The following is a 56,333-nucleotide window of genomic DNA, read 5'->3' on the forward strand; positions in this document are numbered from 1 at the left end:
CCACGGGTGCTGACCCGAACACGCCGCTTGACGGCCATTGGTGGCGTTCCGCCCGCCCCACGATCACGTTGTTCAGCAGTCTCCTAGAGCTCGAACGCGTCTCACTCGAGGATCGGAACGCCGCCGACACCAGTCTGAGGAAAGCGGGTTTCGACGTCCTCTGGATTACGCACCACTGCGGTTGGCTGGACAAAGCTCATGGCGTCGGAATTAACGCCTACTTGGAACCGCCGGAACTTGTGCGCACCACCGAAGTGGGAAACGTTCACATCTCCGTCGACGAAGGTCTCATGGCCGCCGGACCCGTCGGATTGAACCGAAGGCCAGCACCGTAGCCCTTGACACATTCCTTCGCGCCTTTCTCAACGGCGAAGTGTTCCCGTTTTCTAGTTCTAGGCGCCACAAGTCGGCTAGTGGAGAATCAGTTGAGAATCCGGTCCTGGGCTGGGCCACCCCCCATGATCTGCAGGAACAACACACGACCCTTCAGCAGGCCGTCTTCCGCCTGAACGAAGACCTGAGAGCTGCCCACGACAAGATCGACGCCTACCGTCGAGGAAGCCTCAGACGAGCGAAGGAACACAAAGACGCCTTGGCCGCACACCGTCGTGAAAAAGAGGTCCTAGTTGCCAAGGGAGACACCCTTGAACAGGAAAGGGCGCGGGCCGCCGAACAACTGCGAGCGGCCCGAAGTTGGATTGAAGACGTTGAGGGCTCCCGGAACCGGTCGACCATGACCCGGGCGTCACTGCAGCGGATCAGACCATTGGATTCCGATGAGACGTCGGGGCCGGCATCGTGGTGGCACAAGATTTGGCCGTGGCTGATGAGCCTGGCGCTTATCGCTGCCGTTCAAGTGGTTGCCGTGTTCGCGCAAGTGCTACCCGCGTGGGCCAATCCTTGGATTCCTGCAACGTCGATTGTTCTCATCGGCCTGTCGGGATTCTGGCTGGCATTCCGCTGGTGCTGGGCCAGGGACTACACCAACGGCGGTCGCTGCATAACCAAGAGAAAACGGCTGCTCGGCCGATGCCCGAACAGCCGAACGCACGGCTTGAACGCTTTCGACTTCTCGGGCGTTGTCCTTCTGATTGAAACGTCAGTGACCGTCAGCAGCATCTTCGCGCAGGCGTTTGGATGAGTGCGGGGCCATCGACCTTACGATCTGCGTCGGCTAGGGGATCCGCTCAACACCGCCCAATGCCCACTCGTTCCTGATCCGCGACGCCCCGAACTCCAACGCCAGCGGTTCGATGTCGGTGGGCCTGCGATGTCTGGTCTTGGGCCGGCCCACAGCGACGTGGGGAATCCAGCGCGGAGACCTGTAGCCGAGTGCCGGTGAGCTGAGGATGAAGTCGTCGATGTTGTCCACCGCAAGGTCGTCGAGAAGGCCGTGGAGCGCCACAACCAGGGAAAGCTGGAAATCCCTCACAGCCTGCGGAACTTCTACTTCCAAACCCGAGACCCGGCCGCCGCCCAGGACGAGCAGACGCTGCGCGCTGGCCGTGAATCCCGCCAGGACGGGCAGGCCACGCAGCCAGGAGGCAGTGCGTTCCAGAGCGGAGTCGGCACTGGTAAACCCCTTGGTCCAGGCGGCCACATCCGCCGCGAAGTCTTCGAGGATTCCCACATGCAGCAAGGTCATATGCAGCCCGCGCGGCCTGCGCAACGCATCAACGTAGCTGCCCAGCGCCTCAAAGTCGGCTGCTCCCTCGCCCAGGCTGAGCAGCGGGACCTCGATGGTGATGCGTGGCGGCGGCTGCATCCGGACCTCCTTGCCCGCGGGCCAGCCCTTCACCGGCCATTCCATCTCGATTATGCGCCGCGAACCGGGACATTCTGCTGGATCACCCTCACCCCGCATGCCCGAAGGCCTGACGTTCCGGCGGCATCACCCTGGAGCGGCAGATGTGATCCAGCAAAATGTCCGCCGGCCGCCCGTGAGAGCCCACGCCCACGCGACCCCGCCCCCAGAACGCCTAAACCCCTCCAATTGACACACCCTTGTGACCCGTGCCATATTCTTAACCGTGAACCTGTCAGACAGCCGGACAGCAGGACAGGCCGACGGCGGCCAGTCGCCGTTGCCAAGCACCCCGGCGCCGCGTCCCGCCACTCCCCTTGCCCGACTCAGCGCGGCCGAGGCGGTCTTCAACGCCATCCGGCAGGACATCGAATCCGGCGCCGTCGAACTCGGCGCGAAACTCAGCTCCGAAGCCACCCTCGCCGGCCAGTACGGCGTGAGCCGCTCCGTCATCCGGGAAGCCCTCCGCTCCTGCAACGCGCTCGGCCTGACAATTACGAAAACCGGCAAGGGCACATTCGTGGTCGCCGACAAGGTGGCCAACGACCTCACCCTGGGCCAGTACTCCGCCCGCGACCTCAACGAAGCCCGCCCGCACATCGAGGTTCCCGCCGCCGGACTGGCAGCACAGCGCAGGAACGATGAGGACCTCAAGCAGCTCCGCGGCCTCATGGAGGAGATGCTCGCCGAAAACGACCCCGAGGGCTGGGTCAGCCTTGACGCCGCCTTCCATTCCACGATCGCCCGGGCCAGCGGCAACAAGGTCTTCGAAAGCGTCGTCGCCGATATCCGCGAGGCCCTCGCCCACCAGTCCGAGACCCTGAACATGGTGGCCGACCGCCGCCACGCCTCCGACGACGAACACCTCCGCATCATCGAAGCCATCGACGCCGGCAACGCCAAAGCGGCCGAAGCCGCCATGGCAGCCCACCTCGCCGCGGTCAGCGTCGCCCTGGACAGCATCCTCAGCTCCCCCGCGGACTGACCCGCCCGCCCGCGGGCCGAACAACCACACAGACCACGAAGCAAGCAACTACCTAAGGACGCCATGCACCACGTCCCCTTGGCCGAGCAGACCCGCGACGGCCTTGTCGAGAGCATCCACTACGGCTCGCTCATCGCCCTCGGCCCCGCCGCGGACAACGCGGACAAGCAGCCCGAAACCAAGCTGGCCGCCGGCGATCCCGACGCGCCCATCTACCCGCGTTCCTCCCTCAAGCCGCTGCAGGCCGTGGCCCTGCTCCGCGCCGGGCTCAAGCTTCCGCAGGACCTCCTCGCCCTCACCGCGGCCAGCCACTCGGGCGCGGCCATGCACCAGGACGGCGCCCGCCGGATCCTCGAAATGCACGGCCTGGACGAAGGTGCATTGGCCAACAGCACCGACCTCCCCTACGGCACCAACGAGCGCGAGGCCTGGCTCCGCGCCGGCAAGGGCCCCACCCAGCTGGCCCAGAACTGCTCGGGCAAGCACGCCTCCATGGCCGCCGTCTGCACCATCAACGGCTGGCCCGTGGAGGGCTACCTGAGCCCGGAGCACCCGCTCCAGCGCCTGGTCCGCGACACCATCACCGAACTTACCGGCGAGGACGCCGCCGCGGTCAGCACCGACGGCTGCGGCACCCCGCTCTTCGCCCACAGCCTGCGCGGCATGGCCCGCGCCTACGGCCGGCTCGCGTCCGCCGCCCCGGAAAGCCAGGAAGGCCAGGTGGCCCACGCCATGCGCGCCTTCCCGGAGATGGTGGCCGGCGAAGGCCGCGACGTCACCGCCCTGATGCGCGCGGTGCCGGGCCTGCTCGCCAAGGACGGTTTCGAGGGCCTGCAGCTGGTCGGCCTGGCGGACGGGACCGGCATCGCGATCAAGATTTCCGACGGCGGCGACCGCGCCCGACTGCCCGTCACCCTCCGGGTGCTCGCCGAGTTGGGGGTCGACGCCGATGCCCTGGCAGAGCTGCAGATCCCGCCGGTGCTGGGCGGTGGCAAAGCCGTCGGTGTCCTCCGCGCCGCCGGCTTCCTGCCCGCAACCGCCGCCGGCCTCCATTCCTCCCGCTAACGCAGGCCGCTAACGCAGGCCTCCCGCTGACGCAGACCACAGACGCAACAAAGACCCACTGACAAGGACAGCCATGAGCAACGACGATCACCGCTTCCGCTCGGAACACGACCTCCTGGGCGACCGCGACGTCCCCGCCGACGCGTACTGGGGCGTGCACACCCTCCGCGCGATCGAGAACTTCCCCATCACGGGCCAGCGGCTCTCCAGCAACCCGGACCTGGTCCGCGGCCTGGCCGCCGTGAAGCTGGCCGCCGCCCGAACCAACCGTGAACTCGGCCTCTTGGACGCCGAGCGCGCCGCGGCCATCGAGCAGGCCTGCCAGGACATCCTGGACGGCAAGCTCCACGAGCAGTTCATGGTGGACGTGATCCAGGGCGGCGCCGGCACCAGCTCCAACATGAACGCCAACGAGGTGATCGCCAACCGCGCCCTGGAAATCCTGGGCCACCCCAAGGGCGACTACGCCCGGCTGCACCCGAACGACCATGTCAACCTGAGCCAGTCCACCAACGACGTGTACCCCACCGCCGTCAACCTGGCCACGATCTTCTCGGTCCAGGGGCTCCTCAAGGCCCTCGAAATCCTCGAAGGAGCCTTCGCGGACAAGGGCCGGGAATTCCGCACCGTGGTCAAGATGGGCCGCACCCAGCTGCAGGACGCCGTGCCCATGACCCTGGGCCAGGAGTTCAGCGGCTACGCCGTGACGATCGGCGAGGATCGCGCCCGCCTGGCCGAGTCCCAGCTGCTGATCCACGAAATCAACCTGGGCGCCACCGCGATCGGCACCGGCCTGAACGCCCCGAAGGGCTACACCGAGGCAGCCTGCCGCCACCTGGCAGCTATCACCGGCCTGCCGCTGGTCACCTCGGTGGACCTCATCGAGGCCACCCAGGACGTCGGAGCCTTCGTGCACCTGTCCGGCGTGCTCAAGCGCGTTGCCGTGAAGCTCTCCAAGATTTGCAACGATCTCCGCCTGCTGTCCTCCGGACCGCGCGCGGGACTGGGCGAAATCAACCTCCCGGCTGTCCAGTCGGGATCGTCCATCATGCCAGGCAAGATCAATCCGGTGATCCCGGAAGTGGTCAGCCAGGTGGCCTACGAGGTCATCGGCAACGACGTCACCGTCACCATGGCGGCCGAGGCGGGCCAGCTGCAGCTGAACGCCTTCGAGCCAATCATCGTCCACAGCATCCACAAGAGCATTTCCCACCTGGAAGCTGCCTGCCACACGCTCACCGAACGGTGCGTGCGTGGCATCACCGCCAACACCGAGCGCCTGCGCCTCACCGTGGAGCAGTCGATCGGCCTGGTCACGGCCCTGAACCCGCACATCGGCTACGCCTCCGCCACTGCCATCGCCCAAGAAGCGCTGGCCAGCGGCCGCGGCGTCGCCGAGCTGGTCCTGGAGCACGGAATGCTGACCGCAGAACAGCTGAACGAGCTGCTGCGTCCCGAACGGCTCGCCAACCTGAGCAGCTGACCCTCCGCTGCCGCCCTCCCCGGCAGGGTGCACCGCCCTGCGACACGAGCGGCAGCGAGCACGACGACGGCGGCCGGCTTTCCGCCGTCGTCCCCTAACCGGAACCTCCCCACAGGACACCCCTAAGGATCCCCATGAGCAATCAACCCATCACCGACCACACGGTCCCGCCGCAGGCGCACGCAACCGAGAAGCTGCTGCACGCCGAGGACAAGGGCTACCACAAGAACCTCAAGCCGCGTCAGATCCAGATGATCGCGATCGGCGGCGCGATCGGCACCGGCCTGTTCCTGGGCGCCGGCGGCCGCCTGAACGCTGCAGGGCCCTCGCTGGTCCTCGCCTACGCAATCTGCGGCGCGTTCGTGTTCCTGATCCTGCGCGCATTGGGCGAACTCGTCCTGCACCGCCCGTCCTCGGGCTCCTTCGTCTCCTACGCCCGTGAGTTCTTCGGCGAGAAGGCTGCCTTCGCCTCGGGCTGGTTCTACTGGGTCAACTGGGCCATGACCACCATCGTGGACATCACGGCCGCGGCCATCTACATGAACTTCTTCGGCCGGTACGTGGACTGGATCGGCGCCGTGCCGCAGTGGGCCTGGGCGCTCATCGCGCTGGTGGTGGTGCTGGCCCTGAACCTGGTCTCGGTGAAGGTCTTCGGCGAGATGGAATTCTGGTTCGCGCTGATCAAGGTGGCAGCCCTGGTGGCCTTCCTGGTGCTGGGCCTCTGGTTCGTCATCTTCGGCACCCCCACCGGCGCCCCCACCGGTTTCTCCCTCATCACCGACAACGGCGGCATCTTCCCCAACGGCATCATGCCGATGATCCTGCTCATGCAGGGCGTCGTGTTCGCCTACGCCTCCGTTGAACTGGTGGGCACCGCCGCGGGCGAAACCGAGAACCCGGAAAAGATCATGCCCAAGGCCATCAACTCCGTGGTCTTCCGTATTGCGGTGTTCTACGTCGGCTCGGTCATCCTGCTCTCGCTGCTGCTGCCGTTCACCGATTTCCAGAAGGGCGTCAGCCCGTTCGTGACCTTCTTCGGCTCCATCGGCGTGGAGGGCGTGGACACCATCATGAACCTGGTGGTCCTCACCGCGTCGCTGTCCTCGCTGAACGCCGGCCTGTACTCCACCGGCCGCATCCTGCGCTCCATGTCCGTGGCCGGCTCGGCCCCGAAGTTCGCCCAGCGCATGAACAAGGCCGGTGTGCCCTACGGCGGCATCGCCATTACCGCCGGTGTCTCCCTGCTGGGCGTCCCGCTGAACTACCTCGTTCCTGCCGACGCCTTCGAAATCGTCCTCAACGTCGCGTCCGTGGGCATCATCTCCACCTGGGCCACGATCGTCCTCTGCCAGATCCAGCTCAAGCGCTGGGCCGACAAGGGCTGGCTCAAGCGGCCGGCTTTCCGGATGCCGGGCGCACCCGTCACCGGCTACCTCACGCTGCTGTTCCTGGCGGCGGTACTGACCATGGTGTTCATCGATTCGCCGTTCACGCTGCTGGTCACCCTGGTGGCCATCGCCCTGATGGTGGCCGGCTGGTACGCCTGCCGCAAGCAGATCCACGAGATCGCCGAGGCCCGCGACGGCTTCACCGGCCTGTCCCCGGTGGTGGCCAACCGCCCCGCCCCGGGTTCGGAAGACTCCATCTAGTCGAGCCTTACATCTAGTCGAGCCTTGAACAGGAAGGGCAGCGAGCATAGTGCTCGCTGCCCTTCCTGCTTTTAAGCCGCCTTCGGCTTCCGCAGCACGACGGCGACCATCACCGCGGCGGCCAGCATCAGGACCATGCCGATCGCCGAGGTCATCCCGACGCCGGAATCGAAGGCGTGCCGGGCGGACTCCAGCAGCGCTTCGGCCTGCTCCGCCGGGAGCACCTTGGCGGCGTCGATCGCACCGCCGAGGGTCTCGGAGGCCTGCCGGGCGGCGTCCCCGGCCAGCGTTGCCGGCACCTCGACGGCGGAGCGGTAGGCGGCGGTCAGGATGCTGCCGAGTACCGCGGTGCCCATCACCGAACCCACCTCGTAGGCGGTCTCGGAGATCGCCGACGCCGCACCTGCCTGCGGTGCCGGGACGCTGGCCAGGATGAGGTCGTTGGAGATGGTCTCGGCGGCACCCACGCCCGAGCCCACGATCGCGAAGCCGAGCAGCAGCGCCCACAGTTCCCCGCCCTGGCCGAACAGGAGCACCACGGCGTAGCCGGACATGTTCAGCAGCAGCCCCGCGGTGACCACGTGGGCCGGGCGGATCCTGCGCACTACCGGCACCGTCACCAGGCCGGCCACGATGGTCAGCGCCAGGCCCGGGAGCATGAGCATCCCGGCCTCGAGCGGCGTGCGGCCGGCCACGAGCTGCAGGTGCTGGGACATGAAGTAGATGAAGCCCACTAGCGAGAAGATGCTCAGCAGGTTCGCGGCCAGCGAGACGCTGAACGCCTTGTGCCGGAAGAGGGACATGTCCAGCATCGGCGCCTTGCCGGTGCGCTGCCGGTGCAGCTGCCTGCGGACGAACAGCGCACCTGCCACGAGCCCGACGGCGAGCGGCAGCAGTGCGGCCGGGCCGCCGTCGTGCGCGAATTCCTTGATGCCGTACACGAACGGAACCATCGCGGCCATGACCAGCAGGATGCTGGCGGGGTCGACGGCCGCGGGCTTCGGGTCCTTGGACTCCGGGAGCACGAGCGGCGCGAGGACCAGCAGCGGCAGCAGCATCGGCACGGCCAGCAGGAACACGGCACCCCACTCGAAATGCTCCAGGAGCAGGCCGCCGGCCAGCGGGCCGAGGGCCGCGCCGCCGGAGAAGGCCGCGGCCCAGACGGCGATCGCGGTGCGACGTTCGGTGGGGTCGGTGAATATGTTCCGGATCAGGGAGAGCGTCGCGGGCATCAGCATGGCGCCGAAGACGCCCAGCAGGGCGCGGGCGCCGATGAGCTGGCCGGCGTTGGTGGCGAAGGACGCCAGCACGGAGACGAGCGCGAAGCCGGTGGCGCCGATCAGCAGGAGCCTGCGGCGGCCGATCCGGTCGCCGATGCTGCCCATCGGGACCAGCAGGCCGGCCAGCACCAGGGCGTAGACGTCGATGATCCACAGCAATTCGGTGCCGCTGGGCTGCAGCGCGAGGGACAGGGACGGGACAGCGAAGCTGAGCACGGTGTTGTCGACGGCGATCAGCAGCACCGGGAACATCAGGGCGCCGAGGGCGAGCCAACGACGTCCGGCACCGGGCTGCTTGCCGCGGACGGGATCGGGACGGAGAACCGCCTCGCTCTCGGCGAAGCGTTCGCGCTTGGTGACGGACGTGGTCATGGTGGCCGCTTTCTCGAAATGGTCGGAACTCTGACAAACAAAAACTGTACCGTCCAGACGGTATAGTTTCAAGTTCGTCGCACGGCGCCGCCGTTCCGCAGACATCGGACCACTCGCCGCTACGATTGAGCCATGGCGGTGACTGACGAAGCGATCGGCAAGATCAAGGACATGTTGATCCGCGGCGAGCTCAAGGCCGGGGACCGGCTGCCGCCGGAAAAGGAGCTCAGTGAAAGCCTCGGCCTGTCCCGCAGCTCACTGCGCGAAGCCGTGAAGGCACTGGAACTCATCCGCGTGCTGGACGTGCGGCGCGGCGACGGCACCTACGTCACCAGCCTGGACGCGAAGCTGCTCAACGAGGCCGTGGCCTTCGTGGTGGAACTGCACCAGAACCGCTCCATCCTGGAACTCTTCGAAGTCCGCCGGATCCTGGAGCCGGCCACGGCCCACATGGCGGCAAGCCGCATCACGCCTGAGGAAGTGGCCGCGCTGCGCGCCACGATGGACGGGATCGACGAGGCCACCAACGTGGAAGAGCTCGTGGCCCACGACCTCGAATTCCACAGCATCATCGCCGCAGCCGCCGGGAACGACTACCTGAGCGGACTGCTCGAGGCCCTCTCCGGGGACACCGTGCGGGCACGCATCTGGCGCGGCATCACCCAGGAGAAGGCCGTGGCGCACACCCTGGCCGAGCACAAGGCCATCGCGGAAGCGCTGGAACGCGGCGACTCCGAACTGGTGCGGGCGCTGGTCACCGTGCACATCAGCGGCGTGGAGAACTGGCTGCGGCAGGCGCTTTAGCTACTCGGCCAGCTACCCTTCCAAGCCGTACACCCGCGCCGCGGTGCCTTCCAGGACCTGCTGCCGTTCGGCGTCGGCCAGCTCGCCGAGCAGCTCCAGCAACGCGCCAATGGTCCGCTCATATGGCGCGCCGAGGGTACAGACCGGCCAGTCGCCGCCGATCATCAGCCGCTCCGGGCCGAACGCTTCCAGGGCTTCCTCCCAGAGCGGCCGCAGGGCCGCGGCCGTGTAGGGAACGCCGGGCAAGTGCAGGCCGGAAAGCTTCGCCACCGTGTTCGGCTGCTCCGCGAGCGCCCGGAAATCGGTGCGCCACCGTGCCATGGGCTCCGTGCCCGCCCCCAGGGGCGGTTTGCCAAGGTGGTCCAGGACGACGGTCAGTTCCGGAAGGTCGCGGGCGAGCCGCACGGTAGCGCCGAGGTGCCGCGGGAAGGCGTCCGGCACGTCGAACGCCAGGCCCTGCGTAGCCAGCAGCCGGAGCGAATCCCGCACGGGGGCGAGATCAAGGAAGTTGTCCCGGGGATCGTTGTGGACCAGGTGCCGCACGCCGCGGAACCTTGGGTGGGCGGTGAAGCGGGCCAGCTGGGTTTCCGCGTCGGCGGGCCGCTCCAGCGGGATCCAACCGACGACGCCGAGCACCCAGGGATTGCTGTCCGCCACCGCGAGCATCGCCTCCGTGTCCGCGAGGGTGTCGTCCGCCTGGACCAGGACGGCGCCCTTAACTCCAACACCCGGGACACCCGAGGCGGCCAGCACCGACTCCGCCTCCTCCGCCGTGTACGTGCGGAACAGGGCCCCGTGTTGCGGCCCGAGCCATGAGTACGCCCCGGGCGTCAGCTCCCAGAGGTGCAGGTGCGCGTCGATCACGCGGCGCCCCCGGAACCGCCGGCGTCGAGCGCGTCCCACAGTTCCTCCGGCACGGCGGTCTCCATGCGTGTGGCGTTCGCGGTGATCTGCTCGGGGCTGCGTGCCCCCACCGTCACGTTCACCACGGCCGGGTGCCGCAGCGGGAAGTGCAGGGCCGCCGTCGGGAGCTCGACGCCGAAGTCCCGGCACAGCGCCGCCAGCGCGCGAGCGCGTTCAAGCAGGGCGCGCGGTGCTTGGCCGTAGTTGTAGTGCGCATCGTCCGGCACCTCCGGCCGGGCCAGGAGGCCGGAGTTGTAAGCACCGACGGCCACGATGCCGGTGCCGCGCTCCACGCTGCGCTCCAGCAACGGGACTCCCGGCTGCTCCAGCAGGGTGTAGCGGCCTGCGAGCATCACGAGGTCAAGGTCCGCGCCGTCGACGCAGGCGAGCGCGGCCTCCGCGGAATTCGTGCCGACGCCGATCGCGTCCACCAGCCCTTCGCCACGGAGCTTCTCCAGCACGGGCAGCGCCTGGCGGATCCCGGCGTCGAGATCAAAGGCATCGGGGTCGTGCAGGTAGGCGATGTCCACCCGCTCCAGGCCCAGCCGTTCGAGGGAATCCTCGAGGCTCTGCCGGATACCGTGTTCGCTGAAGTCCCAGCGGCGCACCGCATCCGCCGGAACATCGAAGCCCTCGCCGTCCCGGCGGCCGGCGGCGTCCTGCGGTTCCAGGCACCGGCCCACCTTGGTGGAAATGACGAAGTCTCCGCGGGGCTTGTCGCGGAGGACGGCGCCGAGCCGCTGCTCCGACAGACCCAGGCCGTAATGCGGGGCCGTGTCGAAATAGCGGACGCCGGAGTCCCAGGCCGCGAGGACGGTGGCGAGGGCTTCGCCGTCGGGGATTGCCGTGTAGAGGTTGCCGATCCCGGCCCCGCCGAAACCGAGCCTGCCCAGCTTTGCGGTGGCGGCGGCACTCATGGCAGTTCCCAGACCTTCGGGATGCCGGAGTCGTTGCCGGAGTAGTCGTCCTCGACCTCGAGCAGTTCCCCCATCCGGGCCTGCCAGAGCACGTTGGCGGGGTGGTCGGCGAGGGCGTGGCGCATGGCTTGGTAATCGTCCACCTCCACAAGGTGGAACAGCTCCAGGCCGCTGCGCCAGATCCGCCAGTTCCGCACCCCGGCGTCCTTCAGGGCCGCGACGAGTTCGGCCGGAATGGAAGCGTGCGCATCGGCGTATTCCTGCTCCGCGCCGGGCTTGAGCCGGGTGTGCAAGGCGATGGTTTCAGGCATCTGTGCCCTCCTTGAGGAACAGTTCCAGCACGGGCACGGCCACCGGCGGCCGCTGGACGGGCAGCTTGACGCTCAGTGTCCCCGCGGGCTGGGCACCGGGGGTGGCGGCATAGGCCTCCTGCTCCGGGTCCGGTTCCTGGAGGCGGAGTTCGGAGGCATCGTTAAGCAGCTGGGCGTACTCCACTTTGCCGGCCAGCCCGGGCAGGTGCACGAAGCCGAACGGCCAGGCGAACAGGTGGACGTACAGCCTGTCGCCGCGCTGGGTGTAGCGGGCGTCGGCGGGAGGAACGTAGGACGACGGCCCGGCGCCGTAGATGGAGCGGCCGTGCAGCCGCACCCACTCGCCGATGCCCGCCAGGGATTCCGCGGCCCGCGGGTCCAGGCTGCCGCGGGCCGTGGGGCCGACGTTCAGCAGCAGGTTACCGCCCTTGGACACCCCGTCCACCAGCATCCGGACCACGAGGTCCGGGCTCTTGTAGTCGAGGTTGTCCCGGTCGTAGCCCCAGCTGCCGTTGAGGGTCTGGCACGCCTCCCAGGCGAGCGGAACGCCGTCGGACATCATGGGACCGGCCGGCTGGTACTGCTCCGGGGTGACGAAGTCTCCCGGCAGGTCGAGTCGGTCGTTGACCACGATCCCGGGCTGCAGTTCCCGGACCATGGCCAGCAGTTCCTGCGAGCCCCAGTCGTCCCGGCCCTTGCCGCCGGCCGGGTGCCCGTCCATGCCGCCCGGGTAGGAGAAGTCGAAGAACAGGTAGTCGATGGTGCCGTAGTTGCTGAGCAGTTCGCGGACCTGGCCGTGCAGGTACTCCCGGTAGCGGGCCATGTCCCGGCCCTCGTTCAAAGCGTCGACATCCGGAGCGTTCCGCTGCGGGTGCACCGAGTCCACGGTGAAGTCGGGGTGGTGCCAGTCGATCAGCGAATAGTAGAAGCCCACCTTCAGCCCCTCGGCCCGCAGCGCTTCCACATAGGGTGCGATCAGGTCCCGGCCGGCCGGGGCATTCGTGGCCTTGTAGTCGGTGAGGGCCGAGTCCCAGAGGCAGAAGCCTTCGTGGTGCTTGGTGGTCAGCACCACGTACTTCATGCCGGCGTTGCGGGCGGCCCTGGCCCATTCGCGCGGATCGTAGAGGTCCGGATCGAAGCGGTGGAAGTACTTCGAGTACTCCTCCACAGTGATCTCCTCGCGGTTCATCACCCATTCGTGCCGCGCCGCCAGGGAGTACAGCCCCCAGTGCACGAACATGCCCAGGCGGGACTCCTCGAACCACGGGGCGTGCTGGATCACGGCGTCTCCTTCAGCTCTCGACGGCGGCGGTGCTTGCGGCGGAACGTTCGACGGCGGCATCTGCAACGGCGGCGCCGCCCGCCTCGGCGGTCCACACCGGTCCGTCCGGGTAACGGTAGTCCGCCAGGCTGGCGGGGAGCATTTCGCTGCCGCCGCCCGGCGCCGTGGGCGGCCAGTACTTCCCGCCGCGCATCTCGACCGGCGTGACAAAGTGTTCGTGCAGGTGGTCCACGAATTCGATCATCCGGTCCTCCTTGGTGCCGGAGACCGCCACGAAGTCGAACATGGACAGGTGCTGCACCGCCTCGCACAGCCCCACCCCGCCGGCGTGCGGGCAGACCCGGACGCCGAACTTCGCCGCCAGCAGCAGGATGGCGATGTTCTCGTTGACCCCGGCCACCCGGGCGGCGTCGAGCTGGAGCACCTGCAGCGAACCGGCCTGCAGCATCTGCTTGAACACCACCCGGTTCTGGACATGTTCTCCGGTGGCCACGGGAATGGGTGCCACGGCCCGGGCGATGGCTGCATGGCCCAGGATGTCGTCCGGGCTGGTGGGTTCCTCGATCCAGGCCACGTCATAGGGGGCCAGGTGGCGCATCCACTCGATGGCTTCCTGGACGTCCCAGCGCTGGTTCGCGTCCACGGCGATCCGTACGTCCGGGCCCACGGCGGAGCGGGCGGCGCGGACACGGCGGATGTCGTCCTCCAGGGACGCCCCCACCTTGAGCTTGATCTGGGTGAATCCCTCGGCCACGGCTTCCTTGGCCAGGCGCGAAAGCTTGCTGTCGCTATAGCCCAGCCAGCCCGGCGTCGTGGTGTATCCCGGATAGCCCTCGGCGAGCAGTTGGGCGCGGCGCGCTTCCCGGCCGGGTTCCGCGGCGCGCAGGATGCCGAGCGCTTCCTCGGGGGTGAGGGCGTCGCTGAGGTAGCGGAAGTCCACCAGGGCCACGAGTTCCTCCGGGCTCATGCGGGACAGCAGCTCCCAGAGCGGCAGGCCGGCGCGCTTGGCTTTCAGGTCCCAGAGGGCGTTGACGACGGCGCCGATCGCCATGTGCATGACGCCCTTCTCCGGGCCGAGCCAGCGCAGCTGGGAATCGTGGGCGAGCAGCTTCCAGGCGGCGCCCATGTCCGCCAGGAGTTCCTCGGTGTTGCGGCCCAGGAGGTGTTCCCGCAGCGCGGCGATGGCGGCGGTTTCCACCTCGTTGCCGCGGCCGATGGTGAACACGAAGCCGTGGCCTTCGTGGCCGTCCGCCGCGTCGGTGCGCAGGATCAGGTACGCGGCCGAATAGTCCGGGGCCGGGTTCATGGCGTCCGAGCCGTCCAGTTCCCGGGACGTGGGGAAGCGGATGTCGAGGGTTTCCATGGCGGTGATGACGCTCATCGTGCTCCTAGCTTAGGCGGCGCGTACGGCCCGGAGGGGCAGCCGGGGACGTCCATTCAGCACGAGACTAAACATCGGATGTTTTCATTGTCAATGGGTCACATTTCCGCAAGAATGGGGAAGACACCACACTTGAAGCTCGGAGCAATGACGCTGAGCATGGAGGAAGACATGAACGTGAAATTCGCCCGGCTGGGAGCAGCCGGAAACGAGCAGCCGGCTGTCCTCGTCGAAGACGCCAATGGCGCCGCGAAGTACTTCAGCCTCACCGGCCTGACCCGGGACATCGACGGCGCTTTCTTCGCTGCCGACGGCGTTGCCCGCGCCCGGCAGGCCCTTGAATCCGGGGAACTTCCAGAGGTTTCCGCCGAGGGTCTGCGCATCGGCTCCCCCATCGCCCGGCCGGCCTCCGTGGTCTGCATCGGCCTGAACTACACCGCGCACGCCGCGGAATCCGGCACCACCCCGCCCGAAGTCCCGGTGGTTTTCCTCAAGCCGTCCAACACCGTGGCCGGGCCGTTCGACGCCGCCCCCATCCCGCCGTCGTCGGCGAAGTACGACTGGGAGGTGGAGCTCGGCGTGGTGATCGGCAAGGAAGCGTCCTACCTTTCTTCCGTGGAGGAAGCCGCCGGGTATATCGCCGGCTACGTCGTGGCCAACGACCTCTCCGAGCGCGATTACCAGTTGCCGGGTGCCGCGGGCCAGTGGACCAAGGGCAAGTCGCTGCCGGCGTCGAGCCCGTTGGGCCCGTGGTTCGTGCCCGCCGACCAGGTGGACGCCGGAAACCTCCGGCTGCGCACTTGGGTCAACGGCGAGATCCGGCAGGACTCGAACACCGCGGACATGATCTTCGACTCCGCCACAGTGGTGCACCACCTCAGCCAGTACATGGTGCTGGAGGCCGGCGACGTGATCCTCACTGGCACCCCCGAAGGCGTAGCACTCTCCGGGCGCTTCCCGTTCCTGCAGCCGGGCGACGTGGTGGAACTCGAAGTCGAGGGCCTGGGCCGCCAGCGCCAGGAGTTCTACCGGGCAGCCGGCGCCATCACCGCTGCCTCCGCGGGGGATCCCGCGGCAGTCCGGTGAACGCTCCGGTGAGCGCCAACGGCTCGGTGAGCCGCGAGTTTGACGGCCTGGCCGCCATCGTGACCGGCGGCGCCTCGGGCATCGGCGCCGCCATCGCGGACCGCCTCGCCGCGGGCGGGGCGAAGGTGGCCGTCCTGGACCTCGACCCGGCAGGCTCGCCGCACTTCGGCGTCGAATGCGACGTGGCGGACAATGCCTCGGTGCGCGCCGCCGTCGACGCCGTGGTCCGCGAGTTCGGCCGCCTGGACGTGGTGGTCAACAACGCCGGGATCGGCGCACAGGGCGACATCAGCGCCAACTCCGACGAGGAATGGCTGCGGGTGCTCGACATCAACGTGGTGGGCATCGCCCGCGTCAGCCGGGCCGCCCTACCGCACCTGCGCAAGTCGCCGTCCGCGGCGATCGTGAACACCTGCTCCATCGCCGCGACGGCCGGGCTGCCGCAGCGGGCGCTGTACTCGGCGTCGAAGGGTGCAGTGCTGTCGCTGACGCTCGCCATGGCCGCCGACCACATCCGCGAAGGCATCCGGGTGAACTGCGTGAACCCCGGCACCGTGGACACCCCGTGGGTGGGCCGGCTGCTGGATTCGGCCGCGGACCCCGCCGCAGAACGCGCCGCCCTCAACGCCCGCCAGCCGCACGGCCGGATGGTGGACCCGGCGGAGGTGGCCGGCGCCGTCGCGTACCTCGCCAGCCCGCTCTCCGGTTCGACGTCGGGCACCTCCCTGGCGATCGACGGCGGCATGCAGGGGCTGCGGCTCCGCCCGGTGGGGTAAGGGGCGCACCCGCGAGCGCGGCAAGGGGCTAGCCCTGCCGCGCTCCTGGGGGAAGTTCATCGGCGTAACGCCGCACCGCACCGCCATAAAGTGGCAGCGTCTTCGCCAGCGCAGCCAAAGCCACGCGCAGGGCGTCACCCGGCAGGCCGGCGTCGAAGAGCGCAAGCGCGCGGAAAGCGTCGGGCGCGTCCCCAACAATCCCGCCTCCTGGAAAGCCTTCGAGCAGCCGGATAGCTTCGTCCGGCCTGCCGACGTTCCGCAGCGAACTGGCGAGCTGGATGCATGCCTGTGGACGGCGTGAGTCATCAAGGCCAAGCTCCAGCGCCCGTTCGTACAGCGGGATCGCTTCGGATTCCCGGCCAAGGAAGTCGTGAACGGACGCCCACTCGTAGACGGCGGCCGCATCGTCATGCGGTTTCTCGGCAACCAAGGCTTTCATCGCCGCGAGAGTCCCTACCGTGTCCGCGTCATCTGTCCGTTGCCAAAAGTCCTTGACCCGCGCTTCCCAGTTATCGCCCATCCCCAGAGTCTGCCAGCTTCGTAACGCAACGCCCTCGCAACCCCGCCGCCCTCTATGCTCGGTTCCAGGTAATCAACGGAGATCCACCAAGGAGCAGCACATGACCACCTGGCGTATCAGGGACTTCCACTCGTCCGACCTCGACGGCATCCTGCACCTTTGGGAATCACTCAAGGCCGACGGCGTCGAACCCGTCTACGCGCTCTCCGAGGTCCTCGCCTCGTGCCAGAAAGACCACGCCGTGGTGGCGGTGCAGGGCGACCAAATCGTGGGAGCCGCCGTCGGACGTGCCGCGCACGACCAAGGCTGGATCGTGTTCCTGTCCACCCTGCCGGAGTTCCGCGGCCGCGGGATCGGCACCTCGCTGCTGGCCGCCGTCGAGAACCGCATGGCCCCGCACGGGCTGAACAAGCTCTCCGCGCTGATGCCGGAGTCCGAAACCCGGGTGGAGGCGTTCCTGGGCCGCGGCTTCGTGGTCAAGAAAAACCTGCGCTATTTCGAACGGACCATCCCCGTGCAGCGCCAGGAATTGGAGCCGCTCGGCTTGCTGGGCGGACGGGTCCTGGCCCGGGACCTCTGGGAGAACGTGGCCGGCATGCGCCGCGAGAAGGAACTGCTGGAACGCCGCCTGGTGCTGCCGCTGGCCGAGGCCGACCTCGCCGATGAGTTCGGCGTGGTGCCCCCGCGCGCTGTGGTGCTGTTCGGCCCGCCCGGCACCGGCAAGACCACCTTCGCCAAGGCCATCGCGTCCCGGCTCGAGTGGCCGTTCGTGGAGGTCTTCCCCTCCCGACTGGCCTCCGATCCCAAGGGCCTGGCCGGGGCCCTGCGCGAAACTTTCCTGGAGATCGCGGAGCTCGAGCACGCCGTGGTGTTCATCGACGAGGTGGAGGAGATCGCGGCTCAGCGCGCCGGGGACCCGCCCTCGCCGCTGCAGGGCGTCACCAACGAGTTGCTGAAGATCATCCCGGCCTTCCGGGAACAGCCCGGCCGCCTGCTGGTGTGCGCCACCAACTTCATCCGGGCGCTGGACTCGGCGTTCCTGCGCCACGGCCGATTCGACTACGTCATCCCCATCGGCCTGCCGGACGTGCACGCCCGCGAGGCCATGTGGCAGCGCTTCGTCCCGGCCGCCGTGGTGGACAGCGTGGACGTGGCCCTGCTCGTGGACCGCACCGAAGGCTTCTCCCCGGCCGACATCGAGTTCGCCGCCCGCAGCGCCTCCCAGCGGGCGCTGGAAAAAGCCGTGTACGACGACGGCGGCACGGCCTCCGGTGACAGCGCCGCCAACAGCGGGTCGCCGTCGTCGAACGGGCGCAAGGGGCCGACCACGCAGGACTACCTGGACGCGATTGCCGATACCAAGACCACCGTCAGCAAGGAAGTCCAGCAGGAATTCCTCGAAGACATCGACGCCCTCGGCCGGGTCTGACCCTTCCAACTCTCCGACGCGGGGTCAGCTACGGCCCATGTTCCGCCCCGGAATGGGCCGTATCTGACCCCGCGTTGGGCTGGCGGTACTGTGTGAGCATGTCCAACCCACTCCGCCATGCCCTCTCCCGCATGGGCGGCCGCGATCCCCATGAACAGCACCGCGCCGCCACCCCCCTGGAACTGTTCTTCGACCTCACCTTCGTGATCGCGTTCAGCGTGGCCGGCAGCCAGTTCGCCCACGCCGTGGCGGAGGATCACGCCGTCGAGGGCATCATCGGCTTCGCCATCGCGATGTTCGGCGTGCTGTGGGCGTGGATCAACTTCTCCTGGTTCGCCAGCGCCTACGACACCGATGACTGGATCTTCCGGATCGTCACCATGGTGCAGATGGTGGGTGTGCTCATCCTGACCATGGGCATCGAGCCGGTGTTCCATTCAATATTGGAGGGCGACTACGTCAACAACGAGGTCCTGGTGCTCGGCTACGTGGTGATGCGGGTGGCCCTGATCCTCCAATGGCTGCGCGCGGCCCGGCAGGATCCGCAGCGGCGCAAGACCTGCCTGAGCTACGCGGGCCTGCTGGCCGTGGTGCAGCTGGGCTGGGTTGCCGCCATTTTCGTGAAGACGGACGTCCCCACCACGCTGATGATCTATGCGCCGCTGATCGTGGCAGAGATGCTGGTCCCGGTGATCGCCGAGCGCAAGGTGAGGACCCCCTGGCACGCACACCACATCGCCGAACGGTATGGTTTGTTGGCGATCATCGCCCTGGGTGAGTGCCTGATCGGCGCGATCGAAACCCTGCGTTCCATCGTCGCGCTGCACGGCTGGACCACGGATGCTGCACTTGTGGGCCTCGGCGGCACCGGCCTGGCCTTCACACTCTGGTGGGTGTACTTCATCCTGCCCGCGGGCCGTGCCCTGCACGTCCGCCGCCACCGCTCCTTCACCTTCGGCTACGGGCACATGTTTGTCTTCGCGTCCATCGCCGCGACCGGGGCCGGCCTCCACGTGCTGGCCTACTACATCGACCATGAGGCTCATATCAGCGCGGCCGCCGCCGTGGCCAGCGTCGCCATTCCCGTGGCGATCTTCAAGGTGAGCCTCACCTGGATCTACGGGACCTTGCTGGGCCTGAACCGCATGAACTTCCTGCTCACGTCCCTGGTGCTGGTGGCGTGCGCGGCCGCCGTGGCCCTTGCCGCTGCAGGGGTTCCGGTGACCGTCTGCCTGCTGGTGATCCTCCTCGCCCCCGCCGTGGCCATCCTCGAAGACGAACTGGCCGGCCACCGCCGTCGGGCGCGGGCCCTCGAGAAGCTCGGCGTCGAGGCGGCCGGCTGAGGCCGAAACTCGCGAAATCGCCGGAACACTGCGGGGTCGCTGGAACGCTCCAGCGACCCGGCAGCGTTCCCGCGACCCCGGAGACCCAAGGGCCCGCCCGCAACCTCTGGTCCGGCGGCCCGCGGAATGCAAAACTTGGCGGATGATCGTGCCTCCGAGCCAGGTCCGCCGTCCGGGTATCCGGGCAGCCATGTTCGTCGACTTCGACAACGTCTATTCCGGCTTGCAGGCGGTGGATCCTGCCGCCGCCAGGGTGTTCGCCGAAGATCCCAATCTATGGACGTCGGCCCTGGCGGACGGCGGCGGACGGGACGCTGCACGGCGGTTCCTGATCCGCAACTGCTATTTGAACCCCGTCATTTACTCGAAGTACCGCGTGTACTGGACGCGGGCCGGCTTCCGGGTGATCGACTGCCCGTCCCTCACGCAGCGGGGAAAAAGCAGCACCGACATCAACCTCGTCCTCGACGCCATGGATGTGCTTGCCGGGCCGGTGGGCATCGATGAATTCGTGATCGCCTCCGCCGATGCCGACTTCACCTCGCTGATCGCGCGGTTCCGCGCCGCCGACCGCATCACCACGGTGATCGCCGCCGGACCCGTCGCGTTCGCCTACCGGGAAATGGCGGACCACGTGGTGGAATCCACCGACTTCGCCGCGATCCTCACCGGATCATCGGCCGACGCCGGAGCCGGCGTCCTGGCCCGCGCTGAAGGTCGTGCGCCGGCACCGGCACCGCGGAAGGGTGCCGCGGCCAAGGAGGTCAGCAGCCTTGTCCGCTCGTCGTCCGGGCCGATCACCGGTTCCGTCGCCGCGCACCGGGCGCTGACCGCGGAACCGTCCCTGAAAACGGACTGGGGCGGTCATGGCAAGTTCGGGGCATGGATCGCACAGCTCGGGAACGGGATCGAGTACTCCCCGACGCCGACTCCCGGCTGGGTGTGGGACGCCCGGCGGTTCTCGGCCGCGGACCTTCCCCAGGAGGCCGAGGCGCGCTCCGCCGTCGAGGAGCACGTGACGCGGGTGACCGACGTGCCGGCCCTCTCGAGGCTGCAGTTCCGCCAGGTGTTCCTGTCCTTGGAGGCGGTTCTCCGCGAGCACCCGCCCAACAGAAACGAGCTCACCCGCTCAGTGCGCGACCACTGCGTCGCCGCCGGCCACGCCGTTTCCCGCGCGGCGGTGAACTTCATCATCCAGGGGCTGACCTACACGGATGCCCTCTCGGACGAGGCCACCGCGGAGAGCCTTGCGGCCGCATGGACCCGGAACGTCGAGGAGCTCTGCCGCCTGGCCCTGCTTGAGTTCGACGAATCGGAGGTCGCGGAGCTGAGGCGCTGGGCCGGCGGCGGCCTCGTGAAGACGCCCGCTAAGCAAAGGCCGAAAGCCGAAACCCCGGAGCCGCCCGCCGAAGACTGAAATTCCCACCTTGTGGGGCCGCTCTACGTGCTCTGAGCGCGTGAAAAGACGTAGAGCAGGCCTCGCACCGCCAGGCGGGGAAGCGGTACGTACGTGCCGATTCATGCGCAAGGTCCCTTGTCCGAGGCCGGCTTCCGGAGGGATGATGGCCATATCGGCACGTTCGTGCCGATCGGCGAAAGGGGTTCCCATGGATCCTGCGGATTTCAGCAACGCACTCGGAAGCGCGGTCCGGGCCCGTCGTGCCGCACTCTCCCTCAGCCAGGCCGACGTCGCCGACCTCGCCGGAGTCTCCGAACGCTTCGTCCGCTTCGTCGAGCAGGGCAAGACCACCGTGCAGCTTGAACAGCTGCTGGCCGTGCTGGGCACGCTGGGCTTGGAGCTCGGCGTGTCCACCGCAAGCACCACTGGCACAGCGCCATGACCTTCCATCGGATCGCCGATGTCTACAAGCAGGGCGTCCTGGCCGGGCGCATCGAGCGGCATGCCGGGGGAACCCGGTTCAGCTATCTGCCGAAGTATCTCGACGCTGACGGCCCGCCGGTCGCGACCACGCTTCCCCTAAGCACCCAGCCGGTCTTCACGCCGAGCGGGGCGGTGCCGCCCTACTTCACCGGCCTGTTGCCCGAGGGACGGCGCCTGAACTCGCTCCGCCGCGCGGTCAAGGCCAGCGCCGACGACGAACTCGCCCTCCTCATGGCCGCCGGCGGCGACGCGGTGGGCGACGTCCAGACGGTTCCGCACGGCGAGCCGCCCGCGGAAGGCGGCTCCGCCGTCGTGATGGACCCGAAGCTGCCGCTGGACTTCGACGCGCTCCTGGGCGACTCCGGGCTGATCGACCCGGTGGCGCTGGCGGGTGTGCAGGACAAGTTGTCCGCCGGCATGATCTCGCTCCCGGTGGCGCAGTCCGGCAAGCGCTTCATCCTCAAGCTCAACGCCCCGGAATTCCCCTTCGTAGTGGAGAACGAGTTCCTGATGTTCCGCTATGCGCGCCGGCTGCGGATTCCGGCGGCGGGCGTACAGCTGGTGCACGACGTCGCCGGGCGGGCCGGGCTGCTCGTGGAGCGTTTCGACCGGATCACCACGGCCGACGGCGGCACGCTGCGGCTCGCCGTCGAAGACGGGGCCCAGGTGATGGGGCTGTATCCGGCGGACAAATACAGCGTGCCGTACGGCGAGGTGTGTGCGGCGCTGGCGGCCCATTGCGCCGCCCCGTTGCCGGCGCTGCGGAACCTCGCGCTGCAGCTGGCCTTCGCCTGGCTCACGGGCAACGGCGACCTGCACGCCAAGAACGTCTCCATGCTGCAGTCCCGTCCTGTGGAGGAGAACTCCGGCGAATACACCGTGGCCCCCGTCTATGACATCCCCTCAACAGTGGTCTACGGCGACAAGACCCTGGCCCTGGGCATCGGCGGCAAGAAGACCGGGATCTCCCGCAAGCACTTCCTGGCGTGGGCCGAGCACCTGGGGCTGCCGGCGAAGGCTGCAGTGCGGGTGCTGGACATCGCGCTGAAGGCGTCCGGGCCGCTTGCCGAAGACCTCGACGGCGGCGCCTCGCCGTTCGGCGCGATGCAGACGCGGAATTGGATCAAGGAGCTCCGGCACCGGCGCCGCCTGATGGAGGGCTAGAACACTCCGCGCTGCGAGGCCAGCTCCGAAACCGCCTTCCGTACCGCGGCGCTCAGCTCGAAGTTCCGGCAGCCGATGCCGCCCGGTTCGGCCTGCTGCGGCACATAGCCGAATGCCAGCCCGTACACCGGGTCCGCGTACCCGAGGGCTCCGCTGGCGCCGTCGTGCCCGAAGGCCCTGTAGCTCCCGAACGGCATCCTCGCGTGGGACTTCATGAAGACAATGGCGAAGCAACTGGTGTCCCCGAACACCCGGTCGATCCCGAAGACCTGTTCGGCCGAGACCGCGCGGAGGGTCTCCTCGCTGAGCAGCGGCGCGACGGCGGGACGCCCGGCGCCGGAGCCGCCGGTGCCTGGGCGACCCGTGCCGTCCGCGGCGACTGACTCAGCGGCGAGCCCGGTCAGCGCGGCGGCGTAGACCCGGGCCATGCCATCGGCGTTCGCAACGCCCGCTACGGAGCTGAGCCCGGCGGCACGCACCTCGCGGATGTTGGGCAGGTCCAGGATCTCGGCGGTCCCGGCGTTGGCGGCGAGGCCGAAGTGGCTGGCCGGGTCGGTCCAGGGCCGCGAAGGATCGGCCTCCCAGCGCAGCGTGGCGTAGCGCGGCTCCTCGGATTCGGGCAGTCCGAGGAAGAAGTCGGCCCCGGCTACGGAACGGACCCGCTCTTCGAAGACTTCCTGCAGCGTGTTTCCGGTGATCCTGCGGCAGAGTTCCTCCATGAACACGCCGATGGTCAGGGCGTGGTAGCCGAAGGCCGCCCCGGGCCTCCAGAGCGGCGGGAGCGCGGCAAGCCGGGCGGCGGCGAGCTCGGAGTGGTTGCATTCCTCGAGGGTGAGCCCGCCTTCGATGCCCAGCAGCCCGGCTTGGTGCGAAAGCAACTGCACGACCGTGATGCCGGATTTCCCCTGGGCACCGAACTCCGGCCAGTACTTGACCACTTCGGCATCGAGGTCGAGCACGCCGTCCTGCACCAGCAGGGCAATGACCAGGCCGGCAATGCCCTTGGAGCAGGAAAACACGCCGGTGACGGAATCGGGGCGGATGTGCGGCCCGCCGCTGAGGTCCAGGACCTTCACGCCGCGGTGGTAGGCGGCCAGCTGGGCCGAATACGAGGGGTCCTCGGCAAGGTAGCGGCCGAAGAGCTCGGCAACGGCTTCGAATCCGGGGGCAACAAGTCCAGGGGCGGTGATCCGTGCATCCATAACTGGTTAGCCTAATCCCCGGCGCCCCTCTCCTTATGTTCCGCTTCGCTGCGGCCAGGCCATCGCCGCATCCCACACCCAAGGCTCCCTCGGCAGCGCGGCCGGGTCGAACACCGCGACCGCCTCCTTGAGGTCACCGGGCAGCCCGAGGGACGCCAGGATCCGCTCCCGCACCTCGCCCGCGGAAAGCCCGACGGCGGCGAGGTCCGCGAGCGTCACGGCACCGTCGCGCTTGGCCAGCCGGGCGCCGTCGTGGTTCACCACCAGCGGGACGTGCGCGTACTGCGGCACGGGAAGTCCGAGCAGCGAGGCGAGGTAGGCCTGACGGGGTGCGGAGGACAGGAGGTCGTCGCCGCGGACCACCTGGTCGATGCCCTGTTCGGCGTCGTCCACCACCACGGCCAGGTTGTAGGCGGTGACGCCGTCGTTGCGGCGGAGCACGAAGTCGTCCACGGTTCCGAGGTAGCGGCCGTGCAGTTCGTCTTCCACGGTCCACTCGCTGACGCCGGCGCGGAGCCGGATCGCGGCGGGACGGCTGGCCCGCCGGATGTCCCGCTCCTCCGCCGTCAGCCGCCGGCAGGTTCCGGGGTAGGCGCCCTGCGGGGCATGCGGGGCGGACGGGGCGTCCTGGATTTCGCGGCGGGTGCAGAAGCATTCGTAGGTGAGGCCGGCCTCCTCCAGCCGCCGGATGGCCTCCGTGTAGAGCGGACCGCGGTCCGTCTGGCGCACCACGGGTCCGTCCCAGTCGACGCCGACCGCCGACAGATCCCGCAGCTGCACCTCTTCCGCGCCGGCCCGGGCCCGGTCCAGGTCCTCCACCCGGAGCAGGAAACGCCGGCCGGTGGAGCGGGCGAAGAGCCAGGCCAGGATGGCCGTGCGGAGGTTGCCGACGTGAAGTTCACCTGAGGGGCTGGGCGCGAAGCGGCCGGCTGCTGTCATGGGTCCAGCGTAATCGGCAGCACCGACGGAAATGCGCGACGGCGGACCCGCCGTTTCGCCCATCCCGCACCGCCGCTTCGGAACCCTCCCCCGGGCAGCACAAGAGCCCCTCAGCTACCGTCAGGATCGATCGACGTCCAGGATCGGTGGAACCGTCAGGATCGGTGGAACCGTCAGGATCGGTGGAACCGTCAGGATCGGTGGCTCAGGGGCTCTTATGGTGGCGCCGGCACAGCCGGCATTGTGAAGACTGACGTTGGTGTGAACAAGAGTCAATCAGCGGCGGCGTCCTTGCGGGACGGGGGGTGGCGGGGTCCGGGTGGTGTGCCGGGGGTTCCGTTGCCGTTGTGGGTCGCGGCGGTGGCCGTTTTCCCTTTGCTGCCACTATTCGAGCAGAGACTCTACAGTTGGCGCAACGGATCAATGCCGTACTGGTCAATCTGTTCAATCAAGCATCAGGCAACAGACACCTGATGGTCATTTTGCAGGGACTGTTCCCGTAGCCGCCCAGGCGGCCATGGCTCCGCGGAGGGCCGCGCACAGCTTCGCGGACACCTCATCCTGGCTCAGTCCCACGGTGTGCAGGAGGTCGAAGATTTCACGGGGGTCGAACAGGATGTTCCACAGGAACAGGGCCTCGTCGCCCAGCGGGGGCAGCCCGAGCTCTTCGCAGGCTTCGCGGAGCGGACGTTCCAGCGCCTCGGCCTGGATGGTGAGGTAGTAGGCGCCCGAGCGCAGGCGGGCCAGGTAGCCCTCGCCGGAACGGGTGTGCACCATGGAACCGCCGTGCTTGACCACCAAGCCCACCCAGTGCCGGCTGACAAGTTCCAGCAGTTCCACGCCTGAGGCGGACTGGGCAACGCTGAAGTCCCGCAGCTTCTCGCCGACGCCGAAACGGAAGGCCGCCAGCACCTCTTCCACCGAGGCGAAATGGCGGTACGCAGTGGCCGGCGAGATCTCCGCCTCGCGTGCGATGTCGCTCATGCTCACCGGGCCCTTTGCCTTGGCGAAGAGCTTTCCGGCAGCCTTCACCAGTTGGCGGCGGTTGCGCTGGGTATCGCTGCGCATGGGTGCCCCCTTCCGTTTCAGATCCCAGCGTAGCGCCTGGGCCGAAGGAGCCGTGCCGAGGCCGGCGGGCCTCACCTCAGCTCCGCCAGGCCTGCCGCGAGACGCTCGACGCCGGCAGTGATCGCCTCGGTGCCGGCGGCGTAGGAAAGCCGGAGGTGGAACTCGCCGTGGCTGCCGAACTCGCTGCCGGGACGGACCGCGACTCCGTGGTTGCGCAGGTGGGTGACCATCGCCGCGGCCGGCAGGTCGGCGTCGTACTTCGGGAAAAGATAGAACGCGCCTTCCGGCGAGCTGACCGTCAGCCCCGGGATCCTGCGGAGTCCTTCGGCCATGAGCTCGCGTCGGAGGGAGTAGGAGGCGTGCATGCGTTCGATGTCCGGCCCGCAGGTCTTCAGCGCGGTCAGCGCGGCGTATTGCACGGCCTGGTTCATGGAGCCGTTGAAGGTGTTGTGCACGCGGGCGGCAGAGGCGATCACCTCGGAGGGGCCCCACAGGTAGCCCACGCGCCAGCCGGTCATGGCGTAGCTCTTGGAGAAGGTCTGGCAGTAGATGGTCCGGCCGCGCAGGCCTTCGACTTCCAAGGCCGAAGTGAACGGTTCCGGGGTGTAGACGAGGTCGCTGTAGGCCTCATCGGAGATCACCAGGGTGTCCGTCCCTTCCAGCATGTCCGCCAGCGCCTCGAGCTCCCGGCGGGAATGCACGATGCCCGTCGGGTTGGAGGGGTTGCAGAAGACGAAGAGCTTGGCGCCCTCCAGCGCGGAGGCGAGGGCCTCGAGGTCCCAGTGCAGGTCCTCGGCCAGCGGGACCGGGACGGTGATGCCGCCGGCCATGCTGACGAGGTCCGCATACAGGGAGTAGGTGGGGTCCGGGATGACCACGCGGTCGCCCGGGTTCACGATTCCCAGGATGGCGGCGGACAGGCCCGCGGTGCCGCCCTGGGTGATGAGCACGTCGCCGGAGCTGGCCACTCCGCCGAGGAGCCGGCTGATACGGGCAGCCAGCTCCTCGCGAAGCACCGGCTCGCCGAGCAACGGCGAGTAGTGGGTGTAGCCCTCTTCAAGGGCCTGCGCAGCCGCGGCGCGGACCTGCGCCGGGGTGTCGAAGTCGGGTTCGCCCATGGCCAGGGACACCAGCTTGCCCTTGGACTGGGGCTGCTGGACGCGCAGCGAGGTGCTCTGGACCCGCAGCACCGCCTCGGAAGGCTGGAAATGTGCGACGGCGGTGGCTGGCTCGAGGGTCATGGTGTTCCTGATCTGGGTGGTCGGCTGGGTTGTGCTGGGCTGGGTCGACGGGGCGGCTTGGGTTGGCGGAGCCGCCGACGACGTCTGGTTGGCGAAGAGCCTGCGGGCTTTCATTCCTGTTCCGCCTTGGTTTCCGGAGCGGCAGGGACGGCCGGGCCAACGCCCTCCGGGGCGCCCATCCAGCGGCTGATTTCGATGTCTCCGGAGGTGTCGCGCTGGACGGTGGGGGCGATGACCAGTTCCTGCACCACGGTGCGCTGCGGCAGGGTTGCCACGAGGTGGATGGCGCGGGCGACGTCCTCCGGCTGGACCATCCCGGCGCGTTCGTCGTCGCGGGGCGGCCGGGCACGGTTGTCCAGGATCGGCGTCGCGGTCTCCCCCGGGAGGATGGTGACGGCACGCAGTCCCTCGTTGCGGAAGGTGTTGTGAAGGTAGGTCATGAAGTTCCGCACGGCGGCCTTCGCCGCGCCGTAGGCCGCGCCGCCGAGGAGGTTGGGGTTGACGGCGGCCAGGGACGAGACGGTGATGATGGTGCCCGTCTTGCGCCCGAGCATGTCCGGCAGGACCGCCTGGCTGAGCAGGTAGACCGCGTTGAGGTTGACGTCCAGGACGCCGTTCCATTCATCTTCGCTGATCCAGCGGACGTTGAGCACCTTGCTGGCGCTTCCGGCGTTGTTCACCAGGAGGTCCACCGGCCCGAGGGTTTCACGGACCCAGGAGACCAGCGCCTCCACGTCTTCCTTGGCGGTGATGTCCGCCGCTCGGGCGAACGCACGGCCTCCGGCGGCCTCGATCTGCGCGGCGACTTCCTGCAGCACCTCAGCGCGCCGTCCGGTGAGGACCACGCTGGCACCCTCCGCGGCGAGCAGTTCCGCCGTCGAACGGCCCATTCCGGTGCCGGCACCGGTGACGATGGCTACCTTGCCGTCCAGGAGTCCCCTGTTCTCCGGAAGTCCCATGGTTCAGTCCTTAGTTTGATTTGAGATTGACATCACATTTGAGAAGAGTTTCTCATTTGAAAGGCGGGCGGTCAAGCCGCCCGGGCGGAATTCAGGCAGCGGGCGCTGGCAGCGCCGCATGCGGGAGCCCGACGGCGCCGAACACCGCGCGCACGCGCTCCTCCAGCAGTGCCAGGCCACGCTGCTGTTCACGGTAGGCCTCGACGGCCTGCTCGTTGCCGACCCAGCGGAACGTCATCTTCCGACCGGGACTGGCCTGGCCCAGCATCGGGAGCGAAGCCTTCGCGGCGATGGCGACGATCGGATAGCCGGCGGTCAGCGTGCGCGAACGGCCCAGGATGATGAGTTCATCCCCGTGCGGGATTTCGAACGCGCCGATCGGCACGCCATGGGAGACGATTTCGCCCAGTCCCTCCGGATGCACCACGGGGCCATCCAAGCGCAGGCCAACATGGTTGGATCTGGGGCCAACCGTGTAGTGGCTGGATTCCAACAGCTTCCGGATTCCGGGGGTGCGCCCGGTTTCCGGACCGTCGACGACGTCGATCGTCCACACCGCCGGGTTGAAGTCCGGCACGGGGACCGGCAGCCGGAACAGCGGCTGGTCAAGGTACGGGTGCGTGAAGCCGCGGTAGCGGGTGCGCAGGAGGATGCGCTGCCCGGCGGTGATCTGCTGCGGGAAGCCCATCCTGGCTTCGGGCGCGGCGCTGCCCATGAACCGCGGGGTGTCCAGGTGTCCGCTGAAGGCCAGGTAGTTCCGCATACCGCCCTTGGCGTTGGCGATGACCACGCGCGCGCCCGCAGGCAGGCACAGGGGTTCCCACATGGGAACGGGATCGCCGTTGACAGTGATGTCCGCCGGGACGCCGGTCACCGCGCACAGCACATCCCGCTCCGGTGTGAAGGAGAACCGGCCGCCCATGATTTCCAGGAGGGCGGCCTTCCGGCCGTTGCCGGCCAGGATGTTGGCGGTGGCCGCGGAGAGCTGGTCCGCCGCGCCGCCGCAGGGCACGCCGAGCGCCTCGGAGTCTTCACGGCCCAGGTCCTGGAAGGTGGAAAGCCAGCCGGCCTCGTGGACGGTCAGCGACACCGGATGTTCGTCAATGGCAGTCACAGCGCGCTCCCGGGCTGCCGGGCAGCGTCCGAGTCCGCCGCCGGCTGGTCCGCCGTGGCGGCCCGCAGGAACGTCCCCTCGAGGCCCTGCCATTCGCTTTCCGGGACCACCTCGAAGCGCACTGTGTCGCCCGGAAGGTACGACGTTGCCGGGTCCTCGCGGATATCGCAGATGGTCACGGGCGTGCGGCCGATGACCTTCCAGCCGCTGGGGCCGGGGAAAGGCTGGATGATGGCGTTGGTCCCGGCCACCATCACCGAGCCCGGCTCCACATTGGTGCGGGGTTCCCGGCAGCGGCTCACCTGGCCGGGGAACTTTACGCCGCCCATCATGGGGGCCATGGCGGCGGCCAGCAGGTTGATGGTCAGCGTGGAGGACGCAAACGCGGCCAGCACTGCTTCGGGGCTCATCCCGAGTTCCTCCGCAACGCCCGGAAGGTCCGGGGAGTACTCCTCGCTGACCACCATCGGGATCACGAAATGCGCCCGGGGAGGGGCAGCCGCCGCTCCGGAAAGGAGCCCGTCCCAGTCCGCCCCGGCGGCCGCCAGCCGGACGGTCTGCGCAAGCTGGCCGTGGCTGACTGCCAGGCAGTCGAACTCAAGCAGCAGCGACTCGACCCCGGCAACGACGTCGACCATTCCATACGGCCGCATGCCGAGGAGGAGGTCGCGGAGGCGGCCGGCCACGGCGCGCCGCACGCCGGCGTCGTCGCTTCTGGCCCGGAACATCAGGGCCGAATCGCCGAACGGTTCGGCCTCCAGCTCCGGCGGCTGCTTAGGGTGCCCGGTGGGGGCGGTGTTGGTGCTCATGGGTCCTGCCCGGTCGTGGTGGTCGGCTGCCGTCAGGTTCAGACCGCGGCGAGGCGGGCCTTTTCGGCCAGGACTTCCTGCAGGCCGGTGGCCTTGACGCCGGCGGCTTCCAGCGCGGCGCGCAGCGCGGTGCCGTTCTGGAGGACCTGCGGGTGGTCGCCGTGGAGGAGCACGACGTCGGCATCATGGCCGAGCGGGACCACCTTGCCGGTGACGGCGCGGACGGTTCCTTCGGTGACCACCTGGACCACGCGGCGGCCGATTTCCTCGGGGTCGTGCAGCAGTGCGCCTTCGCTGTTGCGGGAGACCGGCATGCCGTCCTCGCCGTAGCCGCGGTCGGCCAGGAAGACGTAGCCGACTTCGAGTCCGCGCTTGCGGGACTCGTCGGCGAGCAGGCCGTTCTGGCAGATCACGATGTAGGAGGGGTCGTAGGCCTTGATGGCGTCAGTGATGGCGCGGGCGTGCTTGGCGTCGGTCTGGGCGATGCTGCCCATGCGGCCGTGCGGGGCGACGTGGCTGATCTTGCCGCCGTGGATGCGCGCGAAGGCGTCCAGGGCGCCGATCTGGTAGAGCACGTCGGTGCGGATTTCCTCTTCGCTGGCCTCGATGAGGCGGCGGCCGAAGCCCACCAGGTCCGGGTAGCCGGGGTGCGCGCCGAGTTCGATGCCGCGCTCCACGCAGGCCTTGACGGTGGCGTCCATGACGCGCGGGTCACCGGCGTGGAAGCCGCAGGCGATGTTGGAGGCCGTGACCAGGCCCAGCAGGGCGTCGTCGTCGCCGATGGTGTAGTTTCCGTAGCTTTCGCCGAGGTCTGCGACGACGGCGACTGAGTTGATGCCCAAGGTGACTCCCGATGGTTCTCGTTTGTGGTGCTTATGGTCCAACGACGGCGGCCTGCCGGCAATGGCGGCAGGCCGCCGTCGTACGGGTTCTGTTAGTGGGTGGCCAGCGGCTGGCCCTTGGTTTCCTTCAGGAAGAAGACGGACACCAGGGTGATGATGGCGGTGCCGATCGCGGCGTACGCCGGGACCATGCTGTTGCCGGTGGCCTTGATGATTTCCGTCATGACCAGCGGGGCGCTGCCGCCGAAGATGATGGTGCTGATGCTGAAGCCGATGCTGTAGGCGCTGTAGCGGACCGTGGTGGGGAACATTTCTGTCAGCACGGTGTGCACCACGGCGGCGTGGCCGGAGAAGGCGATGGCCATGACCACGGTGGCGATGCAGGCCGGGAGCATTTGGCCCGAGGTGATCAGCCCGAACATCGGGTAGGACACCACGGCCATGAGCACGGCGGAGAGGGCGAGCACGGGCTTGCGGCCGATCCGGTCGGACAGGCGGGCCATCAGCGGGATGGAGATGATGATCGCCACCAGGCTGAAGGCTGTGACGGTCAGTGCCTGCAGCATGCTGAAGTTGTGTCCGCTGCCCAGTTGGGTCTTCAGGTAGGTGGGCATGTAGGCGAAGAGCAGGTAGTAGCCGGGGCCGTTCACCGCGGGGAGGAAGATGGTCAGCGCGATGGCCTTCAGGTGGCGCTTGGACGTGAATACGGCGCGCAGCGGGTTGCGCTCCACCTCGTTGCGCTCGCGGAGGGCGGCGAAATGCGGGGTGTCTTCCATCTTGGAGCGGATGTAGAAGCCGATGTAGCCCAGCGGCACGGCGAAGAGGAACGGCAGGCGCCAGGCCCAGGATTCCATGGTGGCGTCGCCCAAGGTGGTGATGAGGGTTGCGGAGAAGGCGCTGCCGAAGAGCAGGGCGCAGAAGGAACCCACGGCGATGAAGCTCATGGAGAAGTTGCGGTGCCTGTTGTGCGCGTACTCACCCACGAAGGCCATGGCGCCGGCCACCTCGCCGCCGGCGGAGAAGCCCTGCAGGATGCGGAGCAGGATCAGCAGCGCCGGAGCAGCCCAGCCGATCACCGACGAGGACGGGATGAGGCCGATGCAGGCGGTGGCGCCCGAGATGAGCAGCAGGAGCATCGCGAGGAGGTTCTTGCGGCCCAGCTTGTCGCCCAGGTAGCCGCAGATGATGCTGCCGAAGGGCCGGGCGAGGAAGCTGACCAGGAAGCCCACGTTGGTGAGCAGCAGGGACCCGAGGTCCTTGGAGCCCATGATGTTGATGGCCAGGTAGGTGGTCAGCAGGCCGTAAATGCCGTAGTCGTACCACTCCACGAAGGAGCCCATGGTGCCGGCGATCGTCGCCTTGCGCACCATCTTGCCGTCTGCGGTGACGACCTTGATTTGAGCGGTGTTCAGTTCCACTGAGTCCGTCGTTTGCTTTGTCATGTGGGGGGTGCTTTCAGTCTAGGAGGGGCCCGGGATGGGAGAAAGCCTTGCTGGGGTGGGGGTCAGTTGTATTCGCTGGTGATTTCGGCGGTCATTTCCGCCTCGTGTGCGGCGACGGCCTTCACGAGTTCGAGGATTTCCTCGGCGCGTGCCTGCGGGATGATGACGACGCCGTCGTCATCGGCGGCCACGATGTCACCGGCGGCGCACACGATGCCGCCGATCGCCACCGCTTCGCCGATTACCCCAGGGCCGTTCTTGAACGGACCTGCGGGGGTGACTCCGCGGGCGAAGACCGGGAACTTGATCTCGGCGATGGTGGCCCGGTCCCGGATGTAGCCGTCGATGACCGCGCCGGTGGCGCCGGCCGCCGCGAAGCGCTGCGAGAGCTGTTCGCCCACGAGGGCACGGTGCTCGTGCCCGAAACCGTTGATGACAACAACGTCGCCGGGCTCGATGTAGTTCAGGGCCTCGATGACGGCTGCGTTGTCGCCGGCGGCGCCGAGGACCGGCAGGGCGGCACCGACGCAGCGCGCGCCGGCCCACACCGTGCCGATGCGCCCGTCGACGATTCCGATCCGCTCCATGGCATCGCCGATGTTTGCCACCGGGAAGGCTTCGAAGGCCCGGACGAGTTCGCGGGACGGGCGGGTCCACGCCGCAGTGCGGACCGTGAGCTCGAGAGTTGTTGCCATTTTCTTCACCTGTCGTCTTTCGTCCCAAAAGACCTGCCCGAGGGCTCCGATCGTTTTGAGACTGGAATCACATATGAGAAGAGTTTCGCGTTTTAATCGGATGGCGTCAAGAGGCAGTGGTTACGGGCGTGTAAATCCGTCCTGGCGGGGCTCCCGCTCCGGGTTCCGGCCGGGCCTCCGGGAGTGAAGTCGTTTTGTACAGCACAATGGAAGGCGGGTGATCAATCTGGCCAGGCCTGAGCGCCGCCAGAGGCAGGAAGGCGAACACGATGCAGGAACTGGACGCAACGGACAAGCGCATCCTTGCAGCGCTCGACGACGATCCGCGCCTTCCGGTGATGGTGCTCGCCCAGCGCTTGGGCTTGGCCCGCGGCACCGTGCAGTCTCGGCTGGAGCGGATGTCCGAGTCCGGCGCGCTGCGGCCGAACAGCAGCCGCGTCGTGCCCGCGGCGCTCGGCCGCGGGGTGGCCGCGGCGGTGAGCGCCGAACTGGACCAGCACCGGCTGAACGAAGCCATCGCCGCGCTGCGGGACATCCCCGAGGTCCTGGAATGCCACGCCCCGGCCGGCGACACCGACCTCATCATCCGCGTAGTAGCCACCAGCCCGGACGACCTCTACCGGGTGTCCGAGGAAATCCGGCTCTGCCCGGGAATCGTGCGCACGTCCACGAGCATGTTCCTGCGCGAGGTGATCCCCTACCGGACCACCGGCCTGCTGCGGGGGTAGCCGCGAGGGCGAGCCGCCGCCGTCGGGTGTTCTCCATGACGTTAGGGGCGCGATTCCCGGATCGCCAAGCGGTGGCCGGCTGCTCAGCCAGCGAGCATCGCGTTTAGTGCAGCTCGTTCCTGAGGTGTATACGTATCCTCGTCCTCGGCGAGTAATCCTGCGGGTGTGCGGCCCAGTCCGTCTCGAGCGCCCCGGTTTGCCCCGCCCCGACAGAGCGCTTCGATGGCTGCTGGGTTCCCGCGGGTGACCGCTTCATGCAGCGGCGTCACCCCTCCATCGGCCTCGGCATCCACATCCGCTTCTGCGGCGAGGAGAATCTCAACCGCCTTGCGGCCAGCTCCTACGGCGTAGTGCAGGGCGGTGCGTCCGGTCTTGTCGCGCCTCGATACGTCGGCCCCGGCCGAAAGGAGGAGCTGTGTGACAACGACCCGGTCAGCGTCATAGAAGGGTTCGAGCTCATTAACCGACTCCATCAAGGGCGTCACATCAGTGGTGTCCGACCCGTAGTCGTCAACCCGGACACCGACGTCCAACAATTCGCGGACAAGTGCGACGTCGTCGCTCCACACGGCAAATCCCAAGGTGCGCGGCGTTCCCGGCTTCGACGGCATGCTCTAATCATCCATCGAGAATGGAGATCTCCTCGGGATTCACCGACCAATCAATGTGGCTGTCGGAGAATTCCAATATTCACAGCGACCAGTGTCCCCAGGGCACCTCTCCCCATCGCCGCCCGGCGCGGCGGGCCGTAGGATCGGCAATGCCGGAACGGCTGGCACAATGTGGGGCACAGACATTCGCTCGGGGGAATCATGTCCGGAACTTTCTACGGTGCAGACGTCGCACAGTTGCGCCAGCTCGCCAAGACCATGGCGGGCGGGGCGCACAAGCTTTCGGCCCTGGGCCAGCAGCTAAGCAGCACGCTGGCCGGCACCGGATGGCGCGGGGCCGACGGCGAGCGCTTCCGCAGCGACTGGAGCTCCGCCCACCTGCCCGCCCTCAAAAAGGCCGCCGGAGAGATGGAAGCTGCCAGCAAGGCGCTGCTGAAGAACGCGGACGAACAGGACAAGGCAAGCACCGGTAGCAACGGTTCAAGCGGTCAAGGCAACGGGCCGGGAGGTCCCGGAGGTCCGGCCGGGGAGCTCACGGACAAGCTCGAAGGCATGACCCCGGCCGAACGGAAGGCCTACCTGGCCAGCGACGAGTTCAAACAGTGGGCGCTGGAACACCCGGAGGCTGCGAAGGCGGCCATGGACGCAGCCGCCGACTCCGGCCTGATCAGCAAGAACTCCCCGGAGTACGCCGATTTCCTGAGCGACTACTGGAACCAGCAGGCGATGCGCGAGATGGGCATCGACCCTGCCACGTGGGACACCTCCAAGGGCACCGAGTACAACTGGGAGACCATCAAGAAGGTGTACGACTACTACGGCCAGGCCTACCTGGAGAACCCGGACCTGCAGTGGGCGGGCATGGCCAACATGATCGGGCCGTCGTTTGCCGGCGGCTTCAAGGACATGGCGTTGATGCGGGATCTGGCGCAGCAGATCACCGACAACCCGGTGTCCGACATTCCGCTGCCGGTCCTGGACCAGCTGGAGCAGCTGGCCGGGATGACGGACCAGGAGATCAAGTTCTACGAGACTTCCATGCTGGACATGAACAAGGAGATCTTCCTCGACCAGGCCCGCCAGCACGAGGCGTACATGAACGGCGGCATCGAGGAGATCAACCGGCTGCGGGATTCGGGCGCCATCGACGCCGGCACAGCCCAGGCCTGGGCGCAGATCGATTCCGGCGACCCCGCCGAGATCCAGAAGGGCAACACGGCGCTCCTGTACCGCGAGCAGAACGAGATCATCGCCGACGACTACGTCACCATGAAGAACCACCCGGGCGGCGAGGCCGTCACCTACATGGTCACCCTCGCGGGCGAGCCCTCCATCCCCGGCGCGAAGAGTTTCCCCGAGGTGTTCCCGTACACCTACAGCGTGGAGAGCCCCGGCCCGGAGAAGGTGCCGGTGACCGGCTGGGACAACCCGCTCCAGTTCCGCACCGACTTCACCACCGGATTCCCGGGCGGGAACATCGCCGACGCCGACTCCCGCTGGGCGCTCATCAGCCAGGACACCCTGCCGGCGTACCAGAACCTGCTCGCCACGGACCCCGACCGCGCCCGGGACATCATCGCCTCGGACTTCAACGGCCGCGTCGAGGAACACCGCCCCCTCAACAACATTCCGGACATCACGGGGCGCTTCCTGTCCGGTTTCGACGTCGAGGTCCACCAGTGAGGCCGCCGCTGCGGAACGCAGCCCGCACCAGCGCCGCGGCACTGGCCGCCGCTGCGTGCCTCGTCCTCGCCGCCTGCCAACTCCCCGGTTCCGCCACACCCGCCCAGACGCCTCACTCTTCGCAAGGGAGCACCGTGAACACCTCCGACTTCTCCACCCTGGACCCCGCCGGCGTCGACAGGATCCGCACCGAGCTCCGCGCCCGGCTGGACCTGAGCAGCGGCAAGCTGCTGAAGTCCGCCGTCGGCGTCTCGGACACCAGCTACGGACCCGAAATCAACACGCAGGACGAGGGCAAGATCAAGCTCACCATTGTGGCGCCCGCCGGCGAGATCAGCGGGGAAACGGACCGCCTCCGCTTCAACACCACCAACATCCAGCCCGACTTCAGCGAGATCACCTATTTCCTCACCGCGGACTCCCCGGAAGAGTTCTTCGCGCTGATCCGCGACGGCGTCGAAAAGTACGGGATCGACGGCGACTCCGCCGAGGGCTGGATCAGCTCGGCGAGCGCCGATCCGCAGATGAAGAGCGACTTTTCCATCACCAGCGGCACCAGCACGGGCCTGGACGTCAACTACGACCTGCGCTACGACGGCAGCAAGGACGTGCAGGTCGTCATCGTCCATGTCAGGCCGGTCGAATAGCCGGAGCCGGCTGGCTGGCTGGCTGACCTGGGCGGCCCCGCCCTCCCCGGGGCAGCCTAGACCGGCGGCCCGGCGTTGCCCTTGAGGTTCTTCATCACCAGGGTCGAGGTGAGGCGTTCGACGGCGGGCAGGGACGAAAGCTGTTCGTCGTAGAAGCGCTGGTAGGCGGGCAGGTCCACGGCGATCACGCGGAGCATGTAGTCCGGTGATCCGAACAGCCGCTGGGCCTCGATGATGTTGGGCAGGGCGGCCACCCGTTCCTCGAAATCGGCCACCGTGGTGCGCTCCACCTTGGCCATGGTGACAAATACGATCGCTTCGAATCCCAGGCCGATCGCGGCCGGATCGATGTCCGCCCGGTACCCGCGGATGACCCCGGACGACTCCAGGTCGCGCAGCCTGCGGTGGCAGGGCGCAACCGTCAACCCCACCTTCGCGGCGAGTGCCGTGGCCGTCATCCGGCCGTCCTCTTTGAGGTGGCGCAAAATAGTTCTGTCGATTCCGTCAATCACGCAAATATCTTACCCAGATAGCGGTTGAGTGAGATAAAAACGGGAACACTTATGGCGCGTTTTTCCCTAGGGTTTTCCTTGTCGGGACCATCCCGGCGGATCGACCCAGGAGCCACCGTGAACCCCCAGCTGTTCCTCGCCTTCACCATTGTTTCCATCACCTTGGCGTGCACTCCTGGCGTGGACTGGGCGTACTCCATTGCGGCCGGGCTGCGCCGGCGCAGCTTCGTGCCGGCGGTGGCCGGGTTGTGCAGCGGCTACGTGGTGCACACGGTGCTGATGGCACTCGGCCTCGCGGCACTGCTGGCCGGCGTGCCGGGGCTCCTTGGCTGGCTGATGGTGGCCGGCGCGGCGTACCTGCTCTGGCTGGGCTTCAGTACCCTCCGCTCCTGGCGCGGTGCGCGCTTCAGCGCGGAGGACGCCGTCGGGCAGTCCCACAACCAGCTCCGCAGCTTCCTGCTGGGCATGGGCACCAGCGGCATCAACCCGAAGGGCCTGTTGTTCTTCCTGGCGCTGGTGCCGCAGTTCGTGAGCCCGGAGGCATCGCTGCCCGTTCCCGTGCAGTCGGGTGTGCTGGGCCTGACGTTCGTGCTGCTCGTGGCGATGATCTACACGGGTGTCGCCCTGGCGTCGCGCAAGCTGCTGCATTCGCGGCCGGCGGCGGCCCGGGTGGTGACGCTGGCGAGCGGCATGGTGATGGTGGGGCTCGGCGTCGTGCTGCTGGCCGAGCAGATCATCCCGCTCGTGACCCGGACCGCCTGAGCCGCCCGCTTCCGGCCCGCCTCAGGCGGGTCGTTACACTCGCTGGGCGGCCGCCAGGAGTTCATCGAGCCGTTCGTAGCCTTCGATCACCCCGGAGTTCATGCCGCTGCCGATGGCCATGTCCCGCGCTTCGACCGTGGGGTAGACGTCGTGGATGGAAATCCGGGAGCGCCCGCCGCCGAGGTCCTCGAACCTGGTGGTGCCGATGCCCACCTCGCCGGGAGCCCCGGAGAATTCGAAGGTCATGATGAGGAGCTTGCCCGGCTCGACCGCATGGAAGACCCCGCTGAAGCTGAATTCGTAGCCTTCGCTGCTGGCGCCGTCGAAGCTCCAGCGGCCGCCCACGCGGGTGTCGTACCTGATGTTCTCCACCTTGTCCTCGCGCGGGCCCAGCCACTGGACCATCAGCTCGGGCTCCACGTGGGCACGGTAGACGGTGTCCACGGGGGCGTCGAATTCGCGGACCGTCTCGACGAACGGAACGCCGGATTCTGCCGTGATGTTGGTTGGATTGCTCATTGTTCCCCGCTCCTTGGAGTCTGCGCGGATTCTGGGGTCCGCGCGGAGGCCTGGTTTTCCAGGAGGGCGTCCAGCCTCCGGTAACGCCCTTCCGCTTCGAGCCGGTACCGGTCGATCCACGCGGTGAGCCGCTCCAGCGCTGCCGCATCCAGATGGACGGGGCGCCGCTGGGCGTCGCGTGAACGGGTGACCAGGCCGGCCTGTTCCAGGACCTGGATGTGCTTGGACACGGCCTGCTTGGTGATCGCGAATGGTTCGGCGAGTTCGTTGACCGTGGCGTCGCCGCGCGACAGCCTGGCCACGATGTCCCTCCGGACCGGATCCGCGAGGGCCATGAAGGCCCTATCAAGCCGGGCCGCATCGAGCGGGTCCTGGTGTGGCACTTCCCACCTCTTATGCAACCATCTAGTTGATCAACCAACTAGTTGACTAAAGGATAGACCCGCACCGCCCCGTGCACAAGGGTTCCCTCAATCCCCGCCGAGGTCCTTCCAGTCCTGCTCCCAGAGCCGGCGCATCTCGGCGTCCTTGCGGATCAGCCCGCCCTCCAGCGCGCCGCTCGTGCTGGCCCCGCCGGAGGTTCCACCCTCCCGCCGGGACCCGGGCAGCAAAGCCCGCCGGCCGGCGTCGAACGCCAGGAGCGCGCGGTCGGTGAGCGCGTCGTTGCGCAGGGCGAGGCTGGTCTTCCGTCGCCGCAGCACCTCGGACAGCGCCGCCTGCGCCGCGGGCCGCTCGCCCAGCGCGCGCAGGGACCTCGCCCGGAGGAGCAGGAGGGCGGCGGACAGGTCGTCCGCGTTCTCGAGGCCTTCGGTCCAGCCGACGACGTTGCGGTGCCGGCCGAGTGCCGACGCCGCCGTGCAGCGGGCCAACGCGGAAGGGAGCGACGCCGGCAGGCTGGCCAGCGCGTCGAGCGCGGCGTCCGTCCGGCCCGCCTCCCGCAGGCAGTGCGAGAGGGCCAGGAACACGGATTCTTCGCTGAACAGCACCTGTACCTCGACACGCTCGGCGACCTCGATGGTGCTGACCACGCGGCCAAGGTACGCGGCGGAGAACTGGCTGGCGGCGTCGTCGATCCTGGTGGAGATGCCCAGCCGCAGCAGCTCGGCCGCGCGCAGGTAGCTGCCGTGCTTGTAGGCGAGCAGGCCGGCCAGGACCTGGCAGAGACCGGCCCAGCCAGGGTTGGACCGGGCGAGGAGCAGCAGGCGTTCGGGCTCGGTGCCGGTGAAGACCGCGGCGTGCATGGTCTTCGCGGTGCGGCCGGCGAACCGCTTGAGCGGCGGCACATCCCCTGCGACGGACAGCCGGTCCGCGCTTCGCCTCCGCAGCACCCCTGAAACGGCTCCGCCCACGCCGTCTGCGAGGCCGCTCGCCGGGGTACGGACGCGCGCTCGGCGGAACGGGGTGAGGTCCCGGGTGTCGCGGTAGGCGCCGTGATCCGGGGGAACGGGGTGCCCGGCAGTCATCTGTCCATGCTATCCATGCCCCGCCACTACAGGCCGCCCGCTGGGCCTCCCCTCTATTTCCGGGGTTATCGGGAGTAAACTATGGCTGTCGGCAGGGTTCCGACAGCTCCTTGCCGCAAAACGGCCAGCCACCCGGCGGGCCGGTACACATTGTGGTTGGGAGGAGTTATGACCACCGCTTCACACCCGGCACAGCACCACCATGTGATGGGGCTCTCGCTGCACAACACGGCGCTGGGTTTGGGCTGGGTATTCCTGGTCGTTGGTGTCCTTGGATTCATCCCGGGCATCACGAGCAACTACGGCGCCATGACCTTTGCTGGGCATGAGTCGGGCGCCATGCTTCTTGGAATTTTCCAAGTCTCAATTCTGCACAACATCGTCCACATGCTGTTCGGTGCGGCCGGCCTGTACATGGCCAGGACCTCCCGCATGGCACGTGGGTTCCTGGTGGGCGGCGGCATCGTCTACCTGGCCCTGTGGATCTACGGTCTCGTGATCGGTGGGGACTCGATGTCAGGCGCCAACTTCGTGCCGTTCAACACCGCCGACAACTGGCTGCACCTTGCACTCGGTATCGTGATGGTCGGTGTGGGCCTGTGGCTTGGCCGTGATGCCAGAGAGGAGACGAAGGGCCGCGCCATGTAGCGCGCCTTCCACTTCGAAAACACCACAATTTGACACTACGACGGCGACCGTCCCCTTCGCGGGGCGGCCGCCGCTTTGCGTGTGGGATGTTTGGGCGCCTCGGGCGTGGTGTGGGTGGCTCAGCCGAGGAGGCGGTGTTCGTAGGCGAAGGCGACCAGCTGCAGCCGGGTCCGCAGGCCGAGTTTCACGAGCAGGCTGCGCAGGTGGGTCTTGACGGTGGCCTCCGAGACGAAGAGTCCCTGGGCCATGTCCGCATTGGACAGTCCTTTGGCGGCCAGCAGGAAGACTTCCCGCTCCCTCCCCGAGAGCCCGTCCAGGACAGCTAGGTCCGGACCCGAGACGGGAACGGTCCGGGCGGCATGCTGGAACAATTCGTGGACCGAGCCGGGCGCGATCACGGAGTAGCCGGAATACACGGTGCGTATGGCGGCCAGGAGGAATTCGGGTTCGGCGCTCTTGAGCAGGTATCCGCTCGCCCCCGCCTGGACCGCGTCCACCACGGCCTGGTCGCGGTTGAAGGTGGTGAGCGCGATGATCTTCGGATTGTCCACGCCGGCGGCCATGGACTCTTCGGTGATCCGGCGGGTGGCCTCCACGCCGCCCACCACCGGCATCCTGAGGTCCATCAGCATGACATCCGGCCGCTGTTCCGCTGCCCGCTCCACCGCGGGTCCGCCGTCGTCGGCTTCCCAGGCCAAAGCCATGTCCGGCTGGCTTTGGACCAGCATCCGGATTCCCGCGCGGAAGAGCGGCTGGTCGTCCACAAGTGCCACGGCGATGGGTTTCTCAACCATGGGCAGCGCTTTCCTTTTCGGCGTCCGCAGGTTCCTGGGCGTCCAGCGGCGCCGAGCCGCCGCCCGAACCGGACAACGCGCGTGATCCGTACGGGATGAAGACCGTGACCCGGAACTGTTCCCCGTCCGGTCCGGCGGTGAGCCAGCCGCCGGCCAGGTGGGCACGCTCCCGCATCCCGGGGATGCCGCGCCCGGCGCGGACCGGAGTGCCGCCGTCGTCCGCTCCCCCATTCACAGCGGACGACGGCAGGTTCGAAGCAGCGTGGATAGTGAGGCCGGGCCCGCTCCAGTCTAGGTGCAGGCGCGCGGCCGTGCCGCGGCCGCCGTGCTTGAGGGCGTTGGTCAGGCATTCCTGGACGATCCGGAAGACCGCGAGCTGCTGGCCCGCGCCGAGCTCCACGGGATGCCCGGTTTCGCTTTGCTGCACCCGGAGGCTGCCCTGCCGCATCCGCTCAACCAGCGGTCCCACGTCGCTGAGCCGGGGCTGGGGAGTGACCAGACCGTCGTCGCGGACTCCTTCGATGACGCACTGCGCGTCGACCAGCGCGTGCCGTGCGGAGACCGCGATGTTCTCCAAGGCGTCGAGGACGGGCTTGGGCTGGTCCTTGCTGAGGTAGCGGGTGCCGTCTGCCTGGGCCGCGATGACGGCAAGCGAATGGGCCAGCACGTCGTGCAGGTCCCGGGCGATCCGGGTGCGTTCCTGCTCGATCACCAGTTCAACTTCGGCCTCCTTGAGGCTCGCCTGCGCCTCGTTTCGGGCCAGGAAGAGGGTGCCGCGTTCCTGGTACAGCCGCAGTGCAATCCCTACGGCGGCGCATCCGGCGGCGATGAGGAGAAGAAGCGCGAAGAGCTGCCAGCCGTAGTTATAGAACGCCCAGCGGTCGCCCATGTAGAGGGGCGCGAACCAGCCGACCCCGTAGCCGTACCGCCACGAGATCATCAGGAAGGTCATCGTGGCCGCGAAGACCACATTGGCAATGCCCGCGATCAGCCGAACCCGGGCCGGTGCGGTCCAGAGGATGAAGGCCAGGGCGATGAAGGAGCCCAGGTAGATGGCCCAATGGTTGGAGTGCATCGCCGGGAAGATGTAGCTCAACTGGCCGCCCAGGAGCAGTGCCGTGAGCCCTAGCGACGCGAATGGCTGCCACACAGAGACGGCGATGGCGAGAGTCATCAGCACGAGCGGCCAGGTGCCGGGCCAGTACGTCAGGCCTGGCCACGGCCCCATCCTGCCCGCTTCGCCCACGCTCCACAGCGTGAAGAAGATGACGGCCGCCGCAGGGGCGCCCCAATGCCGCACAACTTTCAGTATCTGTTCCATGCCAGCCACGATATCCACGCGGATCAGCCCGAACGCGCCGATCCGCGGCGAGCGGTGCCGATCTCCACCTGGAAGCCAGCGGATTCATCCTCTGGGTTAGCTGACGGCGGTACGTGGGGCACCCCGCGGGCGGCACTCCTTACCAGGACACCAGGCAGAACGGGTGGCCGGCGGGGTCGAGATAGACGCGGAAGGTCTTGTCCTGGTGCTCCTTGGTGGCACCGAGCGCAAGGACCTTTTCCTCGGCCTCGTCCAGGTTTCCGACCTTCACATCCACGTGCATTTGCTGCGGGTGCTCGGCGGAGGGCCATTGCGGTGGGATCAGCTTGTCGACCCGCTGGAAGGCCACGGCAGGGCGGTCGGCGGCGTCGCCGATGGTGATCCAGTCGGCGTCGCCCTCCACCCGCTGCATGCCGAGCAGTTCCTGATAGAAGCGGGCCATGGGTTCAATGTCTTCACAGTCGATAACGAGTGCGTGGAATTTTCCGATCATGTGCCCGACTATGCCCGAGCCGATACAACGGTTGCTATGGGGATGCGGACAGTTGCGGTCCGCATGAGCGGTTTCCCTCCTGCCGTCAGCTGAGCGCGGCGACCCACACGCCGATCGCCCAGGTGCTGGCCGCCAGGCAGGCCAGGCCGAACTCGGCCAGGATGCCCAGGCCCGTGGCCTTGAGCGCGGCGAGGCTGGAGGTCACAGCCGTCCTGAACGCGCGCGTGCGCAGGAGTTCACTCAGCAGGAGCCCGACGGCGAATCCCACAAAGAGCCCCACGACGGGGATTGCGAACATCCCCACCACCGCCAGGGCGATCCCGACAAGGACGGAGCGGTTGGGGATGCCGTGCTGCTTGAGTTTCCGCCCGGTGAGGATGGCACTGGAAGCCATGCCCACGGCCACGAGGGTCAGCCCAATTCCGAAGACCACCCAGCCCGTGACGCCAGCGCCACCCCACAGCGCCCAGGCCAGCAGGCTCGCGCCGACCAGGATGCTTCCGGGCAGTACAGGGATGACGGTGCCCGCCACGCCGACAGCAATGGCCAGGCCGCACAAGATCGTTACGATGGTTTCAGCGGTCATTCCCCGAGCCTACGCGGCTCGCCGCCCGGTCAACCCTGCCGAAACCTCCAACGACAAATAACGACGGCGGCGCTCCCCAGCACGGGAGCACCGCCGTCGTCGTTTAGAGGGGCCTCCGCCGCCGAGGGTTCCCTGGCTGAGCGGAGCGAAGCCAGGGAGGCGGGGCGGGGACTTACTCGGCAGCCGCGGCGACCGCAGCCGTCACGGCCGGAGCCACGCGGGCATCCAGCGGGCTCGGCACGATGTAGTCGGCGGAGAGCCCTTCCTCGGCGAGTTCGGCGATCGCGCGGGCCGCGGCCAGCTTCATGGCCGGCGTGATGCGGCGTGCACCGGCGTCGAGGGCTCCGCGGAAGATGCCCGGGAAGGCCAGGACGTTGTTGATCTGGTTCGGGAAATCGCTGCGGCCCGTGGCCACGACGGCGGCGTACTTCTGCGCCACCTCCGGCAGGACCTCCGGGTCCGGGTTGGACAGCGCGAAAACGATCGAGTTCCCGGCCATGAGCTTGAGGTGCTCTTCGTCCAGCTTGGAGGAGGAGACGCCGACGAACACATCGGCCCCCTGCAGGGCCTCGCCCGGTCCGCCGGTGATACCGCGCGGGTTGGTCCGCTGCGCCATCTGGGCCTTCTTGCTGGCGGGGTCCGCGGCGATGTCGGCGCGGCCGGTGTTGATGGCGCCCTTGGAGTCGAGCAGGATGACATCCTCGACGCCGGCGGTCAGCAGGATTTCGGCGACGGCGATGCCCGCGGCACCGGCACCGGAAACGACCACCTTGAGGCCGCTGAGTTCGCGCTTGGTCACCTTGGCGGCGTTCGTCAGCGCGGCAAGGACCACGACGGCGGTGCCGTGCTGGTCGTCGTGCATCACCGGGCAGTCGAGGGCCTCGATGAGGCGTTCTTCGAGTTCGAAGCAGCGCGGTGCAGAGATGTCTTCGAGGTTCACGGCGCCGAAGCTCGGGCGGAGCCGGACCAGGGTTTCGATGATCTCCTCCACGTCCGTGGTGTTGAGGACCAGTGGGATCGAGTCGAGGTCGCCGAAGGACTTGAACAGGGCGGACTTGCCCTCCATGACCGGCAGGGAAGCGCTGGGGCCGATGTTGCCCAGGCCGAGGACCGCAGTGCCGTCGCTGACGACCACCACGAGGCGCTCGGCCCAGGTGTGGGTGCGGGCGAGTTCCGGCTTGGCGTGGATGGCCCGGCTGACCTGGGCTACGCCCGGGGTATAGGCGATGGACAGATCGCGCTTGTCGTTCAGGGGAACGGTGCTGGACACCGAGAGCTTGCCGCCCTCGTGCGCAGTGAAAATCTCTTCTTCGCTCAGGACGAGCGCCGCTTCTTTGCCGGCGTCGATGGTTTCGATAGACACGTCGTTGTCTCCTCAGGCTAGCCGTGGACCCACTGGCGCGGGTCCGGCACAAATATGGGCGTTCGAGGAGCGTTGGTTCGGGCCAAGGGTGGCTGGCCCGGTCTGCACATCTCCTGCAGGTTGGGCCGCTGGCCGCATCGGTTCTGCCATGGTAGGCAAGCCGCAGGGGTGCTGATGGCCGGAGGCAGGGCGTCTGGACCTGATAAAACGTTTACCCGGCAGATCATGTGACTCAGATCACGCAAAAAGACGACTTTTTCGCCCCACCGGTCTAGACCGGTTACTTCGCTTTCGGGCTTTCCCAGAGCAGGCTGCAGGCGTTCTTGAGGTCTTTTTCCGCGTCGAACAATGAAAGCCGGCGGCAGCGGACCAACTGGACCAGACCACTGACCGTATGCAGCAGGACCCGGGCCCGGACGGCGTCGTCGTTCATCGCCACCACCAGCGCCTCGGCGAGGGCGTCGAGCTCCCGGAGGAGCTCCGGAATGTCGCCATCCCAGCTGTCCGACCTGCGGGTCAGGCAGTGCTCGACGGCGGGTTGCATCACCCGCAGGTGGAAGATCTCCATGAGCAGCCCGGTGAGCTCGTGGCGGCTACGGTGGGGCTGGCCGCCGCGCGTCTCGCGCCCGAGCCGGGCGGCCTTCGCCTGACCGCGGCCAAGCTCGCGCAGTTGCTGGCGGTAGACGGCGAGCATCAGGTGCGCCGGCGAAGGGAAGTAGCGGTACAGGGTGCCCAGCGGGACATGTGCCCGCAGGGCGACGTCGGAGAGGCTGACGGTATCGAACTGCCGCTGCGCGAATCCGGCGGCTGCCTTCAGGATCCGGGCATAGCGGAGCTGCTGCCTTGGCGTGGTGGGGGCAGCGGCCATCCGCGGCAATCCCGCTGCAAGGTCCAGCGAGTACGGTTCCAGGTAGTTTTCTTCGGGCATGTCCGGTGATCTGTGCTGTGCGCCGGGCGGCATCCTACGTGACTTGTAGATGTTACGGCAGGAAGGTGGGAGTTGTCTGGGAGGGGGCCGGGAGTCCCTCATTGGCGCCTGCTCCGGACCTGGAGGTTGGCACCAGGCTTACCCGGCAGTATCCTCGGGGGATCGGGCCGCGTCGGGCCCACGCTTATTGGGGGAATCATGGCGTTTGGCGCTGCACTTTTTCGGCGGCTTTTCCGCGTTCTGGTGGTCTTCGTTTCTGCGGTTCTTGCGGCCGTGCTCCTGGTGCCGGCGGGTCCTGCCTTAGCGGAGGAAGCCGGGCCTCAACTGCTTTCCCTGGAACGGACCTCGCCCGCGGTCATCACCGCAGGGAACAATGCGACATTCGCGTTCAAGGCGTCGGAGCCGGTTACCAGCGTGGACTTGGTGGTTCGCGACAAGACCGGAACCCGCGCTGGTTACTGGGAGAGCAGGACCCCAAGCATCGAGGGCACAGTCCAGTTGCCTATTGAGGCGGACAGCTGGCCAAGCGGAAGCGTCAAAGCCGAGTGGGTCACAGTGGTCACGCCGGACCACCGGTACACCACCTATTGGCCTGGGCCCACTACTGGATCGCTCGGCGATTTGAGCCGTCTCGACTTCCAGGTTGATAACCCGGACGTGGTCTTTGAGGAACCGTCTGTCACTGCCATGTCGCCGGTAACGGCAACAGTCGCACCCGGACAGACCGCGAGCGTAAATTTCACTCTGTCCCAGGCCGCAAGCGAGGTCCGCTTTGCTTACACAGACGAATCCCTGGTGACGGGCTTTGAACTCAGCTGGGACGGCACTGTTCCGAAGGGGCCGTTCTCAGCAACGGCTAGCGCCCCTGTTACTGCGTCTAAGCCTAGTGGCAAGTACACGCTGCAAAGCATCCGCATCACGTATCTGGGTGACCGTTCGACTGTCACCTACCACCGGGATGGCAGAATCCAACGTACCCTTCAGCCTGCACCGTCGCCGCTGCCGCCCATCGATTTCAACAAGGCCACCTTCTTGGTCGACAACCCAGCGGTGTTGCTGCAACCGCAGGTCAACACCGTGAAACCGTCCATCTCAGGACCGTTGGCCTTTCCGATCTCCACTCTGACGGCCGACCCAGGCAGCTGGTCCGAGCAACCAACGGCATACCGCTACCAATGGCTCCGCAATGGCGTGCCAATTGCTGGAGCCACGGAACAGGTCTATGACTCCCACTATTGGAACGACGGTGGCAGCAAGGTCTCAGTCCGAGTCACCGCATTGCGCGCCGGAAGGTTTCCAGCCTCGCTGACAACGGCGGCAGTTGGACCGATGCCGAGAGATATCAGTGTCCAAAATGCGGAAATCGACGGGGACGTGTCCGTGGGAGGCGCCATTTTCGCAAAGTGGTTCACGGTCCGCTCCTTTCCACAAGGTGGACCGCCGTCCTTCAAGTACGTCTGGAAGCGGGACGGCAAGCCGATCCTGAGGGCTACGCAGCGCAGCTACGTCCTTACGACAGCAGACAAAGGCCACAGAATCACGGTCGACATCCACGTCACCGTGAGCGGGCAAACGAACATTTTTCCGGTCGCGCTGAAACCGCGTATCGCCAACCGGGATAAGACCAAGGGCCTCAACGGTGACAACACCATGGACGTTTTCGCACGCGACAACGCGGGAACGCTCTACCTCTACCCGACGAACGGCCGGGGCTCATGGCTACCCCGGCAACGTATCGGCGGGGGCTGGAATATTTATAACGCTCTGCTCTCTGCCGGGGACTGGAACGGTGACGGAAAGAATGACGTCATCGCTCGGGATCGGCAGGGCCGACTGTTCCTCTACCCCGGCAACGGGAAGGGTGGGATTCCCACCAAGGTCCAGATCGGCACAGGATGGAACATCCACCGCAACATCATTGCCCCGGGCGACTGGGACGGGGACGGCTTAAACGACCTCATTGCGCGGGATACCTCCAACACAGTCTGGCTCTACCCCGGCAACGGGCGAGGCGGCTGGTTGCAACGGAAAGTCATCAGCAGGGGTTGGGGGGACTTCAACCTGCTCCTGGCACCGGGGAAGTTCTGGGGGTACAACAGGAACGAGGTCATGGCCCGGGACGATACGGGAAATCTGAGGCTTATTTACAGCACCGGTACAGGACACTTCGGGGCCGGAACACCGGATTTCTTCACCGCCAGCTTTTGGGGGTGGGAGGTCTTTTCCCGGATTTGCGCCTCCGGGGACTTCAATGGCGACGGCAAGGTTGACGTCTACGGCATCACCCCAACAGGAACCATGTGGATGTACTTCGGCAACGGTGACCCCAACGCAAACGTTAGGTTCAAGGGCCGCGCCGTCGTCGGCGGCGGCTGGAACCAGTTCAGCGCTGTGTTCTGACCGCCCCACCGGGCCCGCGCCCGATCCGGCTCGCGAAAGCTACGCCACGCTCTTGATCTTCACCACGAACACCGCACCCAACAGCCCGATCACCGCAGCGGCCACATAGAGGGACACGTAGCCGCCCCAGTAGGTGACGAACGGGAAGGCGATCAGCGGCGCGATCACCTGCGGCAGCGAGTTGGCCACGTTGATCACGCCGAGGTCCCGGCCGCGGTCCAGCGCCGTGGGCAGGACCTGCGTGATGAGCGCAAAATCCACGGCCAGGTACGCGCCAAAGCCGACGCCGAGCACCACGGCACCGGTGATGGCCCCGGCCCAGGTGGGGGCGAAGCCAAGGATCAGGCTGGCCGCGGCAATCACCACGGAGGACGCGATCACCAGCGGCTTCCGCTTGCCCATGCGGTCGCTGAGCGCGCCGCCGACCACGCTGGTGATGATCACCATCACCGCATACAGCCCGGTGAGGATCAGAACGCCGAACTCCGGCGCGATGCCCTGCGTCTCCTCGAGGTGCACCGCATCCTTGAGGAAGAACAGCAGGTACAAGGTGACCATGTGGTTGCCGATGTTGACCAGCAGCCGGGTCAACCACGCCCACGCGAAGTCCGGGTACTTCACCGGCGACACCCAGAAGCCCTTCGCAAAACCCGCCAGGCTGAACGGCGGGCGGGCGGCGGGGGCCAGCGGGGCGTCATCGCTCCTGAACAGATAGAGCACGACGCCGGCGATCAGTGCCGCCGCGCACACCAGGTATCCGGCGGCGAAGTTCCCCGCAACCACCGCGGCGATCACCGCGCCGAGCAGGATGCCCACCGTCTGCCCCATGGCGGCAAGGCCGCCCACCGTGCCGCGCTGCGGCACCGGAACCCGGTCCGGGATGGCCGCGGTGACCGCGGCGTACGCACCGTTGCACCCGGCCTGGACGAGGCACCACAGGATCGTCATGACCGCCACGTTCGGCGCACCTGCCAGCCCCACCAAAGCGGCGGCACCCAGGACCGCACCGACCAGGACCCAGGGCACACGGCGCCCGTAACGGGACACCGTGCGGTCGCTGAAGGCGCCGAACAAGGGGTTCGCCACGAGCGACACCGCGGCGCCGCAGCCGGTCACCAGCGCGAGAATGGCTTCCTTCTGGCCTTCGTCGAAATGGATGGCCTGCTGGCCGAGCAGCACCTGGATCGGCCCGAAGAACGCGGCGTTGATGCCCAGGTTGACCAGCACGACTCCGGTAATCCACAGCGCCCGGACGCGTTCCACCGGCTCGGCGAGCGCCGTCGTCGTACCTGCCGCTGAGGCGGCCCGATCCGGCGCCGGACGCTCGGGCAGTGAACCGGGCAATCCGGTCAGATCACTCGGGCTCATGGCGGCTCCCCCTGCATATAACGGTGTTGATTCAGCGTACCGCCGGGGCCGGTCAACGGGGTTAGTGTTGCAGCATCAGAAGCAAGGAGAGTCAACGATGAACGAAATCCTGAGCACCGCCGATCTCTACGATGAACGCGGCGACGAGCTCGCCTCCATCGCACTGCAGTTCCAGGACCTGGGCGGCAACAGCAGCTTCAGCGGCCCGGTCCGCACGGTGAAATGCTACGAAGACAACGCGCTGGTGAAGACCGTGCTCGGCACCCCCGGCGAGGGCGCGGTGCTGGTAGTGGACGGCAACGGCTCGCTGCGCACGGCCCTCATGGGGGACATGATCGCCGAAAGCGCCGTGGAGAACGGCTGGGCCGGCGTCGTGATCAATGGGGCCATCCGGGACCGGCTCGCGTTGGCGAAGCTGCCGTTCGGCGTCAAGGCGCTGGGCAGCAATCCGAAGAAGAGCACCAAGACCGGCCGCGGCGAGGTGGACGTTCCGGTGGTGATCGACGGCGTGCACATCGAGCCGGGGAACACCATCTACTGCGATCCCGACGGAATCCTCGTGGAGCCTTAAGCGGGCCGCTGGGCCTCTCGGAAATTTCTCCGGGCCAGCGGGGAATACAACGTCAATTAGGATAGTTACTGAAAGCAACTATCAAATTGCGCCTTCCCCTTAGCTGCGCCTTCCTGGAGGACCGATGTCCAAATCCACCCCTGTCCGGGTACCCGGCGAAGTCCTGACGCATCGCCAGACTTTGACCGTCATGGTGGGCCTCATGCTCGGCATGTTCCTGTCATCCCTCGACCAGACGATCGTGTCGACCTCGATCTACACCATCGCGAACGACCTTGACGGCCTCTCCCTGCAGGCCTGGGCCACCACGGCCTACCTCATCACCTCGACGGTGAGCACCCCGCTGTATGGCAAGCTCAGCGACATCTTCGGCCGCCGCCCGCTCTACCTGGCCGCCATCCTGATCTTCCTGGCGGGCTCCCTGTACGCCGGTTCCGTGCACTCCATGACCGAGCTCGCCATCGCCCGCGGCATCCAGGGCATGGGTGCCGGCGGCCTGCTGGCCCTCGCACTGACCATCATCGGCGACATCGTGGCACTCAAGGACCGCGCCAAGTACCAGGGCTACTTCATGTCCGTGTTCGGCATTTCCTCTGTGCTCGGGCCCGTGATCGGCGGTGCCTTCGCCGGCACCTCCAATTTCCTGGGCTTCGACGGCTGGCGCTGGGTCTTCTTCATCAACCTGCCCATCGGCCTGGCCGCGCTGGCCGTGGTCTTCCTGTACCTGCATCTGCCCCCGCGGCACGTGAAGCAGAAGATCGACTACTGGGGCGCCGCCGCCATCACCCTGGCGATCGTGCCGCTGCTGCTCGTGGCCGAACAGGGCCGCAGCTGGGGCTGGAACTCGGGCGCGTCATGGCTCTGCTACGGCCTGGGCGTGGCCGGTATCGTCCTGTTCCTCGTGGCCGAACGCCGCGCCGGAGACTACGCGCTGATCCCCCTGCGGCTGTTCCGCAACGCCACCTTCGGCCTGTCCTCGTTGCTGAACTTCATCATCGGCATCGGCATGTTCGGCGCCATCGCGATGCTGCCCATGTACCTGCAGCTGGTCAAGGGCCTCACCCCCACGGAGGCCGGGCTCATGATGATCACCTTCACGGTGGGCATCCTCTTCGGTTCCATCACCGCCGGACGCACCATCTCGTCGTCGGGCACGTACCGGATCTTCCCGATCCTCGGCACCGCGATCCTGACGGCGGCCGCCGTCGTCATGGGCCTCTCGCTCGGCGTGGACACCGGCCTCTGGGTCCCCGGCCTGATCGCGGTGTTCTTCGGCATGGGCCTGGGCTTCTGCATGCAGCCGCTCACCCTCGCCATGCAGGTGTCCGTGCCGCCGAAGGACATGGGAGTGGGGACGTCGACGGCGGCGTTCTTCCGTTCCATGGGCGGCGCCGTCGGTACGGCCGTGTTCATCTCGATGCTGTTCAGCCAGGCCGCCGACAAGATCGCCGACGGCATGAAGACCGCGGCATCGAACCCGGATTACCAGTCGGTGCTCCGCGATCCGGCAGTCGCCGCCGATCCCGCCAACGCCAAGCTGTACGACTTCTTCAAGAACGGGGCATCCAACGATTCCCTCAATGACACCAGCTGGCTGCATTCGGCCAACCCGGTGCTGACGCGGCCGATCACCGAAGGCTTTGCCCAGGCGATCGACGTCGTGATGCTCACCGCGGCGGGGCTGACCCTGCTGGCGTTCCTGGTCAGCTTCGCGCTGCCGAACAGGAAGCTGACGGACCCGAAGGCCGCGGCCAAGGAAGCCGTTCCGGCCCACTAGCCTGAGTGGGGCGCTTCATGGGTTCCTGCGGGTTCTTCGAGGATGTTGCCTGCCACCCTCACCAGTTCCTCGCCAAATGTGTGGGCCTTCGCTTCGTCCAGGCGGTAGCTGGGCACCACAATGCTGAGGGCTGCCACGGTCCGGCCACCGATCACGATGGGTGCGGCGACGGCCGTGATGTCGTCTTCCACGCCGCTGCGCACGATGGCGTAGCCGCGGCCGTTCTGCCCGCCGGTCAGGATCTTGCCGGCAGCGGATCCTTCCAGCGGGATGCTCCTGCCGACCCAGCTGGTGTGCCGGACGGAGCGGGTACCTTCGACGATGGCGATGTAGATTCCGGTCTCCCCAGGACCGGGAATGCTCAAGTAGCAGGACTCGCCCGTTTCGGCCACCAACTGCTTCATGTGCGGCGTGCAGAGGGACACGAGGGATTCCTGTCCCAGGGCGAGCGCACCCAACTGGATGACGCTGGCGCCCGGGCGGAAGTTTCCACCCGGATCCCGCGTGACGAAGCCGCTGCCTTCCAGGGTGCGGAGCAGGCGGAGCGCGGTGCTGGCGGACAAGTCGACAACACGTGCGGCGTCGCTCAGGCTGATGGACCCATCGGTGCAAACTGCGCTGAGGAGGGCCAGCGCCCTTTCCACTGTCCGCGTCGAGGAATCTGCCGCCACTGCACAACCTGCTTTCAAGTGGTCTAAATCACCTTGTCTTGCCACCAAGTAAAAATCAATTTTCATTGCATGGCAAGAGATTTCCGCATATTTCGGCCAAACCCTTGTCAGCTAATGGCAACTGTTTTTTACTTGGTGGCAGTCTTAGCATCGGAGGAACACACGTGGAAACCGTCAATCAGCTCCTTGACTCGATCAAGGACGTAGGCCGCGATGCGGTGCGCGGAGGCTACTCGCGGGCCGTCTATTCGACGCCGGAAATCGACCTCAGGCAGTGGTTCATCGAGCAGGCCCAGCAGCGCGGCCTCGACGTCGAGACCGACCGCAACGGGATCATCTGGGCCTGGTGGGGACAACCGCAGGACGGCGCCCTGGTCACCGGAAGCCACCTCGACTCGGTCCCCGGCGGAGGCGCGTTCGACGGACCGCTGGGCGTCGCATCCGCACTGGCCGCCGTCGACATCCTCAAGGCCCGCGGCGTCCAGCCGCCCCGCCCGCTCGCCATCACGGTGTTCCCCGAAGAAGAAGGCTCCCGCTTCGGCGTGGCCTGCCTGGGGTCGCGGCTCCTGACCGGCGCCATCGGCGTCGACAAGGCGCTGAACCTGCGCGACGCCGGCGGCGACACCTTCGCCGACGTCGCCCGGGCCAACGGCCTCGACCCCCGGCACGTCGGCCCCGACCCGGAAGCCCTTGCCCGGATCGGCGACTTCGTCGAACTGCACGTGGAACAGGGCAAGGGGCTGGGGAACGGTGGCCCGGCCGTCGCCGTCGGAAGCTCGATCCTGGGCCACGGCCGCTGGAAGCTGAGCGTGCATGGCCAGGGCAACCACGCCGGCACCACCCTCATGGCCGACCGCTCCGATCCGATGGTGGCGGCCGCGCAGATCATCCTGGCCGTCCGCGGGGCTGCGGCGAAACAGCCGGACGCCCGCGCAACGGTCGGGCGCCTCACGCCCGTCCCGGGCGGCACCAACGTGATCGCCTCGCGCGTGGACCTGTGGCTGGACGCCCGCCATCCCGACGACGCCGTCACCGCGCAGCTCATCGAAGCCATCTACCGCGCGGCCAAGGAAGCCGCTGCGGGCGAAGGGTGCACGGTGACCCTCACCGAGGAGTCCTACAGCGATACCGTGCATTTCGACCCGTCGCTGAGCCGGCGCATCAGCGGGCTCCTGCCGGGCGCTCCCGTGCTGGCGACCGGCGCGGGGCACGACGCCGGCGTCCTGGCCGGATACGTCCCGTCGGCGATGGTCTTCGTGCGGAATCCCAGCGGAATCTCGCATTCGCCGGAAGAATACGTGGCCGATGAGGACGCCGCCACCGGCGCGGTTGCCCTCGCCGACGTCCTGGAGGGACTCCTGTGAGCGCGTTCTGGTGCGAGGCGGCGCTTGTTCTGCCCGACGGCGGCAGGGGAGTTCCGGAGGTCGCGCGCGGTGTGCGGCTGGAGACACAGGACGGCCGGATTTCCGCCGTCACCACCGGAACCGGCCCGCAGGCTGGCGACACGGAACTGCACGGCGTCGCCTTTCCCGCGGCGGCCAACGCCCACTCCCACGCCTTCCACCGGATCCTGCGCGGGCGCACGCACGACGGACGCGGGGACTTCTGGGTTTGGCGGGAGCAGATGTACCGCAGCGCCTCGGAGCTGACTCCCGAAAAATACGAAAAGCTAGCGTCCGCCGTCTTCGCCGAAATGGTGGTGGCCGGCTTCAGCAGCGTGGCCGAGTTCCACTACGTCCACCACCAGCCGGGCGGCGCACCCTACGCCGAACCCCACGCCATGGAGCTGGCCCTGGCGCGGGCAGCGATGTCCGCCGGCATCCGCCTCACCCTGCTGGACACGCTGTACCTGGCCGGCGGCATCGGCACCCCGCTCAGTGCCGAACAGGCCAGATTCGGAGACGCCGGCGTCCAGGCCTGGCTGGACCGCCTCTCCTCGCTTCGGAGCGCGATCGCACAGACGTTCCCGCCGGAACTGGTCAGCGTGGGCGCGGCACTGCACTCGGTGCGGGCCGTGCCCGAGGAGGACCTCAAGGCGGTGGCCCGGCAGCTGCCCGCCGACATCCCCCTCCACATCCACCTGAGCGAGCAACCCGCCGAGAACGATGCCTGCCTCGAGGCCTACGGCACCACGCCGGCCGGTCTCCTGGAGCGCCACGGCCTGCTGTCCCGGCGGCTCTCGGCCGTCCATGCCACGCACCTGACGCCGGAAGACATCGCGCTGCTCGGAGCTGCCGGCGCAACCGTGGTGATGTGCCCGAGCACCGAAGCCGACCTGGCGGACGGGATCGGCCCGGCCCGCGAACTTTCCGACGCCGGAGCGGCGATTGCACTCGGCACGGACCAGCACGCGGTGATCGATCCCTGGACCGAAATGCGCGCCCTGGAGCACGGAGAGCGACTGGGCAGCGGGCAGCGCGGGAGGTTCTCCCCGCAGGAACTGCTGCACGCGGCGACGGACGGAGCCGCGCGGTCCATGGCGACTCCGGTTGCTCCACCGGCCCTCCACGTCGGCGCGGTCTGCGACTTCATGGTCGTCGACCCCGCCTCGATCCGCACCGCCGGCTCCCGTCCCATGCAGCTGCCGTTCAGTGCGACCGCCAGCGACGTGACCGAGGTGGTCGTTGCCGGGGAACTGCTTGCCTCCCGCGGTGTGCACCGCCGCCTCGGCGAGCCGGGCCGGCTGCTGACGGAGGCGCTGGAGGAGTTCTCCTGAACCCTCCTGCGCGGGGCGCGTTGTCCTGCATGGGCACGACGCCGGACGGCGGGCGCCGCTGCCTGCGGCGCCCGCCGCCGTCGTACTTTTGCGTTCAATAAGTTGACTCAAAAGGGCGTGTTAGCTCGCGGTTCGGACGGCAGGGAAGCCTCGGAACATCCCCGGTGGCTTCCCCGCCGCGGCAGGGCGCGAGCCTTGCGTTAATGATGTGAAGGCATGTCATGTGCATCACCTTGACTGGAACTTCGCGGATGTGGCGTGCCACACTGTGTAGCGCGAGTGCACCGGCGCCTCCATCGGAGTCAGCAGCCGACGATTTCCGCGCCGCCCCAAGCCACCAGTCCTCAAGGGAGAGCCATGTCCACATCCATGACCGACAGCCATGCCGGCGTCCACCGCAAAGTGATTGGCTTGGCCATCGCGGGCGCGGTGGGCGGCTTCCTCTTCGGCTTCGATTCCTCGGTGGTGAACGGCGCCGTGGACGCCATGAAGGCTGAGTTCGCGCTGAGCGAGGCCGTCACCGGCTTCGCCGTGGCGATCGCCCTGATCGGCTGCGCCGCCGGCGCCTACCTTGCCGGCAAGGTGGCCGACCGCCACGGCCGCGTGCCCGCGATGAAGCTCGGGGCGGTCCTGTTCCTGGTGAGCTCGGTGGGTACGGGCCTGGCCTTCGGTGTCTGGGACCTGATCTTCTGGCGCCTGGTGGGCGGCCTGGGCATCGGGCTGGCCTCGGTGATCGCTCCTGCCTACATTTCCGAGATCTCACCGCGGCAGATCCGCGGCCGGCTGGCGTCCCTCCAGCAGCTCGCCATCACCAGCGGCATCTTCGCGGCCCTGCTGTCGGACGCCCTGCTGGCTACCTCCGCCGGCGGCGCCCACCAGGACTTCTGGTTCGGCCTCGAGGCGTGGCGCTGGATGTTCATCGCCTGCGCCGTCCCCGCCGCCGTGTACGGCGTGATCGCTTACGCCCTACCGGAATCCCCGCACTTCCTGGTCCTCAACGGCAAGGAGGATGCAGCCCGCAAGAC

The 56,333-nt window shown here is 67.7% G+C and carries 56 protein-coding genes (1 of these 56 running past the window's edge); 25 read left to right on the forward strand and 31 right to left on the reverse strand.

The genetic code is table 11. The features are described 5' to 3' along the window. On the forward strand, positions 1-335 hold a 335-nt coding region (locus tag D3654_RS20635), incomplete at its 5' end, for a hypothetical protein (RefSeq protein ID WP_205571727.1). Between the two features lie 257 nt (positions 336-592). Further along, complete coding sequence (locus D3654_RS04035) at positions 593-1,141, forward strand: hypothetical protein (protein WP_120520244.1); 549 nt, start codon at positions 593-595, stop codon at positions 1,139-1,141. 33 nt (positions 1,142-1,174) lie between these two features. Here the strand turns inward: D3654_RS04035 and D3654_RS04040 are convergent, their stop codons facing one another. Further along, on the reverse strand, positions 1,175-1,765 hold the full coding sequence (locus tag D3654_RS04040; RefSeq protein WP_120520368.1) for a hypothetical protein: 591 nt from the start codon (positions 1,763-1,765) through the stop codon (positions 1,175-1,177). Between the two features lie 265 nt (positions 1,766-2,030). Between D3654_RS04040 and D3654_RS04045 the strand changes: the two genes are divergently transcribed. The 4 genes from D3654_RS04045 (at position 2,031) to D3654_RS04060 (ending at position 6,986) form a co-directional block, all read left to right on the forward strand. Next, a complete protein-coding gene (locus D3654_RS04045) occupies positions 2,031-2,789 on the forward strand; it encodes a FadR/GntR family transcriptional regulator (RefSeq protein WP_425359390.1) in 759 nt (252 codons plus the stop codon). 63 nt (positions 2,790-2,852) lie between these two features. After that, positions 2,853-3,854 carry an asparaginase gene (locus D3654_RS04050; RefSeq protein WP_120520246.1) on the forward strand — a complete coding sequence of 334 codons (1,002 nt, stop codon included), beginning with the start codon at positions 2,853-2,855 and terminating at the stop codon, positions 3,852-3,854. 73 nt (positions 3,855-3,927) lie between these two features. Further along, complete coding sequence (gene aspA / locus D3654_RS04055; RefSeq protein WP_120520247.1) at positions 3,928-5,337, forward strand: aspartate ammonia-lyase; 1,410 nt, start codon at positions 3,928-3,930, stop codon at positions 5,335-5,337. Positions 5,338-5,471: 134 nt separating this feature from the next. Next, positions 5,472-6,986 carry an amino acid permease gene (locus D3654_RS04060; RefSeq protein WP_120520248.1) on the forward strand — a complete coding sequence of 505 codons (1,515 nt, stop codon included), beginning with the start codon at positions 5,472-5,474 and terminating at the stop codon, positions 6,984-6,986. A 71-nt stretch (positions 6,987-7,057) separates the two neighbouring features. Here the strand turns inward: D3654_RS04060 and D3654_RS04065 are convergent, their stop codons facing one another. Next, positions 7,058-8,638 (reverse strand): MFS transporter, encoded by a 1,581-nt coding sequence (locus tag D3654_RS04065; protein WP_120520249.1) that lies wholly within the window; start codon positions 8,636-8,638, stop codon positions 7,058-7,060. A gap of 132 nt (positions 8,639-8,770) precedes the next feature. Between D3654_RS04065 and D3654_RS04070 the strand changes: the two genes are divergently transcribed. Beyond that, complete coding sequence (locus D3654_RS04070) at positions 8,771-9,442, forward strand: FadR/GntR family transcriptional regulator (RefSeq protein ID WP_120520250.1); 672 nt, start codon at positions 8,771-8,773, stop codon at positions 9,440-9,442. Positions 9,443-9,454: 12 nt separating this feature from the next. Here the strand turns inward: D3654_RS04070 and D3654_RS04075 are convergent, their stop codons facing one another. From D3654_RS04075 to D3654_RS04095, 5 genes are read right to left on the reverse strand one after another with little or no spacing between them, the layout of a single operon-like run. Continuing rightward, on the reverse strand, positions 9,455-10,306 hold the full coding sequence (locus tag D3654_RS04075) for an amidohydrolase family protein (RefSeq protein WP_120520369.1): 852 nt from the start codon (positions 10,304-10,306) through the stop codon (positions 9,455-9,457). Further along, on the reverse strand, positions 10,303-11,262 hold the full coding sequence (locus D3654_RS04080; protein WP_120520251.1) for an aldo/keto reductase: 960 nt from the start codon (positions 11,260-11,262) through the stop codon (positions 10,303-10,305). The genes D3654_RS04075 and D3654_RS04080 overlap by 4 nt, the downstream gene beginning before the upstream one ends. Then, complete coding sequence (locus D3654_RS04085) at positions 11,259-11,573, reverse strand: L-rhamnose mutarotase (RefSeq protein WP_120520252.1); 315 nt, start codon at positions 11,571-11,573, stop codon at positions 11,259-11,261. The genes D3654_RS04080 and D3654_RS04085 overlap by 4 nt, the downstream gene beginning before the upstream one ends. After that, a complete protein-coding gene (locus D3654_RS04090) occupies positions 11,566-12,855 on the reverse strand; it encodes an alpha-L-fucosidase (RefSeq protein ID WP_120520253.1) in 1,290 nt (429 codons plus the stop codon). Before D3654_RS04090 ends, D3654_RS04085 begins: the two co-directional genes overlap by 8 nt. A gap of 10 nt (positions 12,856-12,865) precedes the next feature. Next, entirely contained in the window at positions 12,866-14,236 is a 1,371-nt protein-coding gene (locus tag D3654_RS04095) for an L-fuconate dehydratase (RefSeq protein WP_120520254.1), read from the reverse strand. Between the two features lie 171 nt (positions 14,237-14,407). Here D3654_RS04095 and D3654_RS04100 point away from each other — a divergent pair, with 171 nt between their 5' ends. Both D3654_RS04100 and D3654_RS04105 read left to right on the forward strand, forming a co-directional pair. Further along, entirely contained in the window at positions 14,408-15,322 is a 915-nt protein-coding gene (locus tag D3654_RS04100) for a fumarylacetoacetate hydrolase family protein (RefSeq protein WP_120520370.1), read from the forward strand. A gap of 8 nt (positions 15,323-15,330) precedes the next feature. After that, entirely contained in the window at positions 15,331-16,098 is a 768-nt protein-coding gene (locus D3654_RS04105) for an SDR family NAD(P)-dependent oxidoreductase (protein WP_245413076.1), read from the forward strand. 28 nt (positions 16,099-16,126) lie between these two features. Here D3654_RS04105 and D3654_RS04110 read toward each other — a convergent pair whose 3' ends face one another. Next, positions 16,127-16,618: a tetratricopeptide repeat protein gene (locus D3654_RS04110; RefSeq protein WP_162943610.1), complete on the reverse strand. Its 492-nt coding sequence runs from the start codon at positions 16,616-16,618 to the stop codon at positions 16,127-16,129. Positions 16,619-16,718: 100 nt separating this feature from the next. Here D3654_RS04110 and D3654_RS04115 point away from each other — a divergent pair, with 100 nt between their 5' ends. The 5 genes from D3654_RS04115 to D3654_RS04135 all read left to right on the forward strand — a co-directional run bounded on the left by D3654_RS04115 (position 16,719) and on the right by D3654_RS04135 (position 22,436). Then, positions 16,719-18,047, forward strand: coding sequence for an ATP-binding protein (locus tag D3654_RS04115; protein WP_120520255.1), 1,329 nt, complete (start codon positions 16,719-16,721; stop codon positions 18,045-18,047). Positions 18,048-18,145: 98 nt separating this feature from the next. Beyond that, positions 18,146-19,390 carry a low temperature requirement protein A gene (locus D3654_RS04120; protein ID WP_245413077.1) on the forward strand — a complete coding sequence of 415 codons (1,245 nt, stop codon included), beginning with the start codon at positions 18,146-18,148 and terminating at the stop codon, positions 19,388-19,390. Between the two features lie 142 nt (positions 19,391-19,532). Beyond that, positions 19,533-20,807: an NYN domain-containing protein gene (locus tag D3654_RS04125; protein ID WP_120520256.1), complete on the forward strand. Its 1,275-nt coding sequence runs from the start codon at positions 19,533-19,535 to the stop codon at positions 20,805-20,807. Between the two features lie 190 nt (positions 20,808-20,997). After that, positions 20,998-21,231 carry a helix-turn-helix transcriptional regulator gene (locus D3654_RS04130; protein WP_120520257.1) on the forward strand — a complete coding sequence of 78 codons (234 nt, stop codon included), beginning with the start codon at positions 20,998-21,000 and terminating at the stop codon, positions 21,229-21,231. Continuing rightward, complete coding sequence (locus D3654_RS04135) at positions 21,228-22,436, forward strand: type II toxin-antitoxin system HipA family toxin (RefSeq protein ID WP_120520258.1); 1,209 nt, start codon at positions 21,228-21,230, stop codon at positions 22,434-22,436. The genes D3654_RS04130 and D3654_RS04135 overlap by 4 nt, the downstream gene beginning before the upstream one ends. Here D3654_RS04135 and D3654_RS04140 read toward each other — a convergent pair. From D3654_RS04140 to D3654_RS04190, 10 genes are all read right to left on the reverse strand, one after another. Continuing rightward, positions 22,433-23,638, reverse strand: coding sequence for a serine hydrolase domain-containing protein (locus tag D3654_RS04140; RefSeq protein WP_120520259.1), 1,206 nt, complete (start codon positions 23,636-23,638; stop codon positions 22,433-22,435). The two genes, D3654_RS04135 and D3654_RS04140, sit on opposite strands and share 4 nt — an antisense overlap. A gap of 33 nt (positions 23,639-23,671) precedes the next feature. Further along, entirely contained in the window at positions 23,672-24,577 is a 906-nt protein-coding gene (gene gluQRS / locus D3654_RS04145) for a tRNA glutamyl-Q(34) synthetase GluQRS (protein ID WP_120520260.1), read from the reverse strand. Between the two features lie 477 nt (positions 24,578-25,054). Then, complete coding sequence (locus D3654_RS04155) at positions 25,055-25,645, reverse strand: TetR/AcrR family transcriptional regulator (protein ID WP_120520262.1); 591 nt, start codon at positions 25,643-25,645, stop codon at positions 25,055-25,057. Positions 25,646-25,716: 71 nt separating this feature from the next. After that, entirely contained in the window at positions 25,717-27,000 is a 1,284-nt protein-coding gene (locus D3654_RS04160; RefSeq protein ID WP_205571728.1) for a pyridoxal phosphate-dependent aminotransferase, read from the reverse strand. Further along, a complete protein-coding gene (locus D3654_RS04165) occupies positions 26,997-27,845 on the reverse strand; it encodes an SDR family oxidoreductase (RefSeq protein WP_120520263.1) in 849 nt (282 codons plus the stop codon). Before D3654_RS04165 ends, D3654_RS04160 begins: the two co-directional genes overlap by 4 nt. A gap of 91 nt (positions 27,846-27,936) precedes the next feature. Further along, the gene (locus tag D3654_RS04170; RefSeq protein WP_245413078.1) at positions 27,937-28,959 is read right to left on the reverse strand and encodes a 5-oxoprolinase subunit C family protein; all 1,023 of its coding nucleotides are present in this window, start codon (positions 28,957-28,959) and stop codon (positions 27,937-27,939) included. Then, positions 28,956-29,768 carry a carboxyltransferase domain-containing protein gene (locus D3654_RS04175; RefSeq protein WP_120520265.1) on the reverse strand — a complete coding sequence of 271 codons (813 nt, stop codon included), beginning with the start codon at positions 29,766-29,768 and terminating at the stop codon, positions 28,956-28,958. The genes D3654_RS04170 and D3654_RS04175 overlap by 4 nt, the downstream gene beginning before the upstream one ends. A gap of 38 nt (positions 29,769-29,806) precedes the next feature. Further along, positions 29,807-30,610 carry a LamB/YcsF family protein gene (locus D3654_RS04180; RefSeq protein WP_120520266.1) on the reverse strand — a complete coding sequence of 268 codons (804 nt, stop codon included), beginning with the start codon at positions 30,608-30,610 and terminating at the stop codon, positions 29,807-29,809. A gap of 92 nt (positions 30,611-30,702) precedes the next feature. Then, positions 30,703-32,052: an MFS transporter gene (locus tag D3654_RS04185; RefSeq protein WP_120520267.1), complete on the reverse strand. Its 1,350-nt coding sequence runs from the start codon at positions 32,050-32,052 to the stop codon at positions 30,703-30,705. A 62-nt stretch (positions 32,053-32,114) separates the two neighbouring features. After that, the gene (locus tag D3654_RS04190; protein ID WP_120520268.1) at positions 32,115-32,747 is read right to left on the reverse strand and encodes an RraA family protein; all 633 of its coding nucleotides are present in this window, start codon (positions 32,745-32,747) and stop codon (positions 32,115-32,117) included. Between the two features lie 269 nt (positions 32,748-33,016). Here D3654_RS04190 and D3654_RS04195 point away from each other — a divergent pair, with 269 nt between their 5' ends. After that, the gene (locus D3654_RS04195) at positions 33,017-33,475 is read left to right on the forward strand and encodes an Lrp/AsnC family transcriptional regulator (protein ID WP_120520269.1); all 459 of its coding nucleotides are present in this window, start codon (positions 33,017-33,019) and stop codon (positions 33,473-33,475) included. A gap of 83 nt (positions 33,476-33,558) precedes the next feature. On the opposite strand, the gene D3654_RS04200 is transcribed toward D3654_RS04195, so the two are convergent. Continuing rightward, the gene (locus D3654_RS04200; protein WP_120520270.1) at positions 33,559-34,086 is read right to left on the reverse strand and encodes an ankyrin repeat domain-containing protein; all 528 of its coding nucleotides are present in this window, start codon (positions 34,084-34,086) and stop codon (positions 33,559-33,561) included. 201 nt (positions 34,087-34,287) lie between these two features. Between D3654_RS04200 and D3654_RS04205 the strand changes: the two genes are divergently transcribed. After that, positions 34,288-35,769: a WXG100 family type VII secretion target gene (locus D3654_RS04205; RefSeq protein ID WP_120520271.1), complete on the forward strand. Its 1,482-nt coding sequence runs from the start codon at positions 34,288-34,290 to the stop codon at positions 35,767-35,769. 134 nt (positions 35,770-35,903) lie between these two features. Then, on the forward strand, positions 35,904-36,416 hold the full coding sequence (locus D3654_RS04210) for a hypothetical protein (RefSeq protein WP_342635085.1): 513 nt from the start codon (positions 35,904-35,906) through the stop codon (positions 36,414-36,416). Between the two features lie 56 nt (positions 36,417-36,472). Here D3654_RS04210 and D3654_RS04215 read toward each other — a convergent pair whose 3' ends face one another. Continuing rightward, positions 36,473-36,928: an Lrp/AsnC family transcriptional regulator gene (locus D3654_RS04215; protein WP_120520272.1), complete on the reverse strand. Its 456-nt coding sequence runs from the start codon at positions 36,926-36,928 to the stop codon at positions 36,473-36,475. Between the two features lie 117 nt (positions 36,929-37,045). Between D3654_RS04215 and D3654_RS04220 the strand changes: the two genes are divergently transcribed. Next, positions 37,046-37,690: a LysE family translocator gene (locus tag D3654_RS04220; protein WP_120520273.1), complete on the forward strand. Its 645-nt coding sequence runs from the start codon at positions 37,046-37,048 to the stop codon at positions 37,688-37,690. 33 nt (positions 37,691-37,723) lie between these two features. Here D3654_RS04220 and D3654_RS04225 read toward each other — a convergent pair whose 3' ends face one another. The 3 genes from D3654_RS04225 to D3654_RS04235 form a co-directional block, all read right to left on the reverse strand. Further along, on the reverse strand, positions 37,724-38,209 hold the full coding sequence (locus tag D3654_RS04225) for an SRPBCC family protein (protein WP_120520274.1): 486 nt from the start codon (positions 38,207-38,209) through the stop codon (positions 37,724-37,726). Continuing rightward, positions 38,206-38,544, reverse strand: coding sequence for an ArsR/SmtB family transcription factor (locus D3654_RS04230; RefSeq protein ID WP_120520275.1), 339 nt, complete (start codon positions 38,542-38,544; stop codon positions 38,206-38,208). The genes D3654_RS04225 and D3654_RS04230 overlap by 4 nt, the downstream gene beginning before the upstream one ends. Before the next feature lie 135 nt (positions 38,545-38,679). Further along, positions 38,680-39,672, reverse strand: coding sequence for a hypothetical protein (locus D3654_RS04235; RefSeq protein ID WP_120520276.1), 993 nt, complete (start codon positions 39,670-39,672; stop codon positions 38,680-38,682). Positions 39,673-39,840: 168 nt separating this feature from the next. Between D3654_RS04235 and D3654_RS04240 the strand changes: the two genes are divergently transcribed. Further along, the gene (locus tag D3654_RS04240; RefSeq protein WP_120520277.1) at positions 39,841-40,320 is read left to right on the forward strand and encodes a DUF4383 domain-containing protein; all 480 of its coding nucleotides are present in this window, start codon (positions 39,841-39,843) and stop codon (positions 40,318-40,320) included. Between the two features lie 119 nt (positions 40,321-40,439). Here the strand turns inward: D3654_RS04240 and D3654_RS04245 are convergent, their stop codons facing one another. From D3654_RS04245 to D3654_RS04270, 6 genes are all read right to left on the reverse strand, one after another. Next, the gene (locus D3654_RS04245) at positions 40,440-41,114 is read right to left on the reverse strand and encodes a response regulator (protein WP_120520278.1); all 675 of its coding nucleotides are present in this window, start codon (positions 41,112-41,114) and stop codon (positions 40,440-40,442) included. Continuing rightward, complete coding sequence (locus D3654_RS04250) at positions 41,107-42,435, reverse strand: sensor histidine kinase (RefSeq protein ID WP_245413079.1); 1,329 nt, start codon at positions 42,433-42,435, stop codon at positions 41,107-41,109. Before D3654_RS04250 ends, D3654_RS04245 begins: the two co-directional genes overlap by 8 nt. A gap of 139 nt (positions 42,436-42,574) precedes the next feature. Beyond that, on the reverse strand, positions 42,575-42,928 hold the full coding sequence (locus tag D3654_RS04255; RefSeq protein WP_120520279.1) for a VOC family protein: 354 nt from the start codon (positions 42,926-42,928) through the stop codon (positions 42,575-42,577). 85 nt (positions 42,929-43,013) lie between these two features. Then, the gene (locus D3654_RS04260; protein ID WP_120520280.1) at positions 43,014-43,514 is read right to left on the reverse strand and encodes a DUF456 domain-containing protein; all 501 of its coding nucleotides are present in this window, start codon (positions 43,512-43,514) and stop codon (positions 43,014-43,016) included. 172 nt (positions 43,515-43,686) lie between these two features. Beyond that, complete coding sequence (locus D3654_RS04265) at positions 43,687-44,877, reverse strand: NAD(P)-dependent malic enzyme (protein ID WP_120520281.1); 1,191 nt, start codon at positions 44,875-44,877, stop codon at positions 43,687-43,689. Between the two features lie 280 nt (positions 44,878-45,157). Beyond that, positions 45,158-45,805: a TetR/AcrR family transcriptional regulator gene (locus D3654_RS04270; protein ID WP_120520282.1), complete on the reverse strand. Its 648-nt coding sequence runs from the start codon at positions 45,803-45,805 to the stop codon at positions 45,158-45,160. Positions 45,806-46,003: 198 nt separating this feature from the next. Here D3654_RS04270 and D3654_RS20730 point away from each other — a divergent pair, with 198 nt between their 5' ends. Further along, positions 46,004-48,205 carry an FG-GAP-like repeat-containing protein gene (locus D3654_RS20730; RefSeq protein ID WP_245413080.1) on the forward strand — a complete coding sequence of 734 codons (2,202 nt, stop codon included), beginning with the start codon at positions 46,004-46,006 and terminating at the stop codon, positions 48,203-48,205. Between the two features lie 39 nt (positions 48,206-48,244). On the opposite strand, the gene D3654_RS04280 is transcribed toward D3654_RS20730, so the two are convergent. Then, the gene (locus tag D3654_RS04280) at positions 48,245-49,573 is read right to left on the reverse strand and encodes an MFS transporter (protein WP_120520283.1); all 1,329 of its coding nucleotides are present in this window, start codon (positions 49,571-49,573) and stop codon (positions 48,245-48,247) included. Between the two features lie 97 nt (positions 49,574-49,670). On the opposite strand from D3654_RS04280, the gene rraA reads away from it, so the two are divergent. Next, on the forward strand, positions 49,671-50,144 hold the full coding sequence (rraA, locus tag D3654_RS04285) for a ribonuclease E activity regulator RraA (RefSeq protein ID WP_120520284.1): 474 nt from the start codon (positions 49,671-49,673) through the stop codon (positions 50,142-50,144). A gap of 124 nt (positions 50,145-50,268) precedes the next feature. Further along, a complete protein-coding gene (locus D3654_RS04290) occupies positions 50,269-51,921 on the forward strand; it encodes an MDR family MFS transporter (protein WP_120520285.1) in 1,653 nt (550 codons plus the stop codon). Here D3654_RS04290 and D3654_RS04295 read toward each other — a convergent pair. After that, positions 51,918-52,592, reverse strand: coding sequence for an IclR family transcriptional regulator (locus tag D3654_RS04295; protein ID WP_245413081.1), 675 nt, complete (start codon positions 52,590-52,592; stop codon positions 51,918-51,920). The genes D3654_RS04290 and D3654_RS04295 overlap by 4 nt on opposite strands. 164 nt (positions 52,593-52,756) lie before the next feature. On the opposite strand from D3654_RS04295, the gene D3654_RS04300 reads away from it, so the two are divergent. From D3654_RS04300 to D3654_RS04310, 3 genes are all read left to right on the forward strand, one after another. Further along, positions 52,757-53,956 (forward strand): allantoate amidohydrolase, encoded by a 1,200-nt coding sequence (locus D3654_RS04300; protein WP_120520286.1) that lies wholly within the window; start codon positions 52,757-52,759, stop codon positions 53,954-53,956. Next, positions 53,953-55,308: a formimidoylglutamate deiminase gene (locus D3654_RS04305; protein WP_120520287.1), complete on the forward strand. Its 1,356-nt coding sequence runs from the start codon at positions 53,953-53,955 to the stop codon at positions 55,306-55,308. The genes D3654_RS04300 and D3654_RS04305 overlap by 4 nt, the downstream gene beginning before the upstream one ends. Before the next feature lie 357 nt (positions 55,309-55,665). Then, positions 55,666-56,333, forward strand: partial view of a sugar porter family MFS transporter gene (locus tag D3654_RS04310; protein ID WP_120520288.1) — the start only. The gene runs 784 nt beyond the window's last position; the window shows 668 of its 1,452 coding nt (coding positions 1-668); it begins with the start codon at positions 55,666-55,668; its stop codon lies beyond the right edge, outside the window.

The sequence above is a fragment of the Arthrobacter celericrescens genome (assembly GCF_003614925.1).
Classification (GTDB): domain Bacteria; phylum Actinomycetota; class Actinomycetes; order Actinomycetales; family Micrococcaceae; genus Arthrobacter; species Arthrobacter celericrescens.

Bases quoted from the DNA above. Each gene is read 5' to 3' on its own strand.
- D3654_RS04280 (WP_120520283.1), bottom strand. From the start codon at position 49,573: ATGAGCCCGAGTGATCTGACCGGATTGCCCGGTTCACTGCCCGAGCGT.
- D3654_RS04065 (WP_120520249.1), bottom strand. From the start codon at position 8,638: ATGACCACGTCCGTCACCAAGCGCGAACGCTTCGCCGAGAGCGAGGCG.
- D3654_RS04225 (WP_120520274.1), bottom strand. From the start codon at position 38,209: ATGAGCAATCCAACCAACATCACGGCAGAATCCGGCGTTCCGTTCGTC.
- D3654_RS04040 (WP_120520368.1), bottom strand. From the start codon at position 1,765: ATGCAGCCGCCGCCACGCATCACCATCGAGGTCCCGCTGCTCAGCCTG.
- D3654_RS04165 (WP_120520263.1), bottom strand. From the start codon at position 27,845: ATGGGACTTCCGGAGAACAGGGGACTCCTGGACGGCAAGGTAGCCATC.
- D3654_RS04110 (WP_162943610.1), bottom strand. From the start codon at position 16,618: ATGGGCGATAACTGGGAAGCGCGGGTCAAGGACTTTTGGCAACGGACA.
- D3654_RS04155 (WP_120520262.1), bottom strand. From the start codon at position 25,645: ATGCGCAGCGATACCCAGCGCAACCGCCGCCAACTGGTGAAGGCTGCC.
- D3654_RS04135 (WP_120520258.1), top strand. From the start codon at position 21,228: ATGACCTTCCATCGGATCGCCGATGTCTACAAGCAGGGCGTCCTGGCC.
- D3654_RS04255 (WP_120520279.1), bottom strand. From the start codon at position 42,928: ATGATCGGAAAATTCCACGCACTCGTTATCGACTGTGAAGACATTGAA.
- D3654_RS04190 (WP_120520268.1), bottom strand. From the start codon at position 32,747: ATGGCAACAACTCTCGAGCTCACGGTCCGCACTGCGGCGTGGACCCGC.
- D3654_RS04270 (WP_120520282.1), bottom strand. From the start codon at position 45,805: ATGCCCGAAGAAAACTACCTGGAACCGTACTCGCTGGACCTTGCAGCG.
- D3654_RS04125 (WP_120520256.1), top strand. From the start codon at position 19,533: ATGATCGTGCCTCCGAGCCAGGTCCGCCGTCCGGGTATCCGGGCAGCC.
- D3654_RS04205 (WP_120520271.1), top strand. From the start codon at position 34,288: ATGTCCGGAACTTTCTACGGTGCAGACGTCGCACAGTTGCGCCAGCTC.
- D3654_RS04115 (WP_120520255.1), top strand. From the start codon at position 16,719: ATGACCACCTGGCGTATCAGGGACTTCCACTCGTCCGACCTCGACGGC.
- D3654_RS04070 (WP_120520250.1), top strand. From the start codon at position 8,771: ATGGCGGTGACTGACGAAGCGATCGGCAAGATCAAGGACATGTTGATC.
- gluQRS (WP_120520260.1), bottom strand. From the start codon at position 24,577: ATGACAGCAGCCGGCCGCTTCGCGCCCAGCCCCTCAGGTGAACTTCAC.
- D3654_RS04160 (WP_205571728.1), bottom strand. From the start codon at position 27,000: ATGAAAGCCCGCAGGCTCTTCGCCAACCAGACGTCGTCGGCGGCTCCG.
- D3654_RS04100 (WP_120520370.1), top strand. From the start codon at position 14,408: ATGAACGTGAAATTCGCCCGGCTGGGAGCAGCCGGAAACGAGCAGCCG.
- D3654_RS04240 (WP_120520277.1), top strand. From the start codon at position 39,841: ATGACCACCGCTTCACACCCGGCACAGCACCACCATGTGATGGGGCTC.
- D3654_RS04140 (WP_120520259.1), bottom strand. From the start codon at position 23,638: ATGGATGCACGGATCACCGCCCCTGGACTTGTTGCCCCCGGATTCGAA.
- D3654_RS04195 (WP_120520269.1), top strand. From the start codon at position 33,017: ATGCAGGAACTGGACGCAACGGACAAGCGCATCCTTGCAGCGCTCGAC.
- D3654_RS04200 (WP_120520270.1), bottom strand. From the start codon at position 34,086: ATGCCGTCGAAGCCGGGAACGCCGCGCACCTTGGGATTTGCCGTGTGG.
- D3654_RS04050 (WP_120520246.1), top strand. From the start codon at position 2,853: ATGCACCACGTCCCCTTGGCCGAGCAGACCCGCGACGGCCTTGTCGAG.
- D3654_RS04290 (WP_120520285.1), top strand. From the start codon at position 50,269: ATGTCCAAATCCACCCCTGTCCGGGTACCCGGCGAAGTCCTGACGCAT.
- rraA (WP_120520284.1), top strand. From the start codon at position 49,671: ATGAACGAAATCCTGAGCACCGCCGATCTCTACGATGAACGCGGCGAC.
- D3654_RS04080 (WP_120520251.1), bottom strand. From the start codon at position 11,262: ATGAGTGCCGCCGCCACCGCAAAGCTGGGCAGGCTCGGTTTCGGCGGG.
- D3654_RS04245 (WP_120520278.1), bottom strand. From the start codon at position 41,114: ATGGTTGAGAAACCCATCGCCGTGGCACTTGTGGACGACCAGCCGCTC.
- D3654_RS20730 (WP_245413080.1), top strand. From the start codon at position 46,004: ATGGCGTTTGGCGCTGCACTTTTTCGGCGGCTTTTCCGCGTTCTGGTG.
- D3654_RS04060 (WP_120520248.1), top strand. From the start codon at position 5,472: ATGAGCAATCAACCCATCACCGACCACACGGTCCCGCCGCAGGCGCAC.
- D3654_RS04095 (WP_120520254.1), bottom strand. From the start codon at position 14,236: ATGAGCGTCATCACCGCCATGGAAACCCTCGACATCCGCTTCCCCACG.
- D3654_RS04085 (WP_120520252.1), bottom strand. From the start codon at position 11,573: ATGCCTGAAACCATCGCCTTGCACACCCGGCTCAAGCCCGGCGCGGAG.
- D3654_RS04130 (WP_120520257.1), top strand. From the start codon at position 20,998: ATGGATCCTGCGGATTTCAGCAACGCACTCGGAAGCGCGGTCCGGGCC.
- D3654_RS04120 (WP_245413077.1), top strand. From the start codon at position 18,146: ATGTCCAACCCACTCCGCCATGCCCTCTCCCGCATGGGCGGCCGCGAT.
- D3654_RS04250 (WP_245413079.1), bottom strand. From the start codon at position 42,435: ATGGAACAGATACTGAAAGTTGTGCGGCATTGGGGCGCCCCTGCGGCG.
- D3654_RS04185 (WP_120520267.1), bottom strand. From the start codon at position 32,052: ATGACAAAGCAAACGACGGACTCAGTGGAACTGAACACCGCTCAAATC.
- D3654_RS04175 (WP_120520265.1), bottom strand. From the start codon at position 29,768: ATGAGCACCAACACCGCCCCCACCGGGCACCCTAAGCAGCCGCCGGAG.
- D3654_RS04235 (WP_120520276.1), bottom strand. From the start codon at position 39,672: ATGACTGCCGGGCACCCCGTTCCCCCGGATCACGGCGCCTACCGCGAC.
- aspA (WP_120520247.1), top strand. From the start codon at position 3,928: ATGAGCAACGACGATCACCGCTTCCGCTCGGAACACGACCTCCTGGGC.
- D3654_RS04230 (WP_120520275.1), bottom strand. From the start codon at position 38,544: ATGGCCCTCGCGGATCCGGTCCGGAGGGACATCGTGGCCAGGCTGTCG.
- D3654_RS04260 (WP_120520280.1), bottom strand. From the start codon at position 43,514: ATGACCGCTGAAACCATCGTAACGATCTTGTGCGGCCTGGCCATTGCT.